The 56326-nt window shown below is 61.8% G+C and carries 52 protein-coding genes (2 of these 52 only partly in view); 27 read left to right on the forward strand and 25 right to left on the reverse strand.

All coding sequences use genetic code 11. The features are described 5' to 3' along the window. The 5 genes from CRX69_RS05565 to CRX69_RS05585 form a co-directional block, all read right to left on the reverse strand. Positions 1-91, reverse strand: the 5' portion of a protein-coding gene (locus tag CRX69_RS05565) for an NAD(P)/FAD-dependent oxidoreductase (protein ID WP_107321692.1). The gene continues 1166 nt to the left of window position 1, outside the view; 91 of the gene's 1257 nt are visible here — the first part of the coding sequence; its start codon is at positions 89-91; the stop codon falls past the left edge of the window. Beyond that, positions 88-324 (reverse strand): 2Fe-2S iron-sulfur cluster-binding protein, encoded by a 237-nt coding sequence (locus tag CRX69_RS05570; RefSeq protein ID WP_076385187.1) that lies wholly within the window; start codon positions 322-324, stop codon positions 88-90. The genes CRX69_RS05565 and CRX69_RS05570 overlap by 4 nt, the downstream gene beginning before the upstream one ends. Next, the gene (locus tag CRX69_RS05575; RefSeq protein WP_107321693.1) at positions 317-1432 is read right to left on the reverse strand and encodes an NAD(P)/FAD-dependent oxidoreductase; all 1116 of its coding nucleotides are present in this window, start codon (positions 1430-1432) and stop codon (positions 317-319) included. Before CRX69_RS05575 ends, CRX69_RS05570 begins: the two co-directional genes overlap by 8 nt. Next, a complete protein-coding gene (locus CRX69_RS05580) occupies positions 1429-2361 on the reverse strand; it encodes a 4-hydroxyproline epimerase (RefSeq protein WP_047228981.1) in 933 nt (310 codons plus the stop codon). The genes CRX69_RS05575 and CRX69_RS05580 overlap by 4 nt, the downstream gene beginning before the upstream one ends. Before the next feature lie 111 nt (positions 2362-2472). Next, entirely contained in the window at positions 2473-3144 is a 672-nt protein-coding gene (locus CRX69_RS05585; RefSeq protein WP_047228982.1) for a GntR family transcriptional regulator, read from the reverse strand. Positions 3145-3349: 205 nt separating this feature from the next. On the opposite strand from CRX69_RS05585, the gene CRX69_RS05590 reads away from it, so the two are divergent. Beyond that, a complete protein-coding gene (locus tag CRX69_RS05590; RefSeq protein WP_107321694.1) occupies positions 3350-5491 on the forward strand; it encodes a TonB-dependent siderophore receptor in 2142 nt (713 codons plus the stop codon). Positions 5492-5542: 51 nt separating this feature from the next. On the opposite strand, the gene CRX69_RS05595 is transcribed toward CRX69_RS05590, so the two are convergent. Further along, on the reverse strand, positions 5543-6277 hold the full coding sequence (locus CRX69_RS05595; RefSeq protein ID WP_107321695.1) for an SDR family NAD(P)-dependent oxidoreductase: 735 nt from the start codon (positions 6275-6277) through the stop codon (positions 5543-5545). A 286-nt stretch (positions 6278-6563) separates the two neighbouring features. Continuing rightward, positions 6564-6770, reverse strand: coding sequence for a tautomerase family protein (locus CRX69_RS05600; protein WP_003202537.1), 207 nt, complete (start codon positions 6768-6770; stop codon positions 6564-6566). A gap of 126 nt (positions 6771-6896) precedes the next feature. On the opposite strand from CRX69_RS05600, the gene CRX69_RS05605 reads away from it, so the two are divergent. Then, positions 6897-7820, forward strand: coding sequence for a LysR family transcriptional regulator (locus tag CRX69_RS05605; protein ID WP_107321696.1), 924 nt, complete (start codon positions 6897-6899; stop codon positions 7818-7820). Between the two features lie 95 nt (positions 7821-7915). On the opposite strand, the gene CRX69_RS05610 is transcribed toward CRX69_RS05605, so the two are convergent. Continuing rightward, a complete protein-coding gene (locus CRX69_RS05610) occupies positions 7916-8350 on the reverse strand; it encodes a nuclear transport factor 2 family protein (protein WP_047228987.1) in 435 nt (144 codons plus the stop codon). Between the two features lie 143 nt (positions 8351-8493). Then, the gene (locus CRX69_RS05615) at positions 8494-9390 is read right to left on the reverse strand and encodes a LysR family transcriptional regulator (protein ID WP_047228988.1); all 897 of its coding nucleotides are present in this window, start codon (positions 9388-9390) and stop codon (positions 8494-8496) included. Between the two features lie 107 nt (positions 9391-9497). On the opposite strand from CRX69_RS05615, the gene CRX69_RS05620 reads away from it, so the two are divergent. From CRX69_RS05620 to nahK, 4 genes are all read left to right on the forward strand, one after another. After that, positions 9498-10772 (forward strand): glucarate dehydratase family protein, encoded by a 1275-nt coding sequence (locus CRX69_RS05620; RefSeq protein WP_047228989.1) that lies wholly within the window; start codon positions 9498-9500, stop codon positions 10770-10772. 282 nt (positions 10773-11054) lie between these two features. After that, positions 11055-12239 carry a porin gene (locus CRX69_RS05625; protein ID WP_107321697.1) on the forward strand — a complete coding sequence of 395 codons (1185 nt, stop codon included), beginning with the start codon at positions 11055-11057 and terminating at the stop codon, positions 12237-12239. Positions 12240-12477: 238 nt separating this feature from the next. After that, positions 12478-13641, forward strand: coding sequence for a nitric oxide-sensing protein NosP (gene nosP, locus CRX69_RS05630; protein ID WP_047228991.1), 1164 nt, complete (start codon positions 12478-12480; stop codon positions 13639-13641). Next, a complete protein-coding gene (nahK, locus tag CRX69_RS05635) occupies positions 13571-16213 on the forward strand; it encodes a hybrid sensor histidine kinase/response regulator NahK/ErcS' (RefSeq protein ID WP_080962912.1) in 2643 nt (880 codons plus the stop codon). Before nosP ends, nahK begins: the two co-directional genes overlap by 71 nt. A gap of 152 nt (positions 16214-16365) precedes the next feature. Here the strand turns inward: nahK and CRX69_RS05640 are convergent, their stop codons facing one another. The 6 genes from CRX69_RS05640 to CRX69_RS05665 form a co-directional block, all read right to left on the reverse strand. After that, positions 16366-17031, reverse strand: a complete 666-nt coding sequence (locus CRX69_RS05640) for a response regulator transcription factor (RefSeq protein WP_047229013.1) — start codon at positions 17029-17031, stop codon at positions 16366-16368. A 56-nt stretch (positions 17032-17087) separates the two neighbouring features. Then, the gene (locus tag CRX69_RS05645) at positions 17088-17621 is read right to left on the reverse strand and encodes a PQQ-dependent catabolism-associated CXXCW motif protein (protein WP_107321698.1); all 534 of its coding nucleotides are present in this window, start codon (positions 17619-17621) and stop codon (positions 17088-17090) included. 251 nt (positions 17622-17872) lie between these two features. Beyond that, positions 17873-18664, reverse strand: coding sequence for an ABC transporter permease (locus CRX69_RS05650; RefSeq protein ID WP_076385171.1), 792 nt, complete (start codon positions 18662-18664; stop codon positions 17873-17875). Continuing rightward, the gene (locus CRX69_RS05655) at positions 18661-19389 is read right to left on the reverse strand and encodes an ABC transporter ATP-binding protein (RefSeq protein ID WP_107321699.1); all 729 of its coding nucleotides are present in this window, start codon (positions 19387-19389) and stop codon (positions 18661-18663) included. The genes CRX69_RS05650 and CRX69_RS05655 overlap by 4 nt, the downstream gene beginning before the upstream one ends. Then, positions 19386-20390 carry a YVTN family beta-propeller repeat protein gene (locus tag CRX69_RS05660; protein ID WP_047228996.1) on the reverse strand — a complete coding sequence of 335 codons (1005 nt, stop codon included), beginning with the start codon at positions 20388-20390 and terminating at the stop codon, positions 19386-19388. Before CRX69_RS05660 ends, CRX69_RS05655 begins: the two co-directional genes overlap by 4 nt. A 31-nt stretch (positions 20391-20421) precedes the next feature. Continuing rightward, positions 20422-21606, reverse strand: a complete 1185-nt coding sequence (locus CRX69_RS05665; protein ID WP_047228997.1) for an ABC transporter substrate-binding protein — start codon at positions 21604-21606, stop codon at positions 20422-20424. Positions 21607-22012: 406 nt separating this feature from the next. Between CRX69_RS05665 and CRX69_RS05675 the strand changes: the two genes are divergently transcribed. Together CRX69_RS05675 and CRX69_RS05680 are read left to right on the forward strand one after the other, a co-directional pair. Next, positions 22013-23269 carry a sensor histidine kinase gene (locus CRX69_RS05675; protein WP_107321701.1) on the forward strand — a complete coding sequence of 419 codons (1257 nt, stop codon included), beginning with the start codon at positions 22013-22015 and terminating at the stop codon, positions 23267-23269. After that, on the forward strand, positions 23269-23907 hold the full coding sequence (locus CRX69_RS05680) for a response regulator (RefSeq protein WP_047229000.1): 639 nt from the start codon (positions 23269-23271) through the stop codon (positions 23905-23907). The genes CRX69_RS05675 and CRX69_RS05680 overlap by 1 nt, the downstream gene beginning before the upstream one ends. Positions 23908-24093: 186 nt before the next feature. Here the strand turns inward: CRX69_RS05680 and CRX69_RS05685 are convergent, their stop codons facing one another. Further along, a complete protein-coding gene (locus CRX69_RS05685) occupies positions 24094-24738 on the reverse strand; it encodes a pentapeptide repeat-containing protein (protein WP_107321702.1) in 645 nt (214 codons plus the stop codon). A 247-nt stretch (positions 24739-24985) separates the two neighbouring features. After that, a complete protein-coding gene (gene exaA, locus CRX69_RS05695) occupies positions 24986-26842 on the reverse strand; it encodes a quinoprotein ethanol dehydrogenase (protein WP_047229002.1) in 1857 nt (618 codons plus the stop codon). Positions 26843-27094: 252 nt separating this feature from the next. Between exaA and pedF the strand changes: the two genes are divergently transcribed. From pedF to yghX, 12 genes are all read left to right on the forward strand, one after another. Beyond that, positions 27095-27556 carry a cytochrome c-550 PedF gene (gene pedF / locus CRX69_RS05700; protein WP_076385155.1) on the forward strand — a complete coding sequence of 154 codons (462 nt, stop codon included), beginning with the start codon at positions 27095-27097 and terminating at the stop codon, positions 27554-27556. Positions 27557-27561: 5 nt separating this feature from the next. Continuing rightward, on the forward strand, positions 27562-28437 hold the full coding sequence (locus CRX69_RS05705; protein WP_047229004.1) for a substrate-binding periplasmic protein: 876 nt from the start codon (positions 27562-27564) through the stop codon (positions 28435-28437). A 10-nt stretch (positions 28438-28447) separates the two neighbouring features. After that, a complete protein-coding gene (locus tag CRX69_RS05710; protein ID WP_047229005.1) occupies positions 28448-29203 on the forward strand; it encodes a quinoprotein dehydrogenase-associated SoxYZ-like carrier in 756 nt (251 codons plus the stop codon). A gap of 16 nt (positions 29204-29219) precedes the next feature. Further along, positions 29220-30155, forward strand: coding sequence for a quinoprotein relay system zinc metallohydrolase 1 (locus CRX69_RS05715; RefSeq protein ID WP_107321703.1), 936 nt, complete (start codon positions 29220-29222; stop codon positions 30153-30155). A gap of 177 nt (positions 30156-30332) precedes the next feature. After that, positions 30333-31205 (forward strand): alpha/beta fold hydrolase, encoded by an 873-nt coding sequence (locus CRX69_RS05720; RefSeq protein ID WP_047229007.1) that lies wholly within the window; start codon positions 30333-30335, stop codon positions 31203-31205. A 209-nt stretch (positions 31206-31414) separates the two neighbouring features. Then, the gene (locus CRX69_RS05725; protein ID WP_076385149.1) at positions 31415-33190 is read left to right on the forward strand and encodes a PQQ-dependent methanol/ethanol family dehydrogenase; all 1776 of its coding nucleotides are present in this window, start codon (positions 31415-31417) and stop codon (positions 33188-33190) included. 285 nt (positions 33191-33475) lie between these two features. Next, positions 33476-34996, forward strand: a complete 1521-nt coding sequence (exaC, locus tag CRX69_RS05730) for an acetaldehyde dehydrogenase ExaC (protein ID WP_107323237.1) — start codon at positions 33476-33478, stop codon at positions 34994-34996. Between the two features lie 239 nt (positions 34997-35235). Beyond that, positions 35236-35307, forward strand: a complete 72-nt coding sequence (gene pqqA / locus CRX69_RS05735) for a pyrroloquinoline quinone precursor peptide PqqA (RefSeq protein ID WP_003243383.1) — start codon at positions 35236-35238, stop codon at positions 35305-35307. Positions 35308-35420: 113 nt separating this feature from the next. Beyond that, positions 35421-36584, forward strand: coding sequence for an alcohol dehydrogenase-like regulatory protein ErcA (gene ercA / locus CRX69_RS05740; RefSeq protein WP_076385145.1), 1164 nt, complete (start codon positions 35421-35423; stop codon positions 36582-36584). Next, positions 36568-37938 (forward strand): ATP-binding response regulator, encoded by a 1371-nt coding sequence (locus CRX69_RS05745; RefSeq protein ID WP_047229924.1) that lies wholly within the window; start codon positions 36568-36570, stop codon positions 37936-37938. The genes ercA and CRX69_RS05745 overlap by 17 nt, the downstream gene beginning before the upstream one ends. Positions 37939-38423: 485 nt before the next feature. Continuing rightward, a complete protein-coding gene (mqo, locus tag CRX69_RS05755) occupies positions 38424-40067 on the forward strand; it encodes a malate dehydrogenase (quinone) (RefSeq protein ID WP_047229923.1) in 1644 nt (547 codons plus the stop codon). A 91-nt stretch (positions 40068-40158) separates the two neighbouring features. Further along, positions 40159-41049, forward strand: a complete 891-nt coding sequence (gene yghX, locus CRX69_RS05760; protein WP_107321704.1) for a YghX family hydrolase — start codon at positions 40159-40161, stop codon at positions 41047-41049. A 15-nt stretch (positions 41050-41064) separates the two neighbouring features. Here the strand turns inward: yghX and CRX69_RS05765 are convergent, their stop codons facing one another. Beyond that, positions 41065-42552: an aldehyde dehydrogenase family protein gene (locus tag CRX69_RS05765; protein ID WP_047229921.1), complete on the reverse strand. Its 1488-nt coding sequence runs from the start codon at positions 42550-42552 to the stop codon at positions 41065-41067. Between the two features lie 214 nt (positions 42553-42766). Here CRX69_RS05765 and CRX69_RS28055 point away from each other — a divergent pair, with 214 nt between their 5' ends. Beyond that, entirely contained in the window at positions 42767-43738 is a 972-nt protein-coding gene (locus tag CRX69_RS28055; RefSeq protein ID WP_107321705.1) for a methyl-accepting chemotaxis protein, read from the forward strand. Positions 43739-43777: 39 nt separating this feature from the next. Here CRX69_RS28055 and CRX69_RS05775 read toward each other — a convergent pair whose 3' ends face one another. Further along, positions 43778-45106 carry an alginate export family protein gene (locus CRX69_RS05775; RefSeq protein WP_107323238.1) on the reverse strand — a complete coding sequence of 443 codons (1329 nt, stop codon included), beginning with the start codon at positions 45104-45106 and terminating at the stop codon, positions 43778-43780. 292 nt (positions 45107-45398) lie between these two features. Between CRX69_RS05775 and CRX69_RS05780 the strand changes: the two genes are divergently transcribed. The 3 genes from CRX69_RS05780 to feaR all read left to right on the forward strand — a co-directional run bounded on the left by CRX69_RS05780 (position 45399) and on the right by feaR (position 48549). After that, complete coding sequence (locus CRX69_RS05780) at positions 45399-46898, forward strand: APC family permease (RefSeq protein WP_107321706.1); 1500 nt, start codon at positions 45399-45401, stop codon at positions 46896-46898. Then, on the forward strand, positions 46843-47463 hold the full coding sequence (locus CRX69_RS05785; protein WP_107321707.1) for a DUF3156 family protein: 621 nt from the start codon (positions 46843-46845) through the stop codon (positions 47461-47463). The genes CRX69_RS05780 and CRX69_RS05785 overlap by 56 nt, the downstream gene beginning before the upstream one ends. A gap of 123 nt (positions 47464-47586) precedes the next feature. Beyond that, positions 47587-48549, forward strand: coding sequence for a transcriptional regulator FeaR (feaR, locus tag CRX69_RS05790; protein WP_047229917.1), 963 nt, complete (start codon positions 47587-47589; stop codon positions 48547-48549). Between the two features lie 160 nt (positions 48550-48709). Here feaR and CRX69_RS05795 read toward each other — a convergent pair whose 3' ends face one another. From CRX69_RS05795 to CRX69_RS05820, 6 genes are all read right to left on the reverse strand, one after another. Continuing rightward, positions 48710-49477 carry an SDR family oxidoreductase gene (locus CRX69_RS05795; protein ID WP_107321708.1) on the reverse strand — a complete coding sequence of 256 codons (768 nt, stop codon included), beginning with the start codon at positions 49475-49477 and terminating at the stop codon, positions 48710-48712. Continuing rightward, positions 49470-50270 carry an SDR family NAD(P)-dependent oxidoreductase gene (locus tag CRX69_RS05800; protein ID WP_107321709.1) on the reverse strand — a complete coding sequence of 267 codons (801 nt, stop codon included), beginning with the start codon at positions 50268-50270 and terminating at the stop codon, positions 49470-49472. Before CRX69_RS05800 ends, CRX69_RS05795 begins: the two co-directional genes overlap by 8 nt. Next, positions 50263-51084, reverse strand: coding sequence for a molybdenum cofactor biosynthesis F family protein (locus CRX69_RS05805; protein ID WP_107321710.1), 822 nt, complete (start codon positions 51082-51084; stop codon positions 50263-50265). Before CRX69_RS05805 ends, CRX69_RS05800 begins: the two co-directional genes overlap by 8 nt. Before the next feature lie 97 nt (positions 51085-51181). Then, positions 51182-51841, reverse strand: a complete 660-nt coding sequence (locus CRX69_RS05810; RefSeq protein ID WP_107321711.1) for a helix-turn-helix transcriptional regulator — start codon at positions 51839-51841, stop codon at positions 51182-51184. Positions 51842-51893: 52 nt separating this feature from the next. After that, positions 51894-52259, reverse strand: coding sequence for a cupin domain-containing protein (locus tag CRX69_RS05815; RefSeq protein WP_047229912.1), 366 nt, complete (start codon positions 52257-52259; stop codon positions 51894-51896). A gap of 108 nt (positions 52260-52367) precedes the next feature. After that, a complete protein-coding gene (locus CRX69_RS05820; protein WP_047229911.1) occupies positions 52368-53666 on the reverse strand; it encodes an NAD(P)/FAD-dependent oxidoreductase in 1299 nt (432 codons plus the stop codon). Positions 53667-53979: 313 nt separating this feature from the next. Here CRX69_RS05820 and CRX69_RS05825 point away from each other — a divergent pair, with 313 nt between their 5' ends. The 3 genes from CRX69_RS05825 to hpaR all read left to right on the forward strand — a co-directional run. Next, a complete protein-coding gene (locus CRX69_RS05825; RefSeq protein WP_107321712.1) occupies positions 53980-55149 on the forward strand; it encodes a p-hydroxyphenylacetate 3-hydroxylase oxygenase component in 1170 nt (389 codons plus the stop codon). A 71-nt stretch (positions 55150-55220) separates the two neighbouring features. Beyond that, the gene (locus CRX69_RS05830; protein WP_047229909.1) at positions 55221-56162 is read left to right on the forward strand and encodes a p-hydroxyphenylacetate 3-hydroxylase reductase component; all 942 of its coding nucleotides are present in this window, start codon (positions 55221-55223) and stop codon (positions 56160-56162) included. A 133-nt stretch (positions 56163-56295) separates the two neighbouring features. Continuing rightward, on the forward strand, positions 56296-56326 hold the 5' portion of the coding sequence (gene hpaR, locus CRX69_RS05835; protein WP_047229908.1) for a homoprotocatechuate degradation operon regulator HpaR. Its footprint extends 392 nt past the window's final position; the window shows 31 of its 423 coding nt (coding positions 1-31); it begins with the start codon at positions 56296-56298; its stop codon lies off the right edge, out of view.

Genomic DNA, 56326 nt, shown 5'->3' on the forward strand with positions numbered 1-56326 from the left:
CAATGCGCATGCCGCTGCTTGCCGCGGCCAGGGCGGCAGCCATGCCGGCGGGGCCGGCGCCGATGATCAACAGGTCGGTGGTTTCGTTCATGGTCGTGTTTGCACCTGCATGCCATCGCGGCATAGCGTCTGGCAGGCCAGGCGTCGATGGCCATCGATCATCACCCGGCATTCCTGGCAAATGCCCATGCCGCACAGAGGCGCGCGGCGCTGGCCGCTGACCGAAGTGCGGCCGCAACCGTCGGCTCCCAGGGCAAGGGCGGCGGCGACGCTGGTGCCGCTGACGACAGTGAGCGGGCGACCATCGAGAAACAGATCAGGCATGGGCCGGTTCTCCCAGAAAACGCTGTGGCAGGTACGGTTGCGTCGCCAGCGGCGAGGTTTCGTTGAACAGTTGCGCGGCCAACAGATCGGCCGTCGCGGGTGCCGTCGTCACGCCCAGGCCTTCGTGACCCACCGCCAGCCACAGGCCAGGGCGTTGCGGATGTTGCCCCACCAGCGGCAGGCCGTCGGGGCTGGCGGCGCGAAAACCGGTCCAGGCGCGGATGCCGTTGAGGTGTGCCAGGCCTGGCATGTAGTCGACAGCACGCTTGAGCATCTTTGCCAGCATCCAGCCTTCCACTTGCGGGTCGACGGTGCCGAACTGTCGCGAGGCACCGATGAACAGCTGCCCGGTCGGACGCGGCTGGATATTGCACGCCACCGATGGACCGCTGGCGTTGTGAGCGCTGGTGACATACCCCAGCTCCACCAGGGTGTGGGAGATGGTGGCGGGGTAACGATCGGTGATCAACAAATGGCCCTTCTTGGCTTCGATCGGCAACTCCGGGCACAGCTCGGTGGCCTGGATGCCATTGGCGAGAATCACCGCTTCTGCGTTCAACCAGCGACCGTCCTCAAGACGCACTCGATGGCCGTCCACTTCAATGGCCTGGGCGCGTTGCTGAGCAATATTGGCCTCGTCCAGCATCCAGCGCGCGGCAGCCGGGGCGTACAGGATCCCGTCGCCCTTGATCAGCAGGCCGCCCTCCAGGCCTTCGCGCAGTTGCGGCTCACGCTGCTGCAGGGCCGCACGCCCGATCAGCTCGCAGTCTTCGCCATGAGCCAGCAGGTTCAGGTACTTGCTATGGGCAACGGCCATTTCCTCGGCATTGGCCGCCAGCCACAGGGTGCCGTTGTTGCGCCAGGCACAGGCGTCGGGCAGGGCCGGGGCCAACTGGCGCCAGCGCTGCAGGGAATATTGACTGAGGGCCAGTTCCGCCGGGTTGTCGTCCAGCACCAGCAAGTGGCCCATGCCGGCAGCCGTGGCGCCGTGCCAACCGGCATCGAGTACCAGGACCTTCAAGCCTCGCCGGGCCAACGTCCGGGCGCAGGCGGCGCCGATGATGCCGGCACCGATGATGATCACATCGGCGACGTGGCCGGCGTTCACGGGACGATGCCCCAGGCGAACGGATCATCCGGCTCAATGACCAGCGTGGTTTCGGCGCTGATGTAGGCGCGGCCGCGAATGGTCGGCACGATGCGCTCGCCGTCGAACTCATAGGAGCCTTCGAATTCACTGCCAATGACACTGGCCTGGCGCCAGATCTGCCCGGGTTGCAGTTTTCCGTCAGCGGCCAGGCACGCCAGTTTGGCGCTGGTGCCGGTGCCGCATGGGGAGCGGTCATACGCCTTGCCGGGGCAGAGCACGAAGTTGCGGCTGTCGGCGTGCGGGTCATCGGCGAACAGTTCGATGTGATCGATCAGGCCCCCGTCCTCACCCCGCAGACCTTGCTGTTCCAAGGCCTGCTGCACGGCGTAGGTATAGGCGGTCAACGCGTCGAGGTTGTCGCCCGCCACGCGCTGGCCATGGTCAGCGATCAGGAAAAACCAGTTGCCGCCCCAGGCCACATCGCCCACCACCGGGCCGATACCGGGCACCTCCAGGCTCAGGGCCTTGCGGTAACGGTAGGCCGGCACATTGCGTACGCTGACCGAACGGTCCTCATGCAAGGTCGCTTGCACCGTGCCCACCGGGGTTTCGACGGTGTGCACGCCAGGGCCGATCTTGCCCAGGTGTGCCAGTGACGTCACCAGGCCGATGGTGCCGTGGCCGCACATGCCCAGGTAGCCGCTGTTGTTGAAGAAGATCACCCCGGCACAGGCGCTCGGGTCCTGCGGCTCACAGAGCAGCGCCCCCACCAGCACATCGCTGCCCCGTGGTTCCAGCACGCAGGCGGTGCGCCAGGCGTCATGCTGTGTCGCTAGACGCTGGCGGCGCTCGGCCATGCTGCCTTGGCCCAGGTCGGGAAAACCGTCGGTGACCAGACGGGTCGGTTCGCCGCCGGTATGGGAATCGATCACGGTAATGCGTTTCATGGGGGGCCACGTCCGTTCAGATGAGTGACGGCAAGCGTGGCCCGCGCTGGGGGGGGACGGCTTGATGGATTTATCTGTCACTCATGACGAAATCGGCACAGCAGCGGCGCATCAATGGCTCGAAGGCAGGAACTCGAACAGCGTCTTGCAAACGCCGGCGATGTGTTCGTCCAGTAACTTCACCGCCCGCTCCACATCACCGGCGCGGCAGGCCGCAAGAATTTCCCGGTGCTCGTGGTCGGCGCGTTCCTTGCCGGCCGAAAGGCTCATCTGCATGCGCAGGTAGCGCTCCAGCTTGTCGTGCACCGAGCGGATCAAACCCACCAGAAAGGGGCGTTGCGCCGGCTCGTAGAGACAGGCATGCAATTGCCAGTTCAGTTCAGCCCAACGACCCACGTCGTCTTCACCGATGAACTCACGGCAGATGCTCTCGGCGCGGACGAAGGTCTCTTCGGTCATGTTGGGAATCGCCAGACGCAGCACTTTGTCTTCCAGCAGCATCCGCACCTCGAACATCTGCGCCAGCTCCGCCTCGGAAATGCGCGTGACCATCGCCCCGCGATTGCGCTGGAACATCACCAGCCCCTCGGCTTCCAGGCGCTTGAGGGCTTCGCGCACGGGAATTTTGCTGACGTTGAACTGCCGGGCGATGTCGTCCTGGCGAATGGGTTCGTCCTCGGCAAAATGCCCGGCCACGATGGCTTCGCGCAGATGACGGGTGATGATTTCCGAAGTGGAAGGGGTGTTGCCCAGATCAGGCAGATTGAACTTGGATAAGGTCACGGCGGCGGTCGTTTGGCTTGGTTGGGGATATGGTATACGACTTTGCCAGCAGTCGCGTTGTGCAGTTGGCACGTGCCAGGAAGGGGTATTTTGCTAGGTTGTGAATGGGAATTTGTGTCAAACAAGAATGAGTTGCTGTATCTTTCGCGACACATTCTTGTCGGCCTCTGGGGGGCTGACGTATTTTCGTTAGGATTGTGCATCGATGCGTCGGATTCTCGTTTCACTGTGTGTGCTCCAGGCTTATTCCGTATCCACGTGGGCAGACGAGCCCATGGCCGCAACCTCCGCACCGGTGGAACTGCAAGCCACGGACATCGTGGGTCTTTCGGATATCGAGTCCGCGCAGGGGCCCGTCAAGGGATACCACGCGACCCGTTCGGCCAGCGCGACACGTACCGACACCGCGATTCATGAAACCCCACAGTCGATTTCCGTGGTTTCGCGCGACGTGGTGGAAGACCTCAGCGCCACCCGGCTGCAAGACGCGCTCGATTACGCCGGCGGGGTCGGCAGGGCGAACAACTTCGGTGGCCAGGGCCTGACCACGTTCACGGTCCGTGGCTTTACCACGGGCGAGTTCTACCGCAACGGTTTCCCGATCAACCGCGGTTACCCGAACATGCCAGATGCCAACACCATCGAGCGCCTGGAAGTGCTGCGCGGCCCGGCGACGATGTTGTACGGTCGCGGCGATCCAGGCGGCACCTTCAACGTGGTGTCCAAGCAGCCATTGGCCGAACGCACTGTGACCCTGGGCAGCCAGGTCAGCGACCAGGGCATGCGTCGCGGGACTCTGGATGCCTCAGGCCCGCTGGACGAAGAAGGGCGCCTGGCGTATCGCCTGAACGTGATCGGCGAGGGCGGCGATACGTTCCGTGACCACGTCGAGACCGAACGCTACGGCATTGCGCCGGTGGTGACCTGGCAGGTCAACGACACCACGCGCCTGACCTTCGAAGGCGACTTCATGCGCAACAATGCGCCGCTGGACCGTGGCCTGACCCATTACGCCGGTCAGCGCGGCACCGCCTCGCGCGATACGTTCTTCGGCGAAAAAGACGCCGGCAAGTTGCACAACGACAACAACATGCTGCAGGTGCGTTTCGAGCACATGCTCAACGACGACTGGACCTTGGCCGGCGGTACCCAATGGCTGGACGGCACCCTGCAGGGCAACGCGGTGGAAGGCAACGGTATCGCCGCCGACGGGCGTACCCTGGGGCGCAATTTCAACTATCGCAAGCTGGAGTGGACTGACCGGGACACCCAACTCAACCTCACCGGGCATTTTTCCACTGGCGGGTTCGAGCACACGCTGTTGACCGGCATCGAGTATGAAGATTACGACTACCAGTCCATCATCAAACGTTCCGCCGCGGGGAGCAGTGCTTATCCGATCGATATCTTCGATCCGGTGTATGGCCAGCCACGCCCGGCGCTGACACGCACGCCCACCGATGATCAGGAAAACCTCAAGACGTTTGGCGTATTCGTGCAGGATCAGGTGGCGCTGACTGAGCGCTTGAAGCTGTTGGCCGGGGCACGTTTTGAGCGGTTTGAGCATCAGTACGAGAGTTTCGTCCCTCAGACCCCGCCTGGTAGTCGGAACTGGGACGTCACCGACAGCGCGGTCACCCCGCGCCTGGGTGTGATCTACGATTTGACCGACACCGTGGCTGTCTATGCCAATACCGCGCGCTCGTTCAAACCCAACAACGGTGCCAGTCGCGAAGGCGGCGGGTTCAAGCCGGAAGAGGGCAAGTCTTATGAGATGGGGATCAAGTGGGAAGCCTTGGATCGTCAGTTGAGTGTCGATGCGGCGGTGTACCAGATCGAAAAACGTAATGTGCTCACCACTGACCCAGTGGATTCCACCTTCAGCGTGGCCGCTGGCGAAGTGCGCAGCCGTGGTTTTGACCTGAACGTGGCGGGCAATTTGACGCCGGAGTGGCGCGTGATTGGTGGTTACGCGTATGTGGATGCCGAAGTGACCAAGGACATCAATATCCCGTCCGGCACCCGCTTGCTCAACGTGCCCAAAAACACCTTCAGCCTGTTGAACGTCTATGAGTTCCAGGATGGCGGCCTCAAAGGGCTGGGCCTGGGACTAGGCGCCAAGTATGTGGATGAACGGGCCGGCCAGACGGCGGCGACTGCGTTCTCCATGGACAGCTACACGGTGGTGGACCTGCTCGGCTACTACAAGGTCAACGAGCGGATCCGCCTCAACCTGGACCTGAAGAACCTGTTCGACGCCGACTACGAAGAAGGCGCTTTCGGTAACGTCTATGCCTACCCAGGTGCACCGCGAACCGTGCAGGCCGGCATCTCCTATACGCTCTGAACTCCAGGCGTCATGAAAACCCCGGAGGTTGTGCCTGCGGGGTTTTTCTTTTTACCACTTGCCCGTGCTCATCCCGCCGTCTACCGGCAGTATCGCGCCGGTCGTGAAATCAGCGCCCGCCAGGTACAACACGGCCTCGGCAATTTCCTCGATGGTACCGACGCGACCGGACGGGGCCAGGTTGTTGAGGAAGTCGCGGTGCGCCGGGTCATGCATGGGCGTGTCGATGATGCCGGGGGCGACCGCGTTGACCTTGATGTTGTGCGGCGAAAGCTCCAGCGCCAGGGCACGGGTCATCTGGTTGACCCCGCCTTTGATCAACACCGGCAGCGCCGCCGGCACCTGGATGTTCGGTTGCAGGGCCACGGCGGCGGAGATGTTGATGATGAAACCCTGCTGACGACCGATCATGTGTGCGGCAGCCGCCTGGCTGGCGTAGACCAGACCCTTGAGGTTGGTGTCCAGCAGCGCTTCCAGGTCCTGGGGGCTGTATTCGATGAAAGGTTTTGGCAGGAAGAAGCCGGCGTTGTTCACCAGCCCGTCCACGGCCCCGAAGGTTTCGATGGCTTTGTTGATGAGACGGGTTGAAGTCGCCGGGTCAGCGATATCACCGGCCACGCCAATGAAGTTCGCCGGATGGCTGAGCTGTTGCGCCGCGCTGTCCAGGCCGGACTGAGAGCGGGCATTGCCCACCACGTTATAGCCCCGATCCAGGAACGCCTGGACCAGACCCAGGCCGATGCCACTGGAGGCGCCGGTGATGATGACGGTTTTGTTGAGGCTCATGATTGGACTCCTGATCAATTGAATTGAAACCGTTGCGCCGATGTTGGCGGTGGTTGAGATCAGGGTATTGATGCGCTTGGGTTTGATAAATGCGGGGGCTGGTACTTGAGTTGATACGTCATGTAATTAATTCAATGTGGGAGCGAGCCTGCTCGCGATGACGGTATTCCAGCCAACATCAATGTGACGGGTCCATCGCCATCGCGAGCAGGCTCGCTCCCACAGGGTTAATCATCAGGCACAAAAAAGCCCGGTCAGTTGGACCGGGCTCGGGAAGGTAGAACCGTCACTCTTTGGGCAAGCTTCGGTATTGCGTCGTCGTCATACCCGCGTAACCCCAGTTATCGGTGTCGACTTCCTCGATCACGATGTGGGTCAAGTGCGGGTCCTTGCCCAGCACCCGCTGCAGGGTTTCGGTGATCTCGGAAATGACCTGGGCTTTCTGTTCGCGAGTGACGCCGTCGCGGGTTATACGCACATTGACGAAAGGCATGATGCACTCCTGCTGATGAGAAATGAGCGCAGGAGGTTCCCGCGCCACGGGGGCCACTATATTTATACGCCTGCGGCTGATAAACAGGTGTCTGGAACTTTCAGTTGATACGCGGTGTAACGAATCATGAAGCGTCATTTCGAAGACCTGCAGTTGGGCAGCATAGAACTGTTCTGCCTGGCGGCGGAGGCAGGGAGTTTCACTGCGGCGGCGCAGCTTGCCGGTGTGACTCCGGCGGCGGTGAGTCGCTCGATTTTTCGTCTGGAGGAGCGCCTGGGTTCGCGTCTTTTCGTGCGCACCACACGCAGCATTCGGCTGACGGAAGCCGGCAAGACCTATTTCGAGCAATGCCGGCAAGCGCTGACGCAACTGGTGGAGGCGCAACAGGAGATGATGGGCGCGCAATCGGTGCCGTCCGGGCAACTGCGCATCAGCCTGCCCACCACCTATGGTCATCACCGCATCCTGCCCTTGCTGCCGGCCTTTCGGGCGCTGTACCCGCAAGTGACGGTGGACCTGCACCTGAGCAACCGAAACATCGACTTCGTTGCCGAAGGTTATGACCTCGCCATCCGGGTGCGAGCACAACCCGACTCATCGATGATCGCCCGACTGCTGGAAGACGCGAAATTGGTGGTGGTCGCGTCCCCGGATTACTTGCGCAAGGCCGGCACGCCGCAGGTCCTTGAAGATCTGGACGACCATGAGTGCATCCAGTTCGAATTGCCCAGCAGCGGCCGGCGGATTTCCTGGTTGTTCAATGTCGACGGCAAGGAAAAGGAGGTGTTCGGCGAAGGAGGGTATTGCTGTTCGGACGATGTGCTCGGCGGCGTGACGCTGGCCAAACATGGCGCCGGCTTGTTCCAGACCTACAAATTCATCGTGGAGCAGGAGCTGGCCAACGGGCAATTGGTGGAGGTACTTGCGCCTTTCGCGGGGCGCTCACGTCCGTTCACCTTGCTGTATCCCCACGGTCGGTACGTGCCGCAGCGGGTGCGCGCCTTTGTCGATTTCCTGCTGCAGTACCGGGAGCAGTGGGCGGCGGATTGAAGTAACGGTGACCTGTGGCGAGGGGATAAATCCCCTCGCCACATTGAATCCCTGCCGCTTCAAGTTAACTAACGGCGCCCACGGAGATTTTTAGCTCAGAACCGAAACGCCTGCCGCCCAATCAGCAGCCACTTGCCATTCTTCTGCTTCTGCCAGATCTGAAAGTTCTCAATTTCCGTCGGAACCACTTCGGTGCCTTTGAGCGCTTGCGCGGAGAAGTGGTGACGCACCAGGGCCACATCGCCTGACAGGGTGATTTTCTGATCCTTCATCTCCAGGGTCTTGAACGCGCTCTTGCCGGTTTCGATGTCGGCAATGAAGGCTTTCTTGTCCTGAATCTTCCCGCTGGAGTGCCCGTAGGTCAGGTTTTCGGCGGCCAGTGCCTGGAGTTGTGGGATGTCTTTGTGCAGCATGGCTTGGGTCAGATGGTCGACGGCCTGGGCCACTTCCTGCTCGGCCGATGAAGAGGCAGCCGCGACGTAGCCGCTGAACAGGCACAGAAAGCTGATGACCAATGTGGCTTTTTTCATGGGTATTTCCTTATTTTTGTAGGTATCGGAGCGGATTAGCGTTTTCGGCTGATCTCGTCTGTCATCGTACAACTTGTTTGGGGTGACGGGAATAGGTCGTCAAGTTTGGTCACTGCGGAGGGCGACATCGGTGGGCTTCAGATTCAGAGACCCTCGCGAACGGCCCCGCGAATGCCCTCCAGCAACATGGCAAACGCCGGGTTGTCATTGTCCTGGCGCCATACCAGGTGCAACTCGCTTTGTACCCCTTCACCCAGATCGATCTCACGAAACACCACCTGCCTGAACACCACGCTGGTGGCACACCGGGGCACCAGTGCCAGACCCATGCCGGCGTTAACCAGCGCCAGGATCGTCAGTGAGGAACCCAGCCATTGCACGAACTGCGGTGCAACGCGGGCCGAGCGCAGCATGCCGGTGAGCAGTTCGTTGAAAGGTGGGTAGGCGGAGTGGGAGTACATCAGGAAGGGTTCACCGTCGAGATCTTCGACGCCCACCGAATCGGCGCTGGCCAGCGGATGCCCGACGGGCACGGCCAGGACGAACGGTTCGCGCACGAGGCACTCGGTGGCGTAGCCGGTTTCCAGCAGTGGCGAGCGGACGATCCCCAGGTCGATGCGGCGAGCGCGCAGGGCCTCGTGTTGCTGGTAGGTGTTCATCTCCGACAGAACGATTTTTACCTGGGGTTGCTTCAAGCGGGCTTCGGCGATGACTTTGGGTAGAAACTCATACACCGCGCTGCCGACGAAGCTGATGGTGACTGAGCCGATGTCGCCCTGGGCAAACCGCTTGGCGGCCACGGCGGCTTGTTGCGCCTGCTCCAGCAGGTTCTGCGCTTCGATGAAAAACGCCCGTCCGGCGGCGGTGAGCGCCACGCTGCGAGTGCTGCGGGTGAACAGTTCGACACCCAGGTGATGTTCCAGCAACTGGATCTGCCGACTCAGCGGAGGCTGGGTCATGTTCAGACGTTCGGCGGCGCGACGGAAGTTGAGTTCGGTCGCCACCGTGGTGAAGCAGCGTAGTTGGGCCAGTTCAAACATTGATTCGATCCAGGTATCAATCAAGTGCCAAGTTAGATTAGACGGGAACAATACCCACCGTCCATCATCGACCCGTCCTCTACAAAAACAATGATCGGAGCCGCTGCATGAAGATCACCCGCGTCACCGTCACACCCATCGCCTTTCGCGATCCGCCGCTGCTCAACGCCAGCGGCATTCATGAGCCCTACGCATTGCGTTCGATCATCGAGATCGAGAGCGACAACGGGTACATCGGCCTGGGCGAGAGTTACGGCGATGCGCCGGCCCTGGCGATCCAGCAGCAATTGCAAAGCCAGTTGATCGGGCTCGACCCGTTCAACCTCAACCAGTTGCGGGCCATCGTCCAGGCCACCGTGGCCGCCCACCGGCCCGCCAGCGTTGCCGGTGCGGAACTGGCGCCGGGTTCCCATGCGAGCAAGGCGGTGAGCAATGCTTACTCAGCGTTTGAAGTGGCCTGCCTGGACCTGCAAGCCCATTACCTGAACGTGCCGCTGGTGGATCTGCTGGGCGGGGCGATTCGGGATGAGATCCCGTTCAGCGCCTATCTGTTTTTCAAGTACGCCGAGCACGTCGATTCGCCGTATCCGCCGGACAGCTGGGGCGAGGCGCTCAACGAACAGCAGATCGTCGCCCAGGCCCGGCGCATGATCCAGGACTACGGCTTCAAGAGTATCAAGCTCAAGGCTGGCACCCTGGAGCCGGAACACGAGGTTTCCTGCATCAAGGCGTTGAAGCAGGCGTTTCCCGGCTACCCGCTGCGCATCGATCCCAATGGTAACTGGTCGCTGGAAACCTCCATTCGCATGGCCGAGCTGCTGGGCGATGACCTGCAATATTACGAAGACCCTACACCAGGGCTCGAAGGCATGGCCGAACTGCACAAGCGCACGGGCCTGCCGCTGGCGACCAATATGGTGGTCACCGATTTCGACGAGTTCCGTCGCAGCGTGGCGCTGAACAGCGTGCAGATCGTCTTGGCCGACCATCATTACTGGGGCGGGCTGCGAGACACCCAGGCGCTGGCGAAAATGTGCGACACCTTTGGCCTGGGCGTGTCGATGCATTCGAACTCCCACCTGGGCATCAGCCTGATGGCCATGGCCCACGTCGCGGCTTCGGTGCCGAACCTGGATTACGCCTGTGACACCCATTACCCGTGGCAGGAACCGGATGAAGAGGTGATCAAGGGCGGCAAGCTGCCGATTGTCGATGGTTGCGTGAAAATCACCCGTGCGCCGGGGCTTGGACTGGAGCTGGACCGCGATCAACTGGGCAAGCTGCATGAGCAGTTCCTCAGTTGCGGCATCCGCCAGCGCGACGATGTGCGGCAGATGCAGCGCTACAAGCCGGACTGGAAAACCGTCAAACCGAGGTTCTGAGTCAAGGATCCTGTGGGAGCGAGCCTGCTCGCGATGGCGTTGGGTCAGCAGCATTTAGGGTGGCTGACACACCGCCATCGCGAGCAGGCTCGCTCCCACCTTAGTTTCAGGGTTAGGCCCTAAGTATTGCCCCTCCGTCACATCGCAGTCTTACACCCAAACTGCCGCGCCGGGCCGGCGCCTCCAAAGCATCCGCCAATTGCCTCCAAGGCAGCGTATGACGCGGCCTGTCGCCTTTCGATAATCGCCTCCGACATCCCGTCTCATGTTGCGGAGCGCGCCATGCACAACAATAAAAATACTCGCCACCGTTTTTTGCCTGCGGTCATCGCCGGCCTTTCGACCCTTGGCCTGACGTCGTGGGCCCAGGCTGAAATCATGCTGTACGACAAGGACCAGACCACCTTTTCCACCGACGGCTATATCAACGCCTTTTACGTCAACAGCGATGTTGACCGGGCAGGGGAGCAGTTCGACCGTCGGCAGGCGCGGGTCAAGATGGGCTTCTTGCCCAACTACCTGGGCTTCAACATGGGCAAGCAGGTCGATGACCTCAAGCTTGGCGCCCGTGCCTCGTTCTGGGTGACCATCAACGACAGCGAAACCAACGGCACCGACACCGCCATCGACGTGCGGCAGTTCTACGGCACCGTCGCCAATCCGCAGTGGGGTGAAGTGCTGGTCGGCAAGGACTTCGGTCTGTTCGCCCGTTCCAACATTCTGCTGGACGAGTTGCTGGCCGGTTACGGGCAGGTCAGCGATACCCTCGGGTTGGTGGACGGCGGCGGGGTGTCGTTCGGCAACATCGGCAGCGGCTACCCATATCCGTTCCCGACTTCGCAGATCACTTACCGCACGCCGGTGATGGATGGGCTGCGGGTGGCGGTGGGCATCATGGACCCGGTAGACACCAACGACAGCAGCGCCACCGGCAAGGCCTACCAGGAAAATCCGCGTACTGAAAGTGAGGTGACCTACCAGTTCGACCTGGGTGGGGCGAAGATCTACAGCTGGCTCAACGGCAGCTACCAGACCTCGGACAACACCGACACCACGGTCGATTCAGTGACCTCCAAAGGCCTGGGCTATGGCGTACAGGCGAAGATGGGCGGCCTGTCGCTCACCGGTTCCGGGTTCCAGGCCAAGGGTATCAACCCGTTCTTCACCAACAACGCCGGCGAAGCGACGTTGCGCAATGTCGACAGTACCGGCTACCTGTTGCAGGGCTCCTACAAACTGGGCAAGAACCGCCTGGCGCTGTCCTACGGCAAGACCGAGGACGACGGCAATGGCGTGGTGGGCAGCGGCGCCGACTATGAAACCCGTGGCATAGCGCTGTTCCATGACGTCAACGACAACCTCAAGCTCGTGGCCGAATACAACCAGTTCGAAATCAACGGCCATGACACCAGCGCCCAGAACGAAGACACCGACACCTTTGCGGTGGGGGCGGTGTTGACCTGGTAAAGAGGATCCATCGGGAGCAATGCACAACCCTGTGGTGAGGGGATAAATCCCCTCACCACAGGAGCATTCCAGCCGAAGCCCGGGGTTTTTTGTGGTGGTCCCTGCCGTGCGCATCGCGGCAGGGGCCGCCACTGTTCTCCTCCCATGGAAGCGTCTACCCGCTACCCAAGTAGCATTCGTGAGTCGGGCGCCGCTTCGTACACTCAAGGTTCCTGTCACGCACCCGTCGGAGGCGAAGATGCTAAAGGCCCAGAGCGAAGGTGTGATAAGCGCCATGTCCCAGGCAACGAACGTCCAGCAAGTTGCCCAGGAGCTGGCGCGGCAGTTGTTGCACCCGCACTTGGGTTTCGTGCTGTTTTTCTGCTCCGCCGAATACGACTTGCCGGCTCTTGGCCAGGCACTCTCCCAGAGCTTCGGCGGGATTCGCCTGGTGGGCTGCACCAGCGCCGGAGAAATCACCAGTCAAGGCTATGGCCGCAACTGCGTCACAGCGGTGGGTTTCGATCATCGGCATTTTTCCATTGCCGCCGAGCTGATCGGGGAAATGGAGCACTTCAGCCTGATCGACGCCCAGCAAATGGTCGAACGACTGGCCAGCGGTTGCCGCAGCAATGCGCTGGCGCCGATCAAGGGCCACAGCTTTGCCCTGACCTTGCTCGATGGGTTGTCCAGTCGCGAGGAGATGGTGCTGGCGGCGTTGAGCGCGGCGCTGGGGGACATTCCGCATTTCGGCGGTTCGGCCGGCGACGACAACTACCTGACTCACACCCACGTGTACTACGAAGGTCAGTTCCACAGCGGCGCGGCCGTGGTGGTGCTGATCAACACCTGGCTGGATTTCGAGGTGTTCACCACCCATCACATCCTGCCTCGGGAGGAGAAGTTGGTCGTGACCGGGGCCGACAGCACCTCACGGCGTGTCTACGAGCTCAATGCCGAGCCCGCCGCCGAGGAATATGCCCGGCACATCGGTGTGCCGGTGAACGCGTTGAACTACCGGGTCTTCGCCGCCCATCCGCTGGCGGTGCGCATCAACGACCAGTATTACGTGCGGGCGATCCAGCAGGTGCACCCAGACCTGAGCCTGAGTTTTTACTGTGCGGTGGAGAACGGCATCGTGCTCACGGCGATGACCCCGGGCCCTTTGCTGCACAACCTGCAAGAACTGTTCAGCGGCTTGCAGGGGCGTCTGGGTGACTTGCTGCTGACCATCGGCTGTGACTGTTTTCTCAGGCGCATGGAACTGGAAGATCGCGGTGGCCTGGAGCAGATCGGCCAGTTCCTGCGCGACCATCGCGTGATGGGCTTCAACACCTACGGAGAGCAGTTCAATGGCATGCACATCAACCAGACCTTCACCGGAGTTGCCATTGCCCGCCATCGCGTCCCCGGCCATCGCTGACCTGCAGGCGCAGATCGCCAGCCTGCAGCACGAAAACCGCAAACTGCGGCGGATCAACGACGCACTGATCGAACGGGTGGAGTCCGGCGTGACCCGGGGCAACGACCCGTATGCGGCGTTCCAGCATTCAGTGGTGCTGGCTGAGCAGGTTCGCGAGCGCACCGACGCCCTGAACCAGGCCATGGCCGAGCTCAAGGCCGGCAATCACCTGCTGGGCGAAGCGCGGCTGCGCGCGGAAACCGCCCACCGGCACCTGATCGATGCCATTGAGAGCATTTCCGATGCATTTGTGCTGTTCGACGAACAACAGCGCATCGTCCTGTTCAACAGCCGCTTCAAGGCATTCTGGGCCCACAGCCGCGTGCGTATCATCGCCGGGATGCGCATTTCCGAGGTCAAGCGACTGATGACCGCCAACGGGTTGTTCAGCGAAGAACCGCGTGGCCAGGCCGACGAGCATGTGCTTTACCGCTTGCAGAACGGGCGCTGGCTGCAAGTCAGCGAACGACCAACCCAGGAAGGCGGTCGAGTGATTCTGTTTACCGACATCACCGACGTCAAACTCAGTGAAACCGTGCGTCGCGAACAGGCCATCGCGCAGAAATCGCACTTGTTGCAACGGGCCGTGGACAACCTTTCCCAGGGCGTGGCCATGGTCAATGCCCAGGGTGTGCTGGAGTTGTGGAACCGTCGCTTCCTGGAACTCAGCGGTCTGGCGCCAGTGGCGGCCCATCGGCCGTTTTCCGAGGTGATCGCCGACAGTGAACTGCAACTGCTGACCCCGGCCAGTCGCGACAGCAATGGCCGGCTCATCCACGAAAGCGAGCAGCGCCTGTCGGATGGCCGGGTCCTGGAGATTCGCACCCATCCGCTACCCACCGGCGGCTACGTCAACACCTTCACCGACATCACCGAGCGCTACCAGCACGCCGAGGCCCTGAGTGAAAGCGAACGCTGGATCCGCCTGATCACCGACCATGTGCCGGCGCTGATCGCCTACCTCAATGCCGACTTGGTCTACGAATTTACCAACAAAGTCTACGAGCAATGGTATTGCTGGCCCCGTGGCGTGATGCTCGGCCAGAGCCTGCGCGAGGCCCACAGCGAACAGCATTACCAGCGCCTGGAGGCCTACGTGGCCCGGGCCTTGGCCGGTGAGAGTGTGACGTTCGAGTTTGCCGAGACCAATATCAACAACCAGGAACGCTATATGCTGCGTTCCTACGTGCCCAATCGGCTGGCCAATGGTGAAGTGGTGGGGATCTTCGTGCTGATCCGCGACATCACCGAGCGGCGTCGCACCGCCGAGGCGCTGCACCAGGCCTACCAGAACCTGGAACAGCGCGTCCAGGAACGCACCGCCGAACTGACCACCCTCAATGACCAGCTATTGCGCGAAATCGACGAGCGCAGCCGGGTGGAGTTGCGCTTGCGCGAGGCCAAGCGCGAGGCCGAGCAGGCCAACCTGTCGAAAACCAAATTCCTCGCGGCGGTCAGCCATGACCTGCTGCAACCGCTCAACGCCGCGCGGCTGTTCACCAGCGCTTTGCTCGAGCGCCGTGAGCCGGTGGCGAATGCGCAACTGGTGCGCAACGTCAGCCACTCGCTGCAGGACGTGGAAAACCTGTTGGGCACGCTGGTGGACATTTCCAAGCTTGATGCCGGGGTGATCAAGGCCGATATCGCGCCGTTCGCCCTCAGCGAGTTGCTCGACAACCTGGCCGCCGAATACGTCCAGGTGGCGCGCAGTGAGGGGCTGGAACTGCACTTTGTGCCGTGTTCGGCCCTGGTGCGCAGCGACATGCAGTTGCTGGCGCGGATCCTGCGCAATCTGCTGAGCAATGCCATTCGCTATACCCCCAGCGGGCGGGTGGTGCTGGGCTGTCGCCGGCACCGCCAGCGCTTGTCCATCCAGGTCTGGGACAGCGGCATCGGCATTGCCGAAAACCGTCTTGAAGAGATCTTCCAGGAGTTCAAGCGCGGCGATGTACAGCGCCCGGATCAGGATCGAGGGTTGGGCCTGGGACTGGCGATCGTCGAGAAAATCGCCGGGATCCTTGGGCACCGGATCCAGGTGCGTTCATGGCCGGGCAAGGGCTCGGTGTTCTCCATCGACGTGCCCCTGAGCGCCACCGCGCCCAAGCCGTTGCCGAGCCTGGAGATGAGCGAACCGATGCTTGAGCGCTTGCGCGGGGCCCGGGTCTGGGTGCTGGATAACGACGCGGCCATCTGCGCCGGCATGCGTACGCTGCTCGAAGGTTGGGGGTGTCGGGTGGTGACTGCGCTGTCGGAGCAGGACCTGGCGCGTCAGGTGGACAACTACCATGCCGAGGCCGACCTGCTGATTGCCGACTATCACCTGGACAACGAACAGAACGGCGTCGACGCCGTGGCCCGGATCAACGCCCGCCGGGCCTCGGCGATCCCGGCGATGATGATCACCGCCAACTACAGCAACGAACTCAAGCAGCAGATCCGCGAACGCGGCCACACCCTGATGCACAAGCCGGTGCGGCCGATGAAACTGAAGATTGCGATGAGTCATTTGTTGAGTGGGCCCAAGAGTCATTGAGCCGAACGCTGTTGTGGCGAGGGGATTTATCCCTGCTGGGCTGTGAAGCAGCCCCCCTGGATCTGCCAGGCAGACCGAGTTCTTAGGTTTTAGGGCCGCTTCGCGCCCCAGCGGGGATAAATCCCCTCGCCACAGGGATGTGTGTCAGCGGTTCAACGACGCAGATAAGCCCCGAAATCAATATCCCCGGCACTGAGAATCGCTTGCACCCGATTGTGCACATTGAGCTTGCGCAGGATGGCCGAGACGTGAGCCTTGACCGTGGTTTCGGCGATCTCCAGCGTGTAGGCGATCTGTTTGTTCGACTCGCCCTTGGTCATGCGTTCCAGCACCAGCAATTGTTTACGGGTCAGGGCCTGGAGCAGCTCGGGCGCAAAGGCCGGGGTTTCGTTCAGGCGGCGGCCCATCGGGCTTTTCTGCGTGCGGATGATGTCCGGTGGCAGGTACACGTTGCCGTTGAGAATCTGCTCGATGGCGTCGGTCATCTGCGAGCGCGGCGAGGACTTGGTGATGAACCCCACCGCGCCGTAGGTAATGGCTTGCAGCACCACCTGTTTGTCCTGTTCGGCGGAGACGATCACCACGGGGATGGTCGGCGCCTCGTTGCGCAGGTTGATCAGGCCATTGAGGCCGTGCATGCCGGGCATGTTCAGGTCCAGCAGGATCAGGTCGAGGTCGTCGTGCTCGCGGGTCAACGCCAGGGCGCTGTCCAGATCGGCGGTTTCCATCACCTCGCTGCCAGGAAAACCGTCGCTGATGACGTTGTGGATGGCTTCGCGAAACAGTGGGTGATCGTCGGCTATCAGGATCTTATACATGGCCATTCACCTCGTTATTGTCGTGTGGGTGGGGCGGGGGCACGCACTCATTTGAATCAGGGAAAGGGTTCGGGCCGGGCCGCTTGCAAGGGCAGGCGGGCCGCCTCCCAAGCGTCGAGGCCGTCGCGGTACCAATACAACTGTTTATAGCCCATGGCGGCGGCGCGTTTTACCGCGTTCCAGCTCAACCAGCAATCAGAGCGGCAATAAAAGACCAGCGGTTGATCCGCTCGCCCGCCCGTGGCTTTTCCCAGGTGATGGTTGAAGTAATCCTGCCAGGTCGGGTCGAGTTCGCCGTCGCCGGTATTGGCCAGCCACAGGCTGCCGGGGAGGTTGGCGTGGGGCTCGTTGTCGATGAAGCGTCCCTGGAGCCAGGGGCGGCGATAGACGTCGATCAGGATCGCAGATGGCGTTTGCATCATCAGCTGTTGCAGTGCCTGGGTATCGAGTGTCTTTGCGCCATCGACGGTGGCGGGCGTCGGGCTGCGGTACTGGGCAATGCGATAGCCCTGCGCGGAGAACAACGCAGTGTCAGCCTGGGCGACATTCAGCCACAGGCCCAGCAAGACGATCACCAGCAAACGGGGCATGGGAATTTATCCTTTTTGTTATGCGCCCATTACATGCCAGGGTCGAGGTCTTGTGAATGCGACCATAGACAGGAAAACCGGTACTAAAGTAGTAATTTCGGGCTCAAAGACAAGTGTCAAACCTAGGATCAWGCTCTATCCCCTGTGGGAGCGAGCCTGCTCGCGATAGCGGTGCGTCAGTCACGTCTCTGCCAACTGAACCACCGCTATCGCGAGCAGGCTCGCTCCCACAAGGGATATTCGTCGTGCAATCAGCCTGCTTTGCGCAACGCCGCATGCTGCGGATTGAAGGTCCACACCGCCAGTAGCGCGAACACCAGAGTCAAGCCCGCGCACACCACCATTGCCAGCAGATTGAACCGTTCATACAACGCATAACGCACCAGCTCCACCCCATGGGTGAACGGACTCACCGCGCACAGCCAGTACAGCCAAGGGCTGGCCTCCAGCATTTTCCACAACGGATACAGCGCCGAGGACAGGAAGAACATCGGGAAGATCACGAAATTCATCACCCCGGCAAAGTTCTCCAGTTGCCGGATGGCATTGGACAGCAGCAAGCCCAGGGCGCTGAGCATCAGGGCCACCAGCAGCAGCGCCGGAAACGCCAGCAGCAGGCCCATGGCCGGTGGCTGGATGCCGTACAGCCAGGCAATGGCGAGAAATGCGTAGACCTGCAACAACGAGATCAACGAGGTTGCCAGCAACTTGCTCGCCAGCAGGAAGGCCCGCGGCAGAGGGCTGGTGAGCAGCACGCGCATGCTGCCCATTTCCCGGTCATAGACCATCGACAGCGAACCCTGCATGCCATTGAACAACAGGATCATGCAGGCAAGGCCAGGCACGATGTACACCTCATAAGGGATGTAGGTGTCATAGGGGGCAATGATGGCGATGCCCAGTGCCGCACGAAAGCCGGCGGCGAACACCAGCAGCCACAGCAGCGGCCGCACCAGGGCACTGAGAAAGCGCGTGCGTTGTAGCACGAAACGCAGCCATTCACGCACCACGATGCCGCTGAAGCATTGCCAATACGCGTTCATGGGTGAACTCCCGCTGCGGTCAGGTGGGTGAAGGCCGAACCGAGGGTGCCGCCATGTGCCTGACTGACGGCGTCGGCGCGTGCGCTGGCGACGAGGCGGCCTTGATGCAGGATCAGCAGATCGTCGCTGGGCTGTACTTCGTCCAGCAGGTGCGTGGTCCACAGCACGCTGATGCCCTCGTGGCACAACTGGCGAACGTGTTGGTTCAGGGCCAGCCGGCTGGCCGGGTCAAGGCCAACGCTGGGTTCATCGAGCAGTAACAGGCGCGGTTCATGCAGCAGCGCCCGGGCGATTTCCACCCGGCGACGATGGCCGCCATTCAGGGCGCGCACCCGTTCGTGGCGCCGCTCGGTCAACTGCTGGCGGGCCAGTTCCGCGTCGATGCGCACACTGCCCTGGCGCCGCGACAGGCCATGCAGCGCAATGTGGTAACGCAGGTTCTGCTCGACACTCAGGTCCAGGTCCAGGGTGCTCTGTTGGAACACCACACCCAACTGGCGCAAGGCCGGCAGCGGCGAGGTCTGCAACGAATGGCCGCCGACGCGGACCTCACCACGCTGCACGTCATACAGGCGCGTGAGCAAGGCAATCAGCGTCGATTTGCCGGCGCCATTGGGGCCCAGCAACGCGGCGAAGCGCCCGGCTGCGAGGTTGAAACTCACCTGCTTGAGGGCTTCGCGCGCGCCGTAGGCGAAGCTCAGGTCGCTGACTTCCAAGGCGTTCATGGCGTCACCACTACGCCCCAGGGATAGCGCCCAACCTTCACCGACTTGAGCACTTTGCGGCTCTGCACGTCGATCACCGACACATCACCGCTGACGCCATTGGTTGCCAGCAGTTGGCGTTGATCGGGGGTGAATGCCAGTTGCCAGACACGCCGCCCCACCAGCAGGTAATCCAGCACTTCGAAGGTCTTGGCATCGATGACGGCGACGTGATTGGCCGGGCCCAGGGCGACGAAGGCGAGTTTGCCGTCGGCGCTGAGCTTGATGCCCACTGGCTGTACCTTGTCGGGGTGAACGCCCTTGATCTGGAACGTCAGCGTCTTGAGCACCTGGCGACTGGCGACATCGAGAATCGTCAGTGTGCCGCCGATTTCCGCCGAGGCCCAGAGCTGCGAACCGTCACGACTGAACTCGACGAAACGCGGCCGTTGGTCCACCAGTGTGTTGTCGGCCAAGGTCTGGGTGCTGGTGTCGATCCAGTGCAGCATGTTGGTGGTTTCACTGGTGTTGACCGCCCATTTGCCATCGGGGCTGACGGCCATGCCTTCGGGCTCGACGCCGACGCCGATCTGTCCCAGCACCTCGGAAGTCTGGGTGTCGATCACGGTCACCAGGGCATCGTCTTCGTTGGACACGTAGAGCCAGCGGTCATTGGGGTGCAAGGCGAACTGTTCCGGGTCCTTGCCGGAGGGCAATTCCTTGATGATCTTGCGGGTGGCGACGTCCATCACCTGGACCCGGTCCGAATCGCTGGCGCAGATGTACAGCAGGCGGTTGTCGTGGGACAGCAACAGGCCTCGGGGGCGTTGGCCCACCGGCAGGGTCTCGATGACCTCCAGGCTCTGCATGTCGATCAGGCTCAGGCTGTTGTCTTTCTCATTGGAAACCCAGGCGATGCTGGCGGCGGCGGGGCCGGCGACCAACAACGCCGCCGCCAGGGTGAGGGTCTGGCAAAGCAGGGCAGGTTGGAACCGGGTCGGGTCAAGCAGGGGGCGGCGCATGGCGGTTTCCTTATTGTTGTTCTTGAAGGGATCAGGGGTAGCGGCAGCTCACTTCGGGCCGGTCGTAGCCCAGGCTGTCCATTTCGTTGGTAGGGTGCAGAAAACCGTCCTGGGGCGAGGTGCTCACCAGCGCCCGCGGCTGAACCAGGGGAATCGGCTGGCGCAGTTGCCCGTTCCACGGCCGGTAACTGAGCTTGCGCCCCTTGAAACCGTCCAGCGGCAATTGCTCGCTCAGCGCCAGTTGGCGGATGGCCAATGGATCGTCCTGGCGCAGTTTGCTCACGGCACTGGCGATGCTGCGCACGGCGATCCAGGCGGCGAAATCACGATCATTCATCCAGCGCCCGGCCAGGGCTTCGAAGCGTTTTTGCAGCTGTGCCGCGCCGTAGGTTTCCACGGTCTTGTGCCAGGCGGTGGGGGTCAGGCCTTGCGTGCCGGCCACCGGACGCGGGTACCAGGTCTGGTAGGGCACGTATTCGCCGAAGTCGCCGCGCTCGTCGGCCACCAGCACCACGTCGTATTCGGCGGTCTGGGTGAACAAAGGCATGTCGGCCTGGGCGCTGCGGCGCTGGTCGTTGTCGAACTGCCAGTCTTTTTGCGCGACGACCTTCATGCCGAAACGCTTCATGGCTCGTCGTAGCGCAGCAGCATAGGCCTGGTCCTCGGCCGTCTGGCCGACGATCAGTAATGCCCGCTGCCATTTGCGTACGACGCTGAACTGCACCAAGGCATCGGCGAGCATCGCCCGGTCGGGCAAGCTGTGGAGCACGTTGCCCAGGCAATCGGTGGTGCGCAGGCTGTCGTCGGCGCTGCCGGCATTGAACAGCAGGCTGTCGGGCAGGGCGGCACTGAGTTGGCGCAGGCTGGCGGATGGGGCATTGACCACAAACAACCGCAGGCCTTGGTCATGCTGCGCTTGGGCGGCCTGGAGCAAGGCTTCGGGGCTGTCGACGCTGGCGCTTTGCAGCTGGTAATCGTGCTTGAGAAAACGCCCGGTGCTGTTGCTGTCGACAATCGCCAACTGCGCCCCGCGCAGTCCGGCATCGGCGGGCTCTTCAATGACGTTGGACAGCAGCGGGCCCGGGTCGGGGCGGTAACCCAGGTAGCCGATGCGCACTTGCAGCGGCGCGCCGTCGCCAGCCTGGGCGGCGACCGGCAACCCGGCGCTGGCCGCTGCGAGCAAAGGGATCAAGGCGTAACTGACGAGCCGGCGCATAACACCTCCATTGCGGGTAGCGCCAGCATAGAAAGCCTGTGTCCAGGGGGAAATATGCAGAAAGTACCGCCGGGCCAGTACCAAGGTAGTAACCCGCTGTCGACGCCGGGGTTTTAGGATGCCAGTCATCGTCATTCATCAGGAGCGGACAGACCGTGCGGATTCTCAAAGCCCTGCTGCTACCGTTGTTGCTGATCTTGAGTCTGATTGGCGTGGATCGGTTGTCTGGCAAACCAAAGAGCTGCCGCGAACACAAAACCTGCGAGCACAGAGGTTCCCCTGTGGGAGCGAGCTTGCTCGCGATAGCGGTGGTTCAGTCGACAGCGCTGTTGAATGTGCCGATCTCATCGCGAGCAGGCTCGCTCCCACAGGAGTACTGTGCCGGCCAGGGGTTGGGCCGCTAACCATGTCGGCCCTCTGGCGAATCAACCTCTGGGTGACGGCGTTTTTCGCCCTGGTCACCCTGGCTTGTGCGGTCCTGTTGCTGCATCAAGCCACGGCTGATGTGAAACGTGAGCTGCAATCGGCCGAGTCCGTGGTGCATTACCTGAGTGAAACCGCCGAACGCAACCCGGCCAGTCTCCAGTCGCGGTTGACCGGCAGTCTGCGTCATGTACGGGTTCACTGGTTGGCGGCGGGGCAGGTGCAGCCGGGGAACAGCGAGGGCGGGGTGAGCGCCTGGCTTGGTCGCTGGTTACTGGGCGACGCTCCGGCTGCCGCGGTGGTGGATTTGCGCGACGGTCGCCGGGCCTGGATCGCGGTCGACCCTCGGGACGAAATCGAAGAAGTCCTCGATTCCCTGGTGCAACTGCTCGGCGTCTGTGCGCTGGCGTTGTTGGTCAGCCTGCTGGTGATCCGCTGGGCGGTGCGCCGGGGTATGGGATTGCTCGATGAATTGCTGCAGGCCCTGCGTCAGGTCTGCGCCGGCGATCTGCGGGTGCGGCTGGCCGCTGATGCTATCCCGGAGGCCCGACAATTGGCGGTGCATTTCAATCGCATGACCGCTGCCCTGACTCAGGCGCAGGCCGATAACACCCGGCTTACTCAAGCCCTGCTGGCTGTGCAGGAGCAGGAACGCACGAAGCTGGCTCGGACCCTGCACGATGACCTGGGCCAATACGTGGCAGGGATCCGCGCCCGGGCATGCTTGCTGCGGCTGGTGATCGATCAGCCGCCGATGCTGGAGCAGACCGTCAGCCAGCTCGAGGGTCATTGCGAGCATCTGCAACAGGGATTCCGTGCGCTGGTGCAAGACCTGTATCCGGTGGTGCTTCAGCACTTGCCGCTGTCCGAGGCCATCGAGCTGCTGGTGGCTCAGTGGCAACAAAACCAGGGCATCGCCTGTCAGCTGCGGATCAACGCGCCGTTGCCGCCGTTGTCGGGCTCGAACAAGACCCACCTGTATCGCCTGTTGCAGGAAGCGCTGACCAATGTCGTCCGGCATGCCGGCGCCACGCAGGTGCGGATTCGCCTGCAGCATCGGGCCGGGCGTTTGCGAGTGCTGGTGCGTGACAACGGCCGGGGAGCGACCGGGCCCCATCGAGCGGGCGTTGGCCTGCACTCGATGTCCGAGCGCGCCCGCAGCCTGGGTGGCGAACTGCGCATCATCAGCCAGCCCGGTGCCGGTTGGGCGCTGGCCTTGAATATTCCCCTGGAGGCGTGATGAACATCTTGTTGGTCGACGATCATGCGGTGGTTCGGCAGGGCTATGCCAGCCTATTGCGGGCGCTGATGCCGGAGCTGCACGTGCGCGAAGCCGCCACCGGTGAGGAGGCGTTGAGTCAAGTGCTGGAGCAGGTGCCTCACCTAGTGATCATGGACTTCGGCCTGCCCGGTATCAGCGGGCTGGAAACCACCCGGCGCCTGCGCCAGCGCCTGCCGCAACTGCGGGTGCTGTTCTTCAGCATGCACGATGAACTGCCATTGGTCCGTCAGGCGCTGGACGCCGGGGCTGCGGGCTACCTGACCAAGAATTCGGCACCTCAGATACTGGTGGAGGCCGTGCGCCGGGTGCTGGCCGGCCATGCCTACATCGAACAAGCCCTGGCCACCCAGTTGGCCTGCGCCAGTACCCGACACGACACCGACCCGCGCTTGCAATGCATGACCCAGCGCGAGCTGGAGATCTTCGTGATGCTCGCCAGGGGCACCCCGGCGCGCACCATTGCCGAACAGCTGTGCATCAGCGCCAAGACCGTGTCCAATCACTTGACGCTGCTCAAGAGCAAGCTGCAGGTCAGTTCCCATGCCGAACTGGTCCACCTGGGGATCGACATGGGCGTGGTGCGGGTGGCGGGGTGAGCCCCTCATGTTCTCGCAATGATGCTCAACTGTGGCGAGGGGATTTATCCCCGTTGGGCTGCGCAGCAGCCCCAAAGCCTGAAGACTCGGTGTGCCAGGTCTATTGAGCTGGCTGTTTTAGGGCTGCTGCGCAGCCCAGCGGGGATAAATCCCCTCGCCACAAGGCTTTGTATGTATCTGGAGACTTCATTGATCCCAGGACGCTGGGCAACCCGTACACCCTTGCATATTCGCATCCTGAAAATTCCCGTAATGCTGGCGTGAACCGCTCATGTTGGCGTCTTCCAGGTTGCTTTCGCCAAGCTTGGCTTCCTGCAGGTTGGCGTCGCGCAGGTCGGCGCCCTTGAGGTCTGCCTTGCTCAGCCAGGCCATTTCCAGGTCGGCGGCTTGCAGGTTGGTTTCGTGCATTCGGGCGCCGGACAGCCGGGCGAATTGAAGATACGCGGCGCTCAGGTCGGCTTTCTGGAACTGCGCGCCCTGGGCAAACAGGCCCCAGCCCTGGATAGCCTTGAGCGTGGCCCCACTGAAGTCCGCCAGGCGCAGGTTGCTTTGCTGCAAGCTGGCACGGGTCAGGTTGGCGCCTTGCAGACGGGCTTTTTCCAGATTGGCCAGGTCCAGCCGCGCATGGCGCAGATCGGCGCCCCGCAGGTCGGCACCGCTGAGGTTCATTTTGCGCAGGTCCTGGTTGGCCAGCCGGGCGCCGCGAAGGTCGGCGCCGGGGCATTGGCTGGACTCGGCGATGATGCAGCCGTTGATGGTCAGGGGCATGTCGAGGTCGTCGGCGCTGGCATTTGCGGCGAACACGATCAATAAAACCAGTGGATAGTTCATGGCAGGAACTCGAGTTAACTGTGGGAGCGAGCCTGCTCGCGAAGCCGTCGGCACATTCAACATCACTGCCAACTGAACCACCGCTATCGCGAGCAGGATCGCTCCCACAAGGGATCTTTGCTGGACACAGAATCTGTGTCCAATGAGATCAAGAGTGGGAGCGGGCTTGCTCGCGAAGCCGTCGGTACATTCAACATCACTGCCAACTGAACCACCGCTATCGCGAGCAGGATCGCTCCCGCAAGGGTTATTGGCGGGCCACCTTGTTATCCCAACTCGGAATCTTGAACACCCAGAACGACCCGCCCTGGGCCACCGGCTTGGTCAGCTCGGCCATGTCGCCGCCCCACAACGGCACGGCGCCGCCGTAGCCGACGGTCACGCCGATGTACTGTTCGCCGTCCTGTTCCCAGGTGATGGGCGGGGAGACGATGCCGCTGCCGGTCTGGAACTTCCACAGTTCCTGGCCGGTCTTGGCGTCGAAGGCCTTGAAGAAGCCGTCGCCGGTGCCGGTGAACACCAGATTGCCCTTGGTGGCGAGCACCCCGGCCCACAGCGGCAAGGCTTCCTTGTGTTCCCAGACCACCTTGCCGGTGGTGGGGTTCATCGCCCGCAGGCTGCCGACGTGATCGTCATACATGCGCTTGATGCGAAAGCCCATGCCCAGGTAGGCCGAGCCTTTCTTGTAGTTAACCTCTTCGGTCCAGTATTCCTCCTTCCACTGGTTGCCCGGCACGTAGAACAGCCCGGTGTCCTGGCTGTAGGCCATGGGATTCCAGTTCTTGCCACCCAGGAAAGGCGGTGAGACTTCCACCGGTTTGCCCTTGGTTTCACCCGGCAGTGGCTTGGCCGGACGCTGACCTGGATTTTCCACCGGGCGGCCGGTCTTCAGGTCGATGTGGCTGGCCCAGGTGATGTTGTCGACGAAAGGGAAGGCGTTCTGCAGCTTGCCGTTGTTGCGGTCCACTACGTAGAAAAAGCCGTTGCGGTCGGCGTGAGCGGTGGCCTTGACCAGCTTGCCGTCCTTGTCTTTGTAGTCGAACAGCACCAGCTCGTTGTTGCCGGAGAAATCCCAGGCATCGTTGGGCGTGTGCTGGTAGAACCACTTCACCTCGCCGGTACTCGGGTCGACGCCCACCTGGCCGGAGGTGTAGAGGCTGTCGTAATCCTGCGGGTTGCCATCCTTGGCCGTGCGCGCCCAGGTGTTCCATGGCCCCGGGTTGCCGGCGCCGACGATGATGGTGTTGGTTTCGGGGTCGAAACTGGCGCTCTGCCAAGGTGCGCCGCCGCCGTGGCTCCAGGCCTCGACCTTGCCGGTTTCGGTGGTTTTGTCGTCGGGCCAGGACGGTGCTTTCACATCGCCGGTCGGCGTGCTGTCCTTGCCGTTGAGACGGCCCATGTGGCCTTCGACGAAAGGCCGCATCCAGACTTCTTCACCGGTGTCCGGGTCCCGGGCGAACAGTTGCCCGACCACGCCGAACTCATCCCCGGAACTGCCATGGATCAACAGCACCTTGCCGCTGGTCTTGTCCTTGATCAGTACCGGGGCTCCGGTCATGGTGTAGCCGGCCGCGTGATCGCCGAACTTCTTGTTCCACACCACTTTGCCGGTGTTTTTATTCAGGGCGACCACCCGCGCATCCAGCGTGCCGAAGTAGATCTTGTCGCCGTAAATGGCCGCGCCCCGATTGACCACGTCGCAGCACGGGCGAATGTTGTCCGGCAGCCGATGGCTGTAGGTCCACAGGCGTTTGCCGGTCTTGGCGTCGAGGGCGAATACCCGCGAGTAAGAGCCGGTGACGTACACCACGCCGTCGCTGACGATGGCCTGGGACTCCTGGCCGCGCTGCTTTTCGTCGCCGAATGAATAAGACCAGGCCGGCGTGAGCTTGAACACGTTCTTGTCATTGACCTGGGCCAGCGGGCTCCAGCGCTGGGCGTTGGTGCCCATGCCGTATTGCAATACGTCGCGGGTGGTCAGGTGGTCGTTGGCGATGTCTTCCCAGGTGACTGCGGCGTTCGCCTGCGGAGTCAGGGACAGGCTGCCGGCCAGCAGCAAGGCAACGGTCAGGGAAGAGAGGGCGGGGAGCGTTTTTATTGTCATGGTGGGCATTCCCAGTGAGGTTTTGGCCTGACTAGGTTGGGTCGCGTGAGGGCTCTACCGATACGGAAAAAGTCCCGCCCTTGCCGGGAAGACTTCCCGAACCAGCTGTCTTTGCGAACCGCGCCGGATGACCCGCTACCAAGGAACTAGAGTGCGGCCACCAAAGCAGCATTCGGCTGGGGTGCAGGCGTTCCTAAGATGACGGCACGGCCTCTGTAGAGAGGTCTTGCGTGCAAATTCGAGGGCATAACAATGACAACAAAACGCAACGCCATCATCGCTACCGCATTGCTGATAGGGCTGACCGGCGCAGGCTCCGTGTGGGCCCATGGCAACGTAGTGCCCCAGGCAGTGGAAACCAAAGGGCTGACCCCGATCAAGGACACCGGCCTGCCAACAGATGGCGATGGTTGGCTCGCGCAAAACCCTTACCGCAGTTCTCCCGAGCGAGACAAAGCGGTGGAAATCGGCGCCTCGGCCTACAACCAGAACTGCGCCGCGTGCCACGGCCTGGAAGCCAAGTCCGGCGGGATCGCGCCGGATCTGCGCATGCTGGACGCCGCCGAAGCCGGAGATGAGTGGTTTGTCGAGCGCGTGCGTCACGGCGCGGTGCGCGACGGCCGGGTCTACATGCCGAAAATGGCGGACTACTTAAGCCAGGAAGCCTTGTGGGCGGTGCGCACCTATCTCGACAGCGTGCACGTCGAGGAGTGATCGCCATGCGCCTGTTCGCGTGGATATTCTGCAGCCTGTTGCTGTGTGGCCAGACGGTTCAGGCACAGGTGCGTAACTACGACGAAATGATCGCCGCCGGCGAGCTGAAAGTGGCGGTGTACAAGGATTTTGCCCCCTATAGCTTCGAAGACCACGGCCAGCCTCGGGGCGTGGATGTGGAGCTGGCCCAGGCCCTCGCCAAAGCCCTTGGCGTGCGCCTGCGATTGATCTGGGCGCCGCCCGGCGAAAAGCTCGATGACGACCTGCGCGATTACATCTGGCGCAGCAGCGCCCTGCATGGTCGGCAACTGGCCGACCTGATGATGCGCGTGCCTTACGATCGCGACTACGTGCAAAAGCGCAACGACATCGGTGAACTGGAAAACGCCCAGGTCGCCATGTTCGGGCCTTATCAGCAGGAGTGCTGGCAAGTGGCGTACGACCGCCGACGGCTTGAAAGTGTAGGCAGTGTCGCGGTATTCCAGCAGCACCCCATTGGCGTTGAAGTCGACAGCGTGCCGTCGTTCTACCTGACCTCGGTGTTCAACGGCATGCTCAGCGCCAGGACCCATCACTTTCCCGGCGTAGGCCAGGCGTTCAAGGCCATGCGGGCCGGGCAGGTCGACGCGGTCATGGCCATGCGCGGGGAGATCGACTGGCAACTGCATGAGGCAGCCGATCCGCAACTGGCATTGGCCGAAAATGCTTACCCGAACATGGGCAAGCAACGGTGGGAAATCGGTATGGCGGTGCATGAGAGCAACCGGCAGCTGGCTTATGCGGTAGAAGAAGCGCTGGAAGGGTTGATCCGCGACGGCAGTCTCAAAACCATCTATGCCCATTACGGCCTGCGTTACGAAGTGCCCGAGATGTATCAATAGGAGCGCAGGGATGAACTGGCGAGCGTGGGGTCTGCTGTTGTGCTGCCTGCCGTTGACGGCGACGGCGCTCGAGACCGGGAAGGACCCGGTGCCCTCGGTGATGTGGGCCTTCTATCACAAACAACTGCTGGCTGAGGCGCCGTTCGTGTTCGATGACCGGGTCCGATTGCTGGCGCCGCCTTTTGCCGAAGACGCGCGCCAGGTGCCATTGCAGATCGATGCCCGCGCATTCACCGGCGACGTGGTGCGCATGCTGGTTTGGGCCGAACTGAACCCGCTGCCCAAGATCGTCGATTTCCAGCCGGGGGAGCGGGTGCTGCCCTGGCTGTCGATCCGCATTCGTATCGAGCAGGCCACGCCGTTGCGCGCTGCCGTGCAGACCCGTGACGGCCTGTGGCACGTCGGCTCGACGTTGATCGACGCAGCCGGTGGCGGCTGCACCGCGCCAAGCGTGGTGCGGACCCAGCCGGGCTGGGAAGAACACTTGGGCGAAGTGCTGGGAGCCCGTTACCCCCGAGGTGAAGACAGCCGCCTGCGCCTGCAAGTCGCCCACCCGATGGACAATGGGCTGGTGAGCGGCATCCCGGAGTTTTACCTCAACCAGGCGCAGTTGCTGGACGCCGACGGCCAGGTGCTGGCGCGCCTGGAGCTGTTCCCGGCCGTCAGCGAAAACCCCAACCTGAGCTTCGACATTCAAGGCCCCGGGCAGACCCGCCTGTTGTTGCGTGACAACAGCGGCAATGAATTCGAGGCAACGGTCCCCTGACCACAAGGAGCGCGCCATGCGTTGGTTGTTGCTGATCTGGCTGGGCCTGTGCCTGCCGACATGGGCCGCAGCGGACTATTCACTCAAGCCCCGGCAGATCGCCGAAGGCACCTGGCTGCTGGAAGGCAGCACGGACAATTTTGCCAAGGCCAACGGCGGCAACATCGTCAACACCGCTTTTATTGTCACCGAGGCCGGCGTGGTGGTCATCGACAGCGGCCCGTCCCGGCGCTACGGGCAGGCCTTGCGCCAGGCGATTGCCGCGATCACCGATAAGCCGGTAGTCCAGGTGTTGCTGACCCATCATCACCCCGACCATGTCTTGGGCAACCAAGCCTTCAGCGACGTCTCCATCGGCGCGCTGGCGGGGACCACGGATCTGTTGCGCCAGCAGGGCGATGCCATGGCCGAGAACATGTACCGGCTGGTCGGTGACTGGATGCGTGGCACCGAAGTGGTATTGCCAAACCAAGTGCTGGTTCCCGGGCCGCTGAAGGTCGGCAACCATTCGTTGCGTCTGCTGGCATTGGCCGGGCACACCGGGGTGGACCTGGCGATCCTCGATGAAACCACCGGCGTGTTGTTTGCCGGCGATCTGGTGTTCTACGAACGAGCCCTGACCACCCCGAACAGCCCCGGTCTGGAGGTCTGGCTCAAGGACCTGGACACCCTGCAAAGCCTGTCGTGGAAGCAGATCGTACCCGGCCATGGTCCAGTGGCGAGCGATGCCCGGCCTTTCTTGCAAATGCGCGACTACCTCAGCTGGCTCGACCAACTGATGCGCGACGGCGCGGCCCGGGGCGATGACATGGCCGAGATGATCCGCAGCCCCATCCCCGAGCGTTTTGCCGGGATCAGCTTGAGTCGGTATGAGCTGATTCGCAGTGTCAGTCATCTTTATCCGCGTTATGAGCGGGTAGGGATGAAGCGAGTAGATGCCAAGATTGAGTAGTCCCGGCAAATCCCCCGGCTAGCGCCAAAAATGAAAAAGGCCGGGCTTGGTCTAAGGTCATTGTTAAGGACACAGCAGGGGTGTGGTGCCTGAAAAAATAGCCGAAGTCGCGGAACCGAAGATGTCATGGCCGCAGAGTGCTTTCTACGCAAGGCAGAACTCTGGAGCAGCGATGAAATGACCATCACAAAAATCCTCCACGACAAAATCCACGCCAATGGCATCGAAATGCACTATCGGTTTACCGGGCAAGGGGCACCGATCGTCCTTCTCCACGGCTGGCCACAACACTCTCTGATGTGGAATCGGGTCATGGCGGAACTCGCCGACCAGTATCTAATCATTGCCCCGGATCTGCGCGGAGCCGGAGGATCGTCGATTACGCCCGGGGGCTACGACAAGCGGACCATGGCGCGCGATCTACGAGCCCTCATCGAGAAGCTCAACCTGGGGCCGGTCTTCCTTGTGGGCTACGATCACGGTGTTGGCGTTGCTTACCAATATGCCGGCGCGCACCCCAACGAGGTTCGACGGCTGGCCCTCGCCGAATATGCGCTGCCGGGGTTCGGCTACGAGGCCAAGCTGACGCCGTCTCGAGACTGGGACGTTGCCAGCAGCTGGCAACTCAGCTTCTTCACTCAGCCCGATGTTGCGGAAATGTTCATTCGCGGAAAGGAGCGCGAGCTGCTCTCCTGGTTTTTCTGGAAGATGTCCGCCAACCCTGAGGGCGTGAGCGGCGAGGACTTCGAGGAATATGTCCGGCAGATCATCAAACCAGGCGCGCTGCGAGCGGGCCTCAATTACTACGCTGCGGTCTGGCAGGACATGGACGACCATTCCGAAACCGCTCGGCGGGGCAAACTGCAGATGCCCGTGCTCGGCATTGGTGGTCGATGGGGGTTCGCCGAGAAGACCAGCCTGCTCCTCGAACCGGTGGCGCAGCACCTGAGTGGGACCGTCATTGAAGGTGCCGGACACTGGCCGGCCGACGAACGTCCCGACGAATTCGCCCGAATCCTGCGCGATTTTTTCCAAGCCGACTCGCCCTGAAGCCGGCATGCCGTTCACGTAAGGCTGGCGCCACCTTACCGGCTTCCTGAGGGAACAGCGTTGTAACGGTCCAATCCGGTCTTCACATGTACCAAGGAACTAGAAAACTCAACACAGCGGGCAATTGTTGACGACGGCCCCAAGGCCAAGAATCTGCGGCAGACCGGGAAAATTTCCCGGGTATAACAATAACCGCAGAGGTAGCCGTCATGACTCATCCCGCACGTCGCCAGCCCTTCGCCGTGAGCCTGCTGCTCAGTGCCATGCTGCTGTCCGGTTCGGCCTTGGCCGCCGTGACCGATCAGGAAATTCTCCAGGACCCGAAAAACCCGCAGCAGGTCGTGACCAACGGCCTCGGCGTGCAAGGCCAACGCTATAGCCCACTCGACACGCTCAACGTGAATAACGTCAAGGATCTGCGTCCGGTCTGGGCGTTCTCCTTCGGCGGTGAAAAGCAGCGCGGCCAGCAGGCCCAGCCGATGATCAAGGATGGGGTGATGTACCTCACCGGTTCCTACTCGCGGGTGTTCGCGGTGGATGCACGCACCGGCAAGAAGCTGTGGCAATACGATGCGCGCCTGCCCGATGACATTCGCCCTTGCTGCGACGTGATCAACCGTGGCGTGGCGCTGTATGGCGACCTGGTGTATTTCGGCACCCTGGACGCCAAGCTGGTGGCCCTGAACAAGGACACCGGCAAGGTGGTGTGGAGCAAGAAAGTCGCTGACCACAAGGAAGGCTACTCCATCAGCGCCGCACCCATGATCGTCAATGGCAAGCTGATTACCGGCGTGGCGGGCGGCGAGTTTGGCGTGGTGGGCAAGATCAGCGCCTACGACCCGAAAAACGGCGAGCTGCTGTGGACCCGTCCGACCGTGGAAGGGCACATGGGTTATGTCTACAAGGACGGCAAGGCTATCGAGAATGGCATTTCCGGTGGCGAAGCCGGCAAGACCTGGCCGGGGGATCTCTGGAAGACCGGTGGTGCGGCGCCCTGGCTGGGCGGCTACTACGACCCGGAAACCAATCTGCTGCTGTTTGGCACCGGTAACCCGGCACCGTGGAACTCCCATCTGCGCCCTGGCGACAACCTCTATTCCTCGTCGCGCCTGGCCCTTAACCCGGACGACGGCAGCATCAAATGGCACTTCCAGAGCACCCCTCACGACGGCTGGGACTATGACGGCGTCAACGAACTGATCTCCTTCAACTACAAGGAAGGGGGCAAGGACATCAAGGCTGCGGCCACCGCCGACCGCAACGGCTTCTTCTACGTGCTCGATCGCACCAACGGCAAGTTCATCCGCGGCTTCCCGTTTGTCGACAAGATCACCTGGGCCAGCGGCCTGGACAAGGAAGGGCGGCCGATCTACAACGAGGCCGGCCGTCCGGGCGCGCCGGGCAGCGAAGCCAAAGGCAGCTCGGTGTTTGTCGCGCCGGCGTTCCTCGGGGCGAAGAACTGGATGCCGATGGCCTACAACCAGGACACCGGGTTGTTCTACGTGCCGTCCAACGAATGGGGCATGGACATCTGGAACGAAGGCATCGCCTACAAGAAGGGCGCGGCGTTCCTGGGGGCCGGTTTCACCATCAAGCCGCTGAACGAGGACTACATCGGTGTGCTGCGGGCCATCGACCCCAAGACTGGCAAGGAGGTCTGGCGTCACAAGAACTTCGCGCCGCTGTGGGGCGGAGTGCTGACCACCAAGGGCAACCTGGTGTTCACCGGCACGCCTGAAGGATTCCTGCAGGCCTTCAACGCCAAGACTGGGGAAAAGGTCTGGGAATTCCAGACCGGCTCCGGTGTGCTCGGTTCGCCCATCACTTGGGAAATGGATGGCGAGCAATACGTCTCCGTCCTCTCGGGCTGGGGTGGCGCGGTGCCGTTGTGGGGCGGCGAAGTGGCCAAGCGCGTGAAGGACTTCAACCAGGGCGGCATGCTCTGGACCTTCAAGTTGCCGAAAGAGTTGGTGGCCAAGCGCTGAGTTGTCATTGAGCCGGGGGCTGCTTTTGTGGCGAGGGGATTTATCCCCGCTGGGCTGCGAAGCGGCCCCAAAATCTTTGCGAGCGCTGCGCACTCGAGCGGGGATAAATCCCCTCGCCACAAAGGCAGCGCTTGTTCCCGCTTTTCGTGTCCTGAAAAATCCACAAACCTACGACCAAATAACGAGAGCCCCCCTGCCAATGACGCATTCGTCCAGCATGCGGGTCTCTCTACCATCGGCCTATCGCCTGTCCCGCGACAGGCATCGACCAGGCAGAGGCCCATTATGATCTATGCACAACCCGGAACCCCAGGCGCCGTCGTTACCTTCAAGCCGCGCTATGGCAATTTCATCGGCGGCGAATTCGTCGCGCCGGTTAACGGCGAGTATTTCACCAACACGTCCCCGGTCAACGGCGAGGTCATCGCCGAGTTCCCGCGCTCCAACGCCGCTGACATTGACAAGGCCCTGGACGCAGCCCACGTCGCTGCCGATGCCTGGGGCAAGACTTCGGTGCAGGATCGCTCCCTGGTGCTGTTGAAAATCGCCGACCGCATCGAACAGAACCTGGAACGCCTGGCTGTCAGCGAGACTTGGGACAACGGCAAAGCCGTGCGCGAAACCCTCAATGCCGACGTACCGCTGTCGGCCGACCATTTCCGTTATTTTGCCGGCTGCATCCGCGCCCAAGAGGGTGGGGCCGCCGAGATCAATGAACTGACCACCGCCTATCATTTCCACGAACCGCTGGGCGTGGTCGGACAGATCATCCCGTGGAACTTCCCGCTGCTGATGGCCGCCTGGAAACTCGCCCCGGCCCTGGCCGCGGGTAACTGCATCGTGCTCAAGCCAGCGGAGCAGACGCCGTTGTCGATCACCGTGTTCGTCGAGCTGATCGCCGACCTGCTGCCGCCCGGTGTGTTGAACATCGTCCATGGCTTTGGCCGCGAAGCCGGTGAAGCCCTGGCCACCAGCAAGCGCATCGCCAAGATCGCCTTCACCGGCTCGACCCCGGTGGGCTCGCACATCATGAAATGCGCCGCCGAGAACATCATCCCGTCCACCGTGGAGCTGGGCGGCAAGTCGCCGAACATCTTCTTCGAAGACATCATGCAGGCCGAGCCGGCGTTCATCGAAAAGGCCGCCGAAGGCCTGGTGCTGGCGTTCTTCAACCAGGGTGAAGTCTGCACCTGCCCATCACGGGCGCTGGTGCAGGAGTCGATCTACGCGCCGTTCATGGCTGAGGTCATGAAGAAGATCGCCAAGATCAAGCGCGGCAATCCGCTGGATACCGAAACCATGGTCGGCGCCCAGGCGTCCCAGCAGCAGTACGACAAGATTCTTTCGTACCTGGACATCGCCCGGGAGGAGGGCGCCGAGCTGCTCACGGGCGGCGCGGCGGAACATCTTGAAGGGGATTTGTCGAGTGGCTATTACATCCAGCCGACCCTGCTCAAGGGCCACAACAAGATGCGCGTGTTCCAGGAAGAGATCTTCGGCCCGGTGGTGGGCGTGACCACGTTCAAGGATGAAGCCGAAGCCCTGGCGATTGCCAACGACACCGAGTTCGGCCTCGGCGCCGGTCTCTGGACCCGTGACATCAATCGCGCCTACCGCATGGGCCGGGCAATCAAGGCCGGGCGTGTCTGGACCAACTGCTACCACCTGTACCCGGCCCACGCCGCGTTCGGTGGCTACAAGAAGTCCGGCGTGGGTCGTGAAACCCACAAGATGATGCTCGACCATTACCAGCAGACCAAGAACCTGCTGGTGAGCTACGACGTTAATCCGTTGGGCTTCTTCTAACCCAGAAACACCCACCTGTGGGAGCGAGCCTGCTCGCGATAGCGGTAGATCATTCAACCTCTATGTTGAATGTTCCGACGTCATCGCGAGCAGGCTCGCTCCCACATTTGGATTTGTGTGATTGCAGCATTGCTACCAACGCACCCCACCCACCGCTTCGAAAGTAGCATTCGAACGTCGGATACAGCGTGCATTAATGACCTTGCCGGAATGGCCCGGTACAAGAAGAGGAAAGACCCATGTGGACTAAACCCGCGTACACCGACCTGCGTATAGGCTTTGAAGTGACGATGTACTTCGCCAACCGATGAGCGCTGGCCCGGTCTGATATGTTCAGGCCGGGCTACCCATTTGGTCTGATTGCAATCACGGTGGGATGCTTTAGGCTCAGGGTATTCCCGGAACAATAAGAACAGGCTTACCGATGAGCCAGAGTCTCAGTCCGCTGCGCAAGTTCGTTTCACCTGAAATCATGTTTGGCGCCGGTTGCCGGCACAATGTCGGCAATTACGCCAAGACGTTCGGCGCACGCAAGGTGCTGATCGTCACCGATCCCGGCGTGATCGCCGCAGGATGGGTCGCCGACGTCGAGGCCAGCCTCCAGGCCCAGGCCATCGACTATTGCATCTACAGTGCCGTCTCGCCCAATCCCCGGGTCGAAGAAGTCATGCTCGGGGCCGAGCTGTACCGGGAAAACCACTGCGATGTCATCGTCGCGGTCGGTGGCGGCAGCCCCATGGATTGCGGTAAAGGCATCGGCATCGTCGTTGCCCATGGTCGCAATATCCTGGAATTCGAAGGCGTGGACACCTTGCACGTGCCCAGCCCACCGTTGATCCTGATTCCCACCACCGCCGGCACCTCGGCGGACGTGTCGCAGTTCGTGATCATTTCCAACCAGCAAGAGCGCATGAAGTTTTCCATCGTCAGCAAGGCCGCGGTGCCGGACGTGTCGCTGATCGACCCGGAAACGACCCTGAGCATGGACCCGTTCCTGTCCGCCTGCACCGGCATCGATGCGCTGGTGCATGCCATCGAGGCGTTTGTATCCACCGGCCACGGCCCGCTCACCGACCCCCATGCGCTGGAGGCCATGCGCCTGATCAACAGCAACCTGGTGCAGATGATCGCCAACCCGGCGGATGTCGCCCTGCGGGAAAAGATCATGCTGGGCAGCATGCAGGCCGGCCTGGCGTTCTCCAACGCGATTCTCGGTGCGGTGCACGCGATGTCCCACAGCCTGGGCGGGTTCCTGGATTTGCCCCATGGCTTGTGCAACGCGGTGCTGGTGGAGCATGTGGTGGCGTTCAACTACAACTCGGCCCCCGAGCGTTTCAAGGTGATTGCCCAGACGCTGGGTATCGATTGCCGGGGCCTCAATCACCGGCAGATCCGCACCCGGCTGGTGGAACACCTGATTGCCCTCAAACGCACCATCGGCTTTCACGAAACCCTGGGGCTGCACGGGGTGAGCACTTCGGATATTCCGTTCCTGTCGCAACATGCGATGCATGATCCGTGCATTCTCACCAATCCTCGGGAGTCGAGCCAGCGGGATGTCGAGGTCGTCTATGGCGAAGCCCTCTGACGAACAGCAAAAAGCCCTGGCCGGGCTGCTGGGACTGGGCAATCACTCCACGCGCAAGAGCCACTATCCGGAACTGGCCGCGCGCCTTGATGAGCTGGAACAGGCTCGGCAACACCTGCAACAGCTCAACGATCAGTTGGAACAGCGGGTGGCCGAACGTACCGACGCGCTGCTGGAGGCCAACCGCAACCTGCAACAACAGATCACCCAACGCGAGCTGATCGAACAACAACTGCGCGACGCTCGGGACGCTGCGCAGGCGGCCAACCGCAGCAAGGACAAATACCTGGCCGCCGCCAGCCATGACCTGCTGCAACCACTCAACGCCGCACGCTTACTGATCGCCACATTACGCGAACGCTCGCTGCCCACCTCCGAACACGTGCTGGTGGAGCGTACCCACCAGGCGCTCGAAGGGGCGGAGGACCTGCTCACCGACCTGCTGGACATCTCCCGGCTGGACCAGGCTGCAGTCAGGCCGGACCTGGCGCCGTATCGGCTGGATGAGTTGCTCGCGCCGCTGGCTTCGGAGTTTCAATCGGTGGCTGGCGCTGCCGGCTTGGAGCTACGGGTACGTTTCGGCGACGAAACAGTGATGACCGACCTGCGGCTGATGACCCGGATCTTGCGCAACCTGCTCAGCAATGCCTGTCGCTACACCGCTCAGGGCGGCATCCTGTTGGCCGCGCGGCGTCGGGGCGAGCGGTTGAGCCTGGAGGTCTGGGACACGGGGCGCGGTATTGCCGCCGACTGCCTGGAGTCGATCTTCCTGGAGTTCAACCAGCTGGACGTAGGTCGCGCTGCCGATCGCAAGGGGGTCGGCCTGGGTTTGGCGATTGTCGAGCGTATCGCCCACATTCTCGGTTATCGGGTCCAGGTACGTTCCCGCCCGGGGCGCGGTTCGGTATTCAGCATCGAGGTGCCGTTGTCTGCTGAAAGACTGCTGCCCATGGCCCAGATGCCCGCCCAGGCCGTCGCCGGTAACCCGCTGCCTGGCCGCCGTCTGCTGGTCATCGACAATGAGCTGAGCATTTTGCAAAGCATGGCCGCGCTGCTGGGGCAGTGGGGGTGTGACGTGTTGACCGCCACGGACGAGGCGGGTGCCTTTGACGTGCTGCAAGGCCGCGCGCCGGAACTGATCCTGGCGGATTTCCACCTGGATCATGGCGTCGTCGGGTGCGAAGTGGTCAAGCACTTGCGCGAGCATTTCCAACAGACGATCCCGGCGGTGATCATCACCGCCGATCGCAGCGACCAGTGCCGCCGCGCCTTGCGCAAACTCAATGCGCCACTGCTCAACAAACCGGTCAAGCCCGGCAAATTGCGGGCGGTGTTGAGTCAGTTGCTCGGATAGTGAGTGGCGAGGTGACGCCAGATTTCACCAACAATCCCTTATGGGAGCGAGCCTGCTCGCGATAGCACTGGGTCAGCTTGCATCACTGTCTAATGCGCCACCGCCATCGCGAGCAGGCTCGCTCCCACATTTATCAGCCAGTGCGCCATCAAAACGCCGTCATTTGGTCGGTGTTTATGCCTTGAATGAAAAAAGAGGCTTCGGTCTGTTTAGTTCATTCTGTAAACTCCCCCCGCTGCGACAATCGGGCGCGGCCATGTCTGGCCCGATTACAAGCGTTTTGCAGTGTCCCTCACCCAGCTGAAGCCAAGACCTACAAGAAGTCAGCGCCGGAGAGACATAAAAGCGAGGCCGATGATTCTCGGCCCCTGTAGGTCCGTCCTCCAGTCCCGTCTCGACCCCAGTCATGCCGTATGCCGGCCATGGCGTGGTCTATCCTTGCAGGACTGGTGGGCGGAATGGCGTTCTACCCTAGGGATACACACATGTTGAAGAGAACACACACGGCGCTGCTGGGCCTGGCGATGGCGATGGGTCTTGCGACCACGCACGCCGCCGAGGCAAAAAAAGTGGATGTCCTGCTCATTGGTGGCGGCATCATGAGCTCGACACTCGGCGTTTGGCTCAATGAGCTGGAACCGGACTGGACCATGGAAATGGTCGAGCGCCTGGACGGTGTTGCCCAAGAGAGTTCCAACGGCTGGAACAACGCCGGTACCGGCCACTCCGCGCTGGCCGAGCTGAACTACACGCCCGAAGACAAGAATGGCAAGGTCGAAATCGCCAAGGCCATCGAGATCAACGAAGCGTTCCAGGTTTCCCGTCAGTTCTGGGCCTGGCAGGTCAAGAACGGCGTGCTGAAGAACCCGCGCTCGTTCATCAACTCCACCCCGCACATGAGCTTTGTCTGGGGCGAGGACAACATCGCGTTCCTGAAGAAGCGCTACGAAGCCCTTCAGGCCAGCCCGTTGTTCGCCGGCATGCAGTACTCCGAAGATCGCGAGCAGATCAACAAGTGGGTACCGCTGATGATGCAAGGGCGTGATCCGAGCCAGAAAGTCGCGGCCACCTGGAGTCCCTTGGGCACCGATGTGAATTTCGGCGAAATCACCCGTCAGTTTGCTGCTCACCTGCAAACCAAACCGAACTTCTCCCTCAAGCTGTCCAGCGAAGTGCAGGACATCACCCGCAACGAAGACGGCACCTGGCGCGTTGCGTACAAGAACCTGAAGGACGGTAGCGAAACCGAGACCGACGCCAAGTTCGTGTTCATCGGCGCTGGCGGCGGTGCCTTGCACCTGCTGCAGGAAGCCGACATCCCCGAAGCCCGTGAATACGCCGGCTTCCCGGTAGGCGGCTCGTTCCTGGTGACCGAGAACCCGACCGTCGCCCAGATGCACCTGGCCAAGGCCTACGGCAAGGCTTCGGTTGGCGCACCGCCGATGTCGGTTCCGCACTTGGACACCCGCGTGCTCGACGGCAAGCGTGTGATTCTGTTTGGCCCGTTCGCCACTTTCTCCACCAAGTTCCTGAAGAACGGTTCGTACTTTGACCTGCTGACCAGCACCACCACCCACAACGTGTGGCCGATGACCAAGGTGGGTATCGAACAGTACCCGCTGGTTGAATACCTGGCCGGCCAGTTGATGCAGTCGGACGAAGATCGCTTCAACGCCCTGAAGGAATACTTCCCGGACGCCAAGCAACAAGACTGGCGCCTGTGGCAGGCCGGCCAGCGCGTGCAGATCATCAAGCGTGATGAAGAGAAGGGCGGCGTCCTGAAACTGGGTACTGAAGTGGTCGCCTCCCAGGACGGCAGCATCGCCGCTCTGCTGGGTGCTTCGCCAGGTGCCTCGACTGCTGCGCCGATCATGCTGACGGTGCTTGAGAAGGTCTTCAAGGACAAGGTCGCCACCCCGGCCTGGCAGGAAAAACTGCATCAGATCGTGCCAAGCTACGGCACCAAGCTCAACGAAAGCCCTGAGCGTGTGGCTCAGGAGTGGGCTTACACCAGCGAAGTCCTGCAGTTGGACACGCCACCGACGATCGGCCAGCAGCGCACCGCGCCTGCACCGACTGCGCCGGCCGCTGCCCCGCAAAGCAACCCGGCGGCCGACATGGCGCTGTAAACCGGACGTTGTCTGGTGAATAAAAAACGCCGCTCATCGAGCGGCGTTTTTTTTCGTCTATGATTTTTCGATCCCCGAAGAGGATCCAACCATGACTCGCCTGACCGCCAAGGACTTTGCCCCCGAACTGCTCGAGCTTTACGATTTTTACGCCCACGGCCAGATATCCCGAAGGATCTTCCTGGAGCGGGCCAGTCAGTTTGCGGTGGGCGGGCTGACGGCCGGCGCACTGCTGGCGTCGTTGAGCCCCAACTATGCCCAAGCGATGCAGGTGAACTTCACCGACCCGGATATCGTGGCGCAGTACATCACTTATCCCTCTCCCAACGGTCACGGTCAGGTGCGCGGCTATCTGGTCCGGCCAGCCAAGGCTAGCGGCCCGGTGCCCGGTGTGGTGGTCGCCCATGAGAACCGTGGCTTGAACCCCTATATCGAGGACGTCGCCCGGCGTGTGGCCAAGGCTGGTTTCGTGGCGCTGGCGCCGGACGGCCTGACCTCGGTGGGCGGGTATCCGGGTAACGATGACAAGGGGCGCGAGCTTCAGCAGCAGGTTGATCCCGAGAAGCTGATGAACGATTTTTTCGCTGCTGTTGAATTTCTGATGAAACACGACGCCATTGGCGGCAAGAAAGTCGGCATCACCGGTTTCTGCTACGGCGGCGGGGTGGCCAATGCCGCCGCCGTGGCGTATCCCGAGCTCGGCGCGGCGGTGCCATTCTACGGGCGCGGGCCCAAACCTGAGGACGTGCCGCGAATCAAAGCACCGTTGCTGATCCACTACGCCGAACTCGACACCCGCATCAACGAAGGCTGGCCGGCCTATGAAGCAGCGCTCAAGGCCGGGAAGAAGACCTATCAGGCCTATATCTATCCGGGCGTCAACCATGGCTTCCACAACGACTCGACCCCGCGCTATGACGAAGCGGCTGCCGAACTGGCGTGGGGGCGCACCCTTGAGTGGTTCAAGCGTTACCTGGGGTGAGCGCCACGTCGCGGCTCAGTAGCGAATCATCACGGACTTGAGTTCCGTGTAGTCGTCGATGAAGGCGCTGCCGAACTCCCGGCCCATCCCCGAAGACTTGCTGCCGCCAAAGGGCACGGCCGGGTCGAGCAGGGTGTGCATGTTCACCCATACGGTGCCGGCTTCGATGGCGGGCACCATGCGCAGGGCCTTGCCCAGGTCATTGGTCCAGAGGCTGGCACTCAGGCCGAACGGCGTGTCGTTCATCAGCTCCAGCAGCTCTTCTTCACTGTCGTAAGGCAAGAACGTGGCGATCGGGCCGAAGGTCTCTTCGTGAAGCAAGGTATCGCTGCGACTGTTGGCAAGGATGATGGTCGGCTCGACATAACAGCCCGGTCCGTCGATCAACTTGCCGCCGTGAATGATGGTGTTGTCTTGTGCCCGGGCTTTGGCAAAGAACTCGCCGAGTTTGCGCTGATGCTGGCGGTTGGTGACCGGGCCGAACTCGGTGGCTTCGTCCAGGGGCGAGCCGATATTGAGTTTGCTCAGGCGCTGGGCCAGTTTGTCCATGATCGGTTCAAGCTGCGAACGATGGACAAAGAACCGCTCGGCCGCCGCGCAGATTTGCCCTGAGTGCAGAAAACCCGCTTCGATGATGCCGTTGACCGCCACGTCCGCCGCCACGTCCGGCAGAAAACCCGCCGCATTCTTGCCGCCCAGTTCCAGTGTGGCACGGGTCAGCCCGGCGCCCATGGCGCTCTGGCCGACGGCGAGGCCGGTTGGCACGGAACCGGTGAACGAAACCTTGTTTGTGCCAGGGTGCTCGATCAACCCTTTGCCTACTTGACCACCGCCGGTCACCACGTTGAGGGCACCCGGTGGCAGGCCCGCGTCCATGGCCAGTTCGGCGATGCGCAGGATGGTCAGCGGCGTGAACTCGCTGGGTTTGATGATGATGCTGCAGCCGGTCACCAGTGCCGAGGCGAGTTTCCAGATGGCAATCATGGTGGAGAAGTTCCACGGCACGATGCCGACCACCACGCCCACCGGTTCGCGCAGCGTGAACGCGGTGTAGCGTTCACCGGCGAAGGAGGGCAGCGACGGGGTGATGGTCTGGCCGCTGATCTTGGTGGCCCAGCCGGCGTAATAACGCAAAAAATGCGCGGCCTGGTCGACCTCGAAAGCGCGGGATATCTGGATGATCTTGCCCGACTGGCAGGTTTCGATCTGCGCCAGTTCTTCGCGATGGCGCTCCAGTAGGTCCGCCAGCTTGAGCAGCACGTGACCGCGCACCGCCGGTGCCGCCGCAGACCACTGTTTGAATCCGCGCCGCGCCGACTCCACCGCCGCATCGATATCGCCTGGCGAGGCTTCGCTGACCTGTGCGATGACCTGGCCGGTGGCGGGGTTGACGACGTCCAGCGTCTGCGCGCTTTGGCTTTGGACATAACGACCGTCGATGAACAGCGCGTGGTGTCGGGCGAGAAAAGCTTCGACCTGAGGCAGCAGGGCAATATCGCTCATGAGGGTTTCCTGATCGCGGACAAGGGAAAGTCTGGAGGTTAATCCCTGGGGGGGCGATGCGGCTTGACTGTGCCTGCCGCGGGGTATGTCTGTGGCTGCCAGTTTCCGGGAGGGGCTGGCAGCCAGGAGCAAAAGCCATTGCAGCCATGTACAAGCCAGCGCGACCGGTTTGCGTTCAGATCAGTGTTTCGACTGACGGGCAAAGGGGCGGGCGATGTTTCTCCAGACCAACAAACAGAAGCTGGCGTTGATTGCGCAAATACAACGCGCATTGGCCGGAGAGGGCGGCGACGCCCCGATGCTGGAGGTGTATCCGTCACTGCGGGACTGTCTTGAGCAACACGCACGGCAGATGACGCAGGCAAGCGAAGACCTGCACAATGCCCAGGCACAGGTGAGCGAGCAGAGCGCGCGAGGCCGGCAACGTGAGCATGAACTTGAGGTGGCTCGCCAGCAGTTGGAACAGGCCCTGGAACGCGAGCATCGGCTTGAAGCACGCCTGGATGAACACCGCCAGCAGTTGCAGCAACTCCAGCAGCAAGCGCACATCTGGGAGCTGCTGCAATCGACCCTGACCGAAGGCTGCTGGGACATCACGGTGGTCAATGGCGATCTGCAGCACCCCGCCAGCGCCATGCGTTTTTCCGGTCAGTTCCGCTCGCTGCTGGGCTACACCGCCGATGAGTTACCCGATGGCTGGGATGCCCAGGTCAGCATCACCCACCCTGACGACCTGCCAAAGATCATGGCGATTTTCGAGCGGGAAATCCTTGGCTCCCAGGGCAGCGGCGAGTACGTATTCGAATACCGGATGCGCCATAAGAGCCGGGATTACATCTGGTGTCGCGAGCGTGGTCGGGCGTTACGGGATTCGCACGCACGCCTGGTTCGGGTCATCGGTGCGGTGCGCGATATCAGCGATGAACGCTCGGCCCAATCCACCCACCAGCGCATGCTGGAGCAGAACCAAGTGACCTACGCCCAGATTGCCACCGTGGTGGGGGTGATCAAGGGCATCGCCGAGCAGACCAATCTGCTGGCCTTGAACGCCGCCATTGAAGCGGCCAGGGCGGGCGAGGTCGGACGCGGTTTTTCCGTGGTGGCCGATGAGGTGCGCAAACTGGCAGAAAGCACTCGCCAGGCGACCCATCAGATCCAGACCATGTTGCATCAGCACAAACAATAATCCGCCCGGGAGCTGCCTTCGGGGCAGCTCCCGGTTGCTTCAGAATGGAACCGCTACCACCAGTTGGCTGTAGACATTGGTGCCGTTGCCACTCACTTGATTGCCGCCGTTGCTCGCGTCCTTTTCCGGCTTGTACAGACCCACCAGTGGCGTGACGATCAGGTGTTCGTTCACGGCCCATTCCACATACAGGTCCAGCTCCCGTCCATCGAGATTCAGCGCGTCGCGGGTGTGCAGGGTCTTGTAGTCGAAGAATAGCGCGCCGATAGTCACTGCCTCTGTTGGCTTGAGCTTGAGCCCCAGGTGCTGGACAGCGGTGTTGCTGTTGAACGGCCCGGAATAGTTGCCGGTGACTTCGCCCTGGAACCAGGTGCCATAGCCGCGACTCGTGCCGTTGAACATCGAGTCCCAGTCCTTGGAGTAGCGGCTGTAGCGATAGGTCAGGTCCGGGGTCCAGGGCAGCTCAGCGAAGGTGTAGCCAGCTTCGGTGTACCAGGCTTTCTCCGGGCCGGCGTCCTTGTCCTGCCAGGCATATTCGAAGGCAAAGTGGGCATTGTCGATGCCGGCATTCCCCGCGCCCCGCAGGCTGTAGATGTCCATGCCTTCGCGCTGCTTCTGGAACTCGCTGGCGTAGCGATCATCGACGTCGATGCCATGGATGTAGGTCAGCCCCAGTGTGCCTGGTGCTGCGCTGTATTGCAGGGTACCGGCGGCCATTTCGGTATTGGCCTGGGCGCGGTTGTCGGACTTGATCCACATCAGACTGCCGTGTACGCCTTCCTGGCCGCCCAGGCGCAGCACGGCGGTCTTGTCGAAGGCATGACGGGCCGCCAGGTAATAGGCGCCGCCGCGGTTGAACTCACCGTCGGCCACACCTTTGCCCAGATTCAGACCGTCGTCATTGATGATGAAGCCGTCGCCGAGGGTAATGACCTGGCGACCGTAGGACAGGTCGACGCCGTCCTTGCCCAGCGCCGGGAACAGATCCCCTGAACGCCAGCCGGCAAACGCTTCATCGAACTTGGTGGTGCGTTCGGATCCGTCGCTCAGGCCCGCGGCATCGCCGTCGCCCCAGGTGCCGGAGCTGACCAGATTGGCCGTCCCGTAGACGCTGCCCATGGCGCCGAGTGTCTGGTCGATACTCAGGCCATACTTGATAAAACCCTCACGCCAACTTGAGCCGCCGCGGGTGCCGTCATAGTTCTTGCGACTATTGAACATCCCGTAGACCGCCAGGAAGTTGCCGGTAACCGTGGTGTCGTCGTCGGCGTAAAGCTCATAGGCCTGGGCCGACGAATCAGCCACCAGCAGGGCGATCCCAAGGCCGATGGCGTTGCGCAGCAAAGGTGTATTGCGGGTGTGCTCCATGGTGTTTTCCCCAGTGTGATAGGACATCAGAGCGCCCATTAAGGGGAGACCGGGGCAGGGAAGTCTTTTACGTGCCTGCCAGATAATTGATCCAGCCCGCCAAGGCGCGAGCGCTGGCAGGCAGCAACAAAACCGGCGGCAGACACGGGCAAGACGCTCGGGCCGAGGGCGGCGCACAGTGATCCTGCACGCGACGCCGTTTCGATCAGGGACTGGCTGGGGAAGGCTTGAGCGCCGGCTCCTGGACGGCAGTGGCATCCATACTAAAAATCCGCTTTCGAGGATCTTCACGATGTCGATCAATGACAGGCTCACCGAGCACTTGAACCGGGGTACGGTGGGCTTTCCCACCGCGTTGGCCAGCACCATTGGCCTGATCATGGCAAGCCCGGTGATTCTCACCGCCACCATGGGCTTCGGTATTGGCGGCAGCGCCTTTGCCGTGGCGATGTTGATCGCCGTGGTCATGATGCTGGCCCAGGCGACCACCTTCGCCGAAGCCGCCTCGATCCTGCCCACCACCGGCTCGGTCTACGACTACATCAACTGTGGCATGGGACGCTTTTTTGCAATCACCGGTACGCTGTCGGCCTACCTGATTGTCCATGTGTTCGCCGGAACTGCGGAAACGATCCTGGCCGGGGTCATGGCCCTGGTGAATTTCGAGCACCTCAACACCCTGGCCGAATCGGCGGGTGGCTCCTGGCTGTTGGGCGTGGGGTTCGTCGTGGTCTTCGGCGTGCTGAACGCGTTTGGTGTCAGCGCCTTCGGCCGGGCCGAGATCATCCTCACGTTCGGCATGTGGACGACCCTGATGGTGTTCGGCGTATTGGGCTTGATCGCTGCTCCGGCGGTGGAGCTGGAGGGGTGGTTTGGCGCATCCGTGGTGGGCACCGATCCGGTGACGGTGCTGTCGCTGGTGGGCATGGCCATGTTCATGTTTGTCGGTTGCGAGTTCGTCACGCCACTGGCGCCAGACCTGCGGCGCTCGGCCACGACCATGCCGCGGGCCATGATGCTGGGGTTGTTCGGCGTTGCCACGTGCATGTTCATTTATGGCGCGGCGATGAAGCGCCAGGTCGAAAACGTGCTGCTCGATGCCACCAGCGGCGTGCACTTGCTGGACACGCCCATGGCGATTCCGCGATTCGCCGAGCAGGTCATGGGCGATATCGGTCCGATGTGGCTGGGGATCGGCTTCCTGTTTGCCGGAGCGGCGACCATCAACACCCTGATGGCCGGTGTGCCGCGGATTCTGTATGGCATGGCGGTGGATGGTGCGCTGCCGCGGTTTTTCACCTATCTGCACCCGCGTTTCAAGACCCCCGTGCTGTGCATCCTTGTGGCGATGCTGATTCCCTGTCTGCACGCGTGGTGGCTCGGCGGCAATACCGACAACATCATGCATCTGGTGCTGGCTGCAGTGTGTGCCTGGAGTTTTGCCTACCTGTTGGTGACCGTGTCGGTGATCAGCCTGCGGATCCGTCGTCCGGATCTGCCACGGGCATATCGCTCACCGTTTTTCCCGCTGCCTCAGATCCTGTCCAGTGTCGGCATCGTCATCGGCATGTGGTTCATCACTCCACCAGGCATGAATCCGGCAGACATTTACGTTCCATTCGCGGTGATGCTCGGTGGCACTGCGGCCTACGCCTTGTTCTGGACCCTGGTGGTGCAGAAGGTCAATCCATTCAAGCCCGCGTCGGTGGAAGACGTGCTGGCCAAGGAGTTTTCCCATGAGCCAGGGCAACCTGTCAGCGAGTTTGACGAACGTGCTGCGAAGACTGTCTGAGCTGTTCAGTGCCCACCGCGCCCCGGTCGGTTATCGTCCCGGGGTGACGCTGGAACACTTGCGGCGCAACCTCGGGCTGGCGCGATTCGAGATGTCCGGCCCGGTGATGGCGATGGCCGTCACCGATGATGGTTGCTTGCAGGTGGAGATCGTCGAGGGCACCGAGTCGCAGTTGTTGATGCACCTGGTGATGACCGAGTTCGTGCTGCGCGTGCCTGCGTCGAGAGAGGGCACGGCACGCGTGGAACTGCACCATGGCGGGGCCGTGCGTCGCCAGGGTATTCGTTGTCGGCTCAAGGAAGGGGACAATCAGCTGTCGGCTCGTTTGAAGACGGCGATAGAGGGCGATCCGGCGCTGTACCAAGCCCTCATGCCGCTGGACTTCAAACGCCTGCGCATCGATCTGCAAGACCACCAGTGGTGCGTGCGGCTGGAGCACATGGGCGGCAGTGAGGTGGTGAATCGGATGCCGGCCTTTCGGCGCTACATTGCTTTGAGCCGCGAGCAACGGATTGCCTTGTGGGCGGTCTTGAGCGGCTTGCAAAGGGTGCTGGGAACACTCTGATTTGTGGGCTTTGCCCTGGCATCAATTGTGCTACTGCTCTGGCGATCAGGTACTTGTTGCGTGCATATAGATAACATGTTAACTATTGCCGTACAAAAACAATAAGCCACTGCGGAGAGCGCCATGAGCATGCATCAGGTTGGGCAAGACGGGCTGGAGACCTGGAACCGGGATCTGCGCGCGACTTGCGGCCATTTCGAGACGGAACTGGCCTTTAATCGCGCGCTGTTTATCGGTGAGGTGTCGAATTTCTTCCGTGGCGGTCTTTCCCTCGCCAACTTGCGTACCAACGCTGGCTGTATCAAGCGTCACTCGCCAAATCCCGACCACGATGACGACCAGGATTGCTTCCTGGTCAGTCAGCGCAGTGGATATTCACGCATTACTCAGAACGGCCTGAGCATCCAGCTGGCGCCCGGCGAACTGCTATTGATGGATTCGGTGGGCTCGCTCGAGATCAGCCCGTTCGGCCTGATTGAACACGCGGTGTTGTCTCTGTCCCGCCAGGATGTGTCCAGGAAACTGGGCGGGGAAACCCGGACCTTCGGCAAGATCTCCTCGCGCAAGGCTTGTGGGCGCATGTTGCACGTCTTGATGGATCAGCTGTGCAAGGACACTCCCGACGGTGAGGGCGCCACAGGAGAAGGCGAAGCTTTGCAGAATGCGTTTGTTTCGCTGCTCGGTTCGGCCCTGGAGCAGGGCACCGGATCGGAGGATGACGGCGTTGCGTTGCAAGGCAGTCACTTGCGCAGTTATGTGCAGAAAGTCATCGACGAGTCCCTGACCCAGCCCGGCTTGAGCCCGGTGGGCCTGGCCAACCGTCTGAACATTTCGGTGCGACATCTGTACCGTTTATTCGAAGAACAGGATGACAGCGTCTGCCGCTACATCCAGCGGGCCCGGCTCAAGCGCAGCGCCGATGACCTGACCAATCCGTTCCTGCGGGACGAATCCATCACTTCGATCGCCTACAAATGGGGCTTCACCGATTCGGCCCATTTCAGCCGTTCGTTCAAGAAACAGTTCGAGCTATCGCCCAAGGAATTTCGTGCCAGCCATCTGCAACAGGTACAGGGGGTGGTTTGAGTGGTGGGCGCATTCAGGGTCGGCTCAAGCTGACCCACGGCTATCGCGAGCAGGCTCGCTCCCACAGTGGATGGGGGGAGGATGGGGCTGTGGGAGCAGGGCTGCCGGTGATGACGGCTGCGTCGACATCATCGCCAGCCGACGCACCGCTCCCACACGCTCAAACTTCGGGCAAGGTCGAGCCGCCGTCCACCACCAGGGTTTGTCCGGTCACATACGCGGCCAGGTCCGATGCCAGAAAGAGCATGGCGCCGGCGATGTCGGACGGGGTGCCCAGGCGTCCCAGCGGTACCCGACGGGCGATGTCTTGATTGACCGCATCATCCCCCAGGTTCGCCATGGCCGGTGTCGCGATCATCCCGGGTTCGACGCCGTTGACCCGGATATGCTCACTCGCCAGTTCCAGTGCCGCATTGCGGATGAACCCGTTGACTCCGGCCTTGGACGCCGCATAGTGACTGAGCCCTGGATAAGCCACCCGCGGGCCGGTGACCGAGGAGGTCACCAGCACGCAGCCCCGGCCCTGCCGACGGAACATCGGCAATGCTCCCTGAGTCAGCCAGAACAGCGCCGAAAGGTTGACTGCCAGCGTGCGCTCAAGCATCGCTGGTGTGATCCCGGCAAAGGGTGTCAGGGGAAAGTACCCGGCATTGTGCACCAGAACATCCAGCCTCCCCAGACGCTGCTCCAGATCAGCCATCAGCGTACTGATCGCCGTTGCATCGGCCAGGTCCACGCCCACGGCCTGTACCTGACAACCTGCAGCGGTCAACTCGCTCGCCACCACCTCGGCCTGTGCCAGGTCCAGGTCAGCGATCACCACACGGCCCCCACGCCAGGCGAAGGCTTCGACGATGGCCCGGCCTATACCCTGGGCACCGCCTGTGACCAGCACCGTTTTTGCGCTGAAATCCAGATCATCAGGCATCCGTGACCTCCATCCGGCTGAAGGCCAGGGTTGGTACGTCTACGATGCTGGAGCCACCGTCGGCCACCAGTGCCGCGCCAGTGATGATCGATGCTTGATTCGAGGCCAGGAAGCGACACACATGGGCAATCTCCAGCGCGCTGGCGGGCCTGCGCAATGGCACGTCCGCGCAGACCCTGTCGTAGGCCTGCTGCAGCGTTTCGCCGTGAAACTGCATCAAGACCTGCATTTCCTCATCAGCCATCGGCGTGCGCACCCAGCCCGGGCAGACGGCGTTGACCCGCACCCCGCGCGGGCCGTAATCGCGCGCCAGGGAGCGGTTCAGCCCCAGCAGCGCGTGCTTGGCGGTGGTATAGCCGCAAACTTGCGGGCCTGCCGCCAACGACGCGATGGATGCGATCAGCACAATGTTGCCAGCGCTTTCCTGCAGCAGCGGCAGGCACGCCCGGGCGCTGTAGAAGGCGCTGTCGAGATTGCTGCGCATGGCCGCTTCCCAGGTCTGCGGGCTGGTCTGGGTGGCGCTGCCCAGGCCCATGCCGCCAGCGCAGGCCAGCAGCACATCGAGCCGGCCATAACGCTCGCGGATCTGTGCGACGAAGCCGTCCCAGGTCGTCGGGCACGCGGCATCGCCCACCAGCACCAGGCCGCCTATTTCCTCGGCCAGTTGCGCCAGAGGTTCGCGGCGTCGGCCGATCAGCACCAGGTTGGCGCCGTCAGCGGCATACAACCGGGCGCAGGCGGCACCGATGCCAGTGCCCGCGCCCGTGATCACGATGGTGCGCAATTCAGGCATCGGGATATTCCGTCCGGTTGAGAACCTGGCAGTAGGAACTGACGGGGAAATTGGAAAACTCATCGAAAGACGCGCCGGCATAACCGAAAATCTTGCCGTCGCTGCGGTGCTGCTGCATGTCGATCAGCACCAGGCCCAGGGTCGGGATGATCTTTTCCCGCCAGACGAACAGGTACAACTGATCGGCGATCTTGTAGGTGTCACACCGGTCGGTATCGCACAGGCCCTGTTCGACACCCTTGAGGCACTGCCAGGAATAGAACCGGTCGTTGAGATAGATGTGTTCGTAGACTTCGCTGGGGCTGTAGCGATACAGGTTGCGCAGGCCCACCAGTTCGGTGGTCGGTGCATGTGGGCACAGGCCCTGCTGCCAGGGGCGGTCGAGACTGCCGTGAAGGAACTCCACTTTCACGCCCGTCAGTGGCTGGCCGGCCAGCGCGCGGCTGTACAGACCTTCGCGAGTTTGTTCTTGCCCGGGCATGCTGCCGATCACTGCGGTGAACGCCGCGTGAGCGGTATCAAGTACCAGGCTGACCGACCAGGCTTGTGCGCCTTCGTGCTTGACGAAATCCACCAGGTAGAGGCCTGGCCGCACCGACGTGGCCCGATAAGGCGCGGTGCCGCTGGAATGACCATCGGCTGCGTTCCATGACAGGGTTTGCTGTTCGAAGCGGTGTTCGATCTGCCAGCCATTGGCGAAATTCAGGGTGAAGGTCTTACCGTTCAGGTCGGCCAGGTTCGGCAGGATGAACGCTTCAGGGGCAAAGCCGTCGGCCAGGGCGCCGACGGTGATCCAGTCTGTAGGTGTGGTCATTGCAAGACTCCGGTTGGATGAGATAGCCACCCGGATCATGGCGCCTTGCGCGGGGCTGGCCCATCAACCGAATGGTTGAACCGGCACAGGCAATGGCTTAGAGGAACAGGCTGCTGACCAGCTCGGTTCGATTGCTCACGCCGGTCTTGCGAAACAGGTTGATCAGATGCGTCTTGACCGTGGGCAGGCCGACGTCCAGCTCTCGGGCCAACTCTTTGTTACTGACGCCCTGGCGCAGCAGCAACGCTATCTGGCGTTCCTTGGGGGTCAGGCTACTGAGCGAGTCGTCCTGCGGCGGCAGGTTGGCGACGGCCAGTTGCAGTAACGCTTGCAGCGCTGCGAGCTGCGTCAGTTGCTCGCTGGTGAAGACGCCTTGCTCGGCGGTGCGCAACAAGGAAATAGCCGCTTGAGGCCGACTGCCCCAATGGGCGAAGACTTCCACCACATCCACCACGTCGTAGCGCTGTAAAAAATGGCGGTAGCGATGGCTGTCACGGATTGGCTGGCGGGCCATGGCCAGCCCAAGAGGCACCACGGCCAGGTCGCTGGAAACGTAGTTGCGCGGCTGCAACGGATCGAACTGGCGATAATTGTCCAGATAGTCGCGATGCATCTCGCCGCTCATGCCATGCAGGCTGAAGTCATGGGCTTGCAACTGTCGGTCGACGCAATAGAAGGCCGCTCGACTGGCGGGAACGAGCTGGGTGAACGCGTGCAGGCAATGGCCGGCGATGTCCTGGGAGGGGATGACGTACATGCTCGCAACCTTCGCCAAGAGGGCTGCCGGTGAATCCGGCAGCCGGGTCCGGTCAGACTACCGCGAAGTAGTGTTTGACAAAACTTTCGCTGACCACTTCCCACAATACCGGCGTACCTTTGGTCACGAACCAGCTGTCGCCGGCCTTGTAGCGGGTGCTCTGGCCGCTGGCTTCATCGGTCAGCACCACTTCGCCAGTGACCACGGTGGCCTGTTCGGCGAACGGATAAACCATTCGGAACTTGCCCTTGGTCGTGCCGAAGTAGGCGCTGCTGACCGCATCGGTGGGGGCGCCGAAGGTCATTTTGCCGAAGGCTTTGACTTCGCCTTCGAGAATCTGCGAACCGAGATCGGCGACGGTGCCCCAGGCGTCCAGGTCGGACAGCTGGATGTCTTTCTTGAGGTTGATAAGGGGCATGGCAGTGACTCCTGATGAGTGAAAAAAACAGCGGGTATGTATGTCTAGTACCGGTCCGTGAAGGCGCTGGGATCTGTGGGAGCGCCTAACTGACTGGCATCATGGCCATCAGCGACGGCCATTCCAGTAACCCGACAGCTGGTGCCAGGACTTGCCGGCGGTCAGCAGCAGTGGACGGATGGCGTCCTTGCCGATGATGGTCGGACGCCTGACGGAGCTGACCAGGTCGTAGCGCGCCGAGCCTTCGCTCATGCCTTCGGCCAGCACCTTGCAGATGATGTGGCTGGGGGTGACGCCAAAGCCTGAATAGCCCTGGACGAAAAACGCATTGCTGCGGCCGGGCAGGGTGCCGATCTGCGGAAACAGGTTCGGGCTGCACGCCATCGGGCCGCCCCAGGCCAGGTCGATCTTCACGTCCTTGAGGTACGGGAAAATCTTCAGCATCAGGCGCCGATTCCAGGCCTTGAGGTCCTGGGGGATGTGTTCTATCAACGGCGTCGCCGCACCGAACAGCAGGCGGTTTTCATTGGTGACGCGGTAGTAGTCGATCACCGGGCGAATATCGCTGTAGGCGCCGCGAATCGGGCTGATGCGCTGGATCAGCTCCTCCGACAATGGCTCGGTCATCATCTGGAAGGCATAGGTATTGATGGTCGAGCGATGCAGCTCCGGCTCCAGTTTGTTGAGGAAGCTGTCGCAGGCCCACAACAGCTTGCTGGCCTTGACCGAGCCACGCCCGGTGCGCACGGTGATGCGCTCGCCGTAGCTGACTTCCAGGGCCGGACTGTTCTCGAAAATCCGCACGCCGTGGCTGACCAGTGCCTTGGCTTCGCCCAGCAACAGGTTCAGCGAATGCACGTGCCCGCCGCCCATGTGCAGCAATGCACTGCTGTAGGCCTTGGACCCGATGATTTGCTGCACGTCGGAACCGCCGAGAAAGCGGATCTCATGCTTGCTGTTGATCGACTTGAAGTCTTTTTCCCAGGCCCGCAGGGTTTTTTCCTGGCGAGCGTTGAAGCCCATGTAGCCGTAGCCATGGCAGAAGTCGGCATCGATGTCGTACTTGGCGATGCGGTCCTTGATGATGTCCGCGCCCAGATCGCTGATCTCGAAGACCTGCCGCAGCCCGTCTTCTCCCACATCCTTCTTGATTTTTTCCAGGTCATGGCCGATGCCGGCCATGATCTGCCCGCCATTGCGCCCGGTGCCGCCGAACCCCAGGTAACGCGCCTCCAGCACCACGATATTGGTAATGCCTTTTTCAGCGAGTTCCAGCGCGGTATTGATGCCGGAGAAACCGCCGCCAATCACCACGACGTCGGCTTCCACGTCCTGTTCCAGGGTTGGGAAACTGAGGTTGTATTTCTTGGTAGCGGTGTAATAGGTGGGCGTTTCGATATTGATCATGACGCAACCTGACAAAGTGAAAAGAAACGCCGTGACAAGCGCCTTCGCAAGACACTGCACGCGATGGCCCTATTAAGAGCCCTGGTGCTGGCGCCTGTCTTGATCATCCGTGCCGGCGGATTTGATCGAGCGCGCCATGGCAGTGAAGGTCGCACCGTGGAAAGTACAATCTTGGGTCTGGAAGGTGCATTTTTCAGTTGCCCCGGATTACCCATACTGAACGGGCCTTAATCACTGATTCCGCCATTTCTGCAGCACCGGGTTGCCGGGCAAAGGCGGGATCGGCAGATGCCAATAATAAAAGAGCCCGTCCATGAAAAAGCCAAATCCGTTGCTCGAAGATCTCAAGCCTATCCTGCCGGTCATTGCCGCCAATGCCTTCCAGGCAGAGAAGGACCGTAGCGTTCCTGTCGAAAATATAGCCTTGCTCAAAGGTATCGGCATGCACCGGGCTTTCCAGCCGAAAAAGTACGGCGGCATGGAAATATCGCTACCGCAGTTCGCCGACTGCATCGCGTTGCTGGCTGGCTCCTGCGCCAGCACCGCCTGGGCCATGAGCCTGTTGTGCACCCACAGCCATCAATTGGCAATGTTCCCGGCCAAAACCCAGGAAGAAGTCTGGGGTGACGATCCCGATGCGACTGCCAGTAGCAGCATTGCACCTTTCGGTCGCATCGAGGAGGTCGAGGGCGGTGTGATGTTCAGCGGCGAAATGGGCTGGAGCAGCGGCTGTGACCATGCCGAGTGGGCGATCGTGGGATTTCGCCGCAAAAATGCCGAAGGAACCCAGGACTATTGCTTCGCGGTGCTGCCTCGCAACGATTATGAAATCCGCGATGACTGGTACGCGGTAGGCATGCGCGGCAGTGGCAGCAAGACCTTGATCATCGACAACGCGTTTGTGCCGGAACACCGGATTCAGAAAGCCAAGGACATGATGGAAGGCAAATCCGCCGGGTTTGGCCTGTACCCCGACAGCAAGATTTTCTACTCGCCGTATCGCCCGTATTTCGCCAGCGGTTTCTCCACCGTGAGCCTGGGTGTGGCGGAACGCATGCTAGAGGTTTTTCGCGAGAAAACCCGAACCCGCGTGCGCGCCTACACCGGCGCGGCGGTCGGCGCCGCCACTCCAGCGCTGATGCGCCTGGCCGAGTCCACTCATCAGGTGGCGGCAGCCCGGGCGTTTCTGGAGAAAACCTGGCAAGAGCATGCCGAGCACAGTGAGCGCCACCAATACCCCAGCCGCGAAACCCTGGCGTTCTGGCGGACCAACCAGGGGTACGCCACCAAAATGTGCATTCAGGCAGTGGATCGCCTGATGGAAGCAGCCGGGGGTGGCGCCTGGTTCGAGACCAATGAACTGCAACGACTGTTCCGCGATGCCCATTTGACCGGTGCTCACGCCTACACCGACTACGACGTCTGCGCGCAGATTCTGGGCCGTGAACTGATGGGCCTGGAGCCCGACCCCACCATGGTTTGACCGCCTGCTCGCTGAGCCTGGCTCATATAAAAACAATTGAGGCCGTCGACTGAGGCGGCCGGGAGTCTTGTATGTCTGATGTGTGCGATAGCGCTTTCGACACCCGTGCGTTTCGCCGGGCCCTGGGTAACTTTGCCACTGGCGTGACCGTGGTCACCGCGGCCGCCGAAGATGGTCGCAAGGTCGGTGTGACGGCCAACAGTTTCAACTCGGTGTCCCTGGATCCGCCGCTGATTCTCTGGAGCATCGACAAGCGCTCCAGCAGTCACGGTGTGTTCGAGGCCGCCAGCCATTTTGCGGTGAACGTGCTGGCCGCCGATCAGATCGACCTGTCGAACAACTTCGCTCGGCCCAAGGAGGATCGGTTCGCCGAGATCCAGTTCGAGGCCGGGGAGGGAGGTGCTCCGGTGTTTGTCGATTGCTCGGCGCGTTTTCACTGTGAAAAATTCCAACAGGTCGATGGCGGTGATCACTGGATCATGATCGGTAAAGTCGTGGCGTTTGATGATTACGGCCGCTCACCGTTGCTCTATCACCAGGGCGCCTACTCGATGATCTTGCCCCACACCCGCATGACCAAACGGGAGGAGGGACAGTCCCCCAGCAGTCACTTCCAGGGCCGTTTGAGCCACAACCTGTATTACCTGATGACCCAGGCGCTGCGGGCCTATCAGGCCAGTTACCAGCCGCGCCAGCTGTCCACCGGGCTGCGCACCAGCGAAGCACGGATGTTGATGGTGCTGGAAAACGATGCAGGGCTGAACCTGTGCGACCTGCAACGGGAAGTGGCGATGCCGGCGCGTGAGATCGAAGAGGCCGTGGCTAACCTCAAGCGCAAGGGCCTGGTCACCGATGAGGGCGAGCGAGTGCGTCTGACCGTCAAGGGCGTGGACGAAACCGAAGGACTCTGGGCAATTGCCAAGGAGCAGCAGGACAAGGTATTCGGCCAGTTCAGCGAGCAACAGGTGGAGCATTTCAAGGCCGTGCTCAAAGGCGTCATCAAAGGCGCTTGAGTTGTTACAGGGGTTCAAGCGCGACACTCAGCCTTGTGGCGAGGAGAGAAATCCCTTCGCCCCAAGGTAACTTGGCGCCGAAGCTGTTAAGATTTAGTTAACTCATTAACTAAATTTCCTCGCGAACACACCTATGCCCAAACCGCGCCAATCCTTGACCCTCA

The sequence above is a fragment of the Pseudomonas rhizophila genome (genome assembly GCF_003033885.1).
GTDB lineage: Bacteria > Pseudomonadota > Gammaproteobacteria > Pseudomonadales > Pseudomonadaceae > Aquipseudomonas > Aquipseudomonas rhizophila.

What these genes read in the sequence shown, in the direction of transcription:
- CRX69_RS05570 (WP_076385187.1), bottom strand. Translation starts at nt 324, where the DNA reads ATGCCTGATCTGTTTCTCGATGGTCGCCCGCTCACTGTCGTCAGCGGC.
- CRX69_RS05645 (WP_107321698.1), bottom strand. Translation starts at nt 17,621, where the DNA reads ATGCCCCGTTTGCTGGTGATCGTCTTGCTGGGCCTGTGGCTGAATGTC.
- CRX69_RS05640 (WP_047229013.1), bottom strand. Translation starts at nt 17,031, where the DNA reads ATGTATAAGATCCTGATAGCCGACGATCACCCACTGTTTCGCGAAGCC.
- CRX69_RS05660 (WP_047228996.1), bottom strand. Translation starts at nt 20,390, where the DNA reads ATGCGCCGCCCCCTGCTTGACCCGACCCGGTTCCAACCTGCCCTGCTT.
- CRX69_RS05580 (WP_047228981.1), bottom strand. Translation starts at nt 2,361, where the DNA reads ATGAAACGCATTACCGTGATCGATTCCCATACCGGCGGCGAACCGACC.
- CRX69_RS05680 (WP_047229000.1), top strand. Translation starts at nt 23,269, where the DNA reads ATGAACATCTTGTTGGTCGACGATCATGCGGTGGTTCGGCAGGGCTAT.
- CRX69_RS05785 (WP_107321707.1), top strand. Translation starts at nt 46,843, where the DNA reads ATGAGCCAGGGCAACCTGTCAGCGAGTTTGACGAACGTGCTGCGAAGA.
- CRX69_RS05620 (WP_047228989.1), top strand. Translation starts at nt 9,498, where the DNA reads ATGAAGATCACCCGCGTCACCGTCACACCCATCGCCTTTCGCGATCCG.
- exaA (WP_047229002.1), bottom strand. Translation starts at nt 26,842, where the DNA reads ATGACAATAAAAACGCTCCCCGCCCTCTCTTCCCTGACCGTTGCCTTG.
- CRX69_RS05780 (WP_107321706.1), top strand. Translation starts at nt 45,399, where the DNA reads ATGTCGATCAATGACAGGCTCACCGAGCACTTGAACCGGGGTACGGTG.
- CRX69_RS05810 (WP_107321711.1), bottom strand. Translation starts at nt 51,841, where the DNA reads ATGTACGTCATCCCCTCCCAGGACATCGCCGGCCATTGCCTGCACGCG.
- CRX69_RS28055 (WP_107321705.1), top strand. Translation starts at nt 42,767, where the DNA reads ATGTTTCTCCAGACCAACAAACAGAAGCTGGCGTTGATTGCGCAAATA.
- CRX69_RS05820 (WP_047229911.1), bottom strand. Translation starts at nt 53,666, where the DNA reads ATGATCAATATCGAAACGCCCACCTATTACACCGCTACCAAGAAATAC.
- CRX69_RS05675 (WP_107321701.1), top strand. Translation starts at nt 22,013, where the DNA reads ATGTCGGCCCTCTGGCGAATCAACCTCTGGGTGACGGCGTTTTTCGCC.
- CRX69_RS05805 (WP_107321710.1), bottom strand. Translation starts at nt 51,084, where the DNA reads ATGACCACACCTACAGACTGGATCACCGTCGGCGCCCTGGCCGACGGC.
- exaC (WP_107323237.1), top strand. Translation starts at nt 33,476, where the DNA reads ATGATCTATGCACAACCCGGAACCCCAGGCGCCGTCGTTACCTTCAAG.
- CRX69_RS05665 (WP_047228997.1), bottom strand. Translation starts at nt 21,606, where the DNA reads ATGCGCCGGCTCGTCAGTTACGCCTTGATCCCTTTGCTCGCAGCGGCC.
- CRX69_RS05610 (WP_047228987.1), bottom strand. Translation starts at nt 8,350, where the DNA reads ATGAAAAAAGCCACATTGGTCATCAGCTTTCTGTGCCTGTTCAGCGGC.
- CRX69_RS05595 (WP_107321695.1), bottom strand. Translation starts at nt 6,277, where the DNA reads ATGAGCCTCAACAAAACCGTCATCATCACCGGCGCCTCCAGTGGCATC.
- CRX69_RS05720 (WP_047229007.1), top strand. Translation starts at nt 30,333, where the DNA reads ATGACCATCACAAAAATCCTCCACGACAAAATCCACGCCAATGGCATC.
- nosP (WP_047228991.1), top strand. Translation starts at nt 12,478, where the DNA reads ATGCTAAAGGCCCAGAGCGAAGGTGTGATAAGCGCCATGTCCCAGGCA.
- CRX69_RS05590 (WP_107321694.1), top strand. Translation starts at nt 3,350, where the DNA reads ATGCGTCGGATTCTCGTTTCACTGTGTGTGCTCCAGGCTTATTCCGTA.
- CRX69_RS05650 (WP_076385171.1), bottom strand. Translation starts at nt 18,664, where the DNA reads ATGAACGCGTATTGGCAATGCTTCAGCGGCATCGTGGTGCGTGAATGG.
- CRX69_RS05830 (WP_047229909.1), top strand. Translation starts at nt 55,221, where the DNA reads ATGTCTGATGTGTGCGATAGCGCTTTCGACACCCGTGCGTTTCGCCGG.
- CRX69_RS05745 (WP_047229924.1), top strand. Translation starts at nt 36,568, where the DNA reads ATGGCGAAGCCCTCTGACGAACAGCAAAAAGCCCTGGCCGGGCTGCTG.
- yghX (WP_107321704.1), top strand. Translation starts at nt 40,159, where the DNA reads ATGACTCGCCTGACCGCCAAGGACTTTGCCCCCGAACTGCTCGAGCTT.
- CRX69_RS05800 (WP_107321709.1), bottom strand. Translation starts at nt 50,270, where the DNA reads ATGCCTGAATTGCGCACCATCGTGATCACGGGCGCGGGCACTGGCATC.
- CRX69_RS05600 (WP_003202537.1), bottom strand. Translation starts at nt 6,770, where the DNA reads ATGCCTTTCGTCAATGTGCGTATAACCCGCGACGGCGTCACTCGCGAA.
- CRX69_RS05825 (WP_107321712.1), top strand. Translation starts at nt 53,980, where the DNA reads ATGAAAAAGCCAAATCCGTTGCTCGAAGATCTCAAGCCTATCCTGCCG.
- CRX69_RS05710 (WP_047229005.1), top strand. Translation starts at nt 28,448, where the DNA reads ATGAACTGGCGAGCGTGGGGTCTGCTGTTGTGCTGCCTGCCGTTGACG.
- ercA (WP_076385145.1), top strand. Translation starts at nt 35,421, where the DNA reads ATGAGCCAGAGTCTCAGTCCGCTGCGCAAGTTCGTTTCACCTGAAATC.
- CRX69_RS05625 (WP_107321697.1), top strand. Translation starts at nt 11,055, where the DNA reads ATGCACAACAATAAAAATACTCGCCACCGTTTTTTGCCTGCGGTCATC.
- mqo (WP_047229923.1), top strand. Translation starts at nt 38,424, where the DNA reads ATGTTGAAGAGAACACACACGGCGCTGCTGGGCCTGGCGATGGCGATG.
- CRX69_RS05655 (WP_107321699.1), bottom strand. Translation starts at nt 19,389, where the DNA reads ATGAACGCCTTGGAAGTCAGCGACCTGAGCTTCGCCTACGGCGCGCGC.
- CRX69_RS05795 (WP_107321708.1), bottom strand. Translation starts at nt 49,477, where the DNA reads ATGCCTGATGATCTGGATTTCAGCGCAAAAACGGTGCTGGTCACAGGC.
- CRX69_RS05705 (WP_047229004.1), top strand. Translation starts at nt 27,562, where the DNA reads ATGCGCCTGTTCGCGTGGATATTCTGCAGCCTGTTGCTGTGTGGCCAG.
- CRX69_RS05775 (WP_107323238.1), bottom strand. Translation starts at nt 45,106, where the DNA reads ATGGAGCACACCCGCAATACACCTTTGCTGCGCAACGCCATCGGCCTT.
- pedF (WP_076385155.1), top strand. Translation starts at nt 27,095, where the DNA reads ATGACAACAAAACGCAACGCCATCATCGCTACCGCATTGCTGATAGGG.
- CRX69_RS05725 (WP_076385149.1), top strand. Translation starts at nt 31,415, where the DNA reads ATGACTCATCCCGCACGTCGCCAGCCCTTCGCCGTGAGCCTGCTGCTC.
- CRX69_RS05615 (WP_047228988.1), bottom strand. Translation starts at nt 9,390, where the DNA reads ATGTTTGAACTGGCCCAACTACGCTGCTTCACCACGGTGGCGACCGAA.
- nahK (WP_080962912.1), top strand. Translation starts at nt 13,571, where the DNA reads ATGGCATGCACATCAACCAGACCTTCACCGGAGTTGCCATTGCCCGCC.
- CRX69_RS05685 (WP_107321702.1), bottom strand. Translation starts at nt 24,738, where the DNA reads ATGAACTATCCACTGGTTTTATTGATCGTGTTCGCCGCAAATGCCAGC.
- CRX69_RS05605 (WP_107321696.1), top strand. Translation starts at nt 6,897, where the DNA reads ATGAAGCGTCATTTCGAAGACCTGCAGTTGGGCAGCATAGAACTGTTC.
- CRX69_RS05765 (WP_047229921.1), bottom strand. Translation starts at nt 42,552, where the DNA reads ATGAGCGATATTGCCCTGCTGCCTCAGGTCGAAGCTTTTCTCGCCCGA.
- CRX69_RS05715 (WP_107321703.1), top strand. Translation starts at nt 29,220, where the DNA reads ATGCGTTGGTTGTTGCTGATCTGGCTGGGCCTGTGCCTGCCGACATGG.
- CRX69_RS05815 (WP_047229912.1), bottom strand. Translation starts at nt 52,259, where the DNA reads ATGCCCCTTATCAACCTCAAGAAAGACATCCAGCTGTCCGACCTGGAC.
- feaR (WP_047229917.1), top strand. Translation starts at nt 47,587, where the DNA reads ATGAGCATGCATCAGGTTGGGCAAGACGGGCTGGAGACCTGGAACCGG.